54 protein-coding genes and 1 tRNA gene (1 of these 55 running past the window's edge) are annotated in these 54,428 nt (G+C 68.5%); 35 read left to right on the top strand and 20 right to left on the bottom strand.

The window, feature by feature from the left end:
- The 3 genes from ACXJLH_RS28225 to ACXJLH_RS28215 form a co-directional block, all read right to left on the bottom strand.
- Positions 1-293, bottom strand: partial view of a D-amino acid dehydrogenase gene (locus ACXJLH_RS28225; RefSeq protein WP_457447731.1) — the start only. It extends 952 nt beyond the left edge of the window; the window shows 293 of its 1,245 coding nt (coding positions 1-293); its start codon is at positions 291-293; its stop codon lies beyond the left edge, outside the window.
- A 108-nt stretch (positions 294-401) separates the two neighbouring features.
- Complete coding sequence (locus ACXJLH_RS28220; protein ID WP_457389623.1) at positions 402-1,295, bottom strand: hypothetical protein; 894 nt, start codon at positions 1,293-1,295, stop codon at positions 402-404.
- Between the two features lie 10 nt (positions 1,296-1,305).
- Entirely contained in the window at positions 1,306-2,502 is a 1,197-nt protein-coding gene (locus ACXJLH_RS28215) for an amino acid aminotransferase (RefSeq protein WP_457447729.1), read from the bottom strand.
- A gap of 109 nt (positions 2,503-2,611) precedes the next feature.
- Between ACXJLH_RS28215 and ACXJLH_RS28210 the strand changes: the two genes are divergently transcribed.
- Positions 2,612-4,063, top strand: coding sequence for an alkaline phosphatase family protein (locus ACXJLH_RS28210; RefSeq protein ID WP_457351045.1), 1,452 nt, complete (start codon positions 2,612-2,614; stop codon positions 4,061-4,063).
- Here the strand turns inward: ACXJLH_RS28210 and ACXJLH_RS28205 are convergent.
- Positions 4,060-5,163, bottom strand: a complete 1,104-nt coding sequence (locus ACXJLH_RS28205) for a DUF2332 domain-containing protein (RefSeq protein ID WP_457447727.1) — start codon at positions 5,161-5,163, stop codon at positions 4,060-4,062. The genes ACXJLH_RS28210 and ACXJLH_RS28205 overlap by 4 nt on opposite strands.
- Before the next feature lie 56 nt (positions 5,164-5,219).
- Between ACXJLH_RS28205 and ACXJLH_RS28200 the strand changes: the two genes are divergently transcribed.
- Both ACXJLH_RS28200 and ACXJLH_RS28195 read left to right on the top strand, forming a co-directional pair.
- Positions 5,220-5,873 carry a Crp/Fnr family transcriptional regulator gene (locus ACXJLH_RS28200; RefSeq protein WP_457447725.1) on the top strand — a complete coding sequence of 218 codons (654 nt, stop codon included), beginning with the start codon at positions 5,220-5,222 and terminating at the stop codon, positions 5,871-5,873.
- A 132-nt stretch (positions 5,874-6,005) separates the two neighbouring features.
- Positions 6,006-7,562 carry a tryptophan halogenase family protein gene (locus tag ACXJLH_RS28195; RefSeq protein ID WP_457447723.1) on the top strand — a complete coding sequence of 519 codons (1,557 nt, stop codon included), beginning with the start codon at positions 6,006-6,008 and terminating at the stop codon, positions 7,560-7,562.
- A gap of 6 nt (positions 7,563-7,568) precedes the next feature.
- Here ACXJLH_RS28195 and ACXJLH_RS28190 read toward each other — a convergent pair whose 3' ends face one another.
- Entirely contained in the window at positions 7,569-8,060 is a 492-nt protein-coding gene (locus ACXJLH_RS28190) for a glutathione peroxidase (protein ID WP_457351051.1), read from the bottom strand.
- A gap of 159 nt (positions 8,061-8,219) precedes the next feature.
- On the opposite strand from ACXJLH_RS28190, the gene ACXJLH_RS28185 reads away from it, so the two are divergent.
- Positions 8,220-9,182 carry a hypothetical protein gene (locus ACXJLH_RS28185; RefSeq protein ID WP_457351053.1) on the top strand — a complete coding sequence of 321 codons (963 nt, stop codon included), beginning with the start codon at positions 8,220-8,222 and terminating at the stop codon, positions 9,180-9,182.
- A 45-nt stretch (positions 9,183-9,227) separates the two neighbouring features.
- Here ACXJLH_RS28185 and lplT read toward each other — a convergent pair whose 3' ends face one another.
- A complete protein-coding gene (lplT, locus tag ACXJLH_RS28180) occupies positions 9,228-10,517 on the bottom strand; it encodes a lysophospholipid transporter LplT (RefSeq protein ID WP_056192011.1) in 1,290 nt (429 codons plus the stop codon).
- Between the two features lie 121 nt (positions 10,518-10,638).
- On the opposite strand from lplT, the gene alr reads away from it, so the two are divergent.
- Positions 10,639-11,751 (top strand): alanine racemase, encoded by a 1,113-nt coding sequence (gene alr / locus ACXJLH_RS28175; RefSeq protein WP_457447722.1) that lies wholly within the window; start codon positions 10,639-10,641, stop codon positions 11,749-11,751.
- On the top strand, positions 11,744-12,151 hold the full coding sequence (gene arfB, locus ACXJLH_RS28170) for an alternative ribosome rescue aminoacyl-tRNA hydrolase ArfB (RefSeq protein WP_457351059.1): 408 nt from the start codon (positions 11,744-11,746) through the stop codon (positions 12,149-12,151). Before alr ends, arfB begins: the two co-directional genes overlap by 8 nt.
- On the opposite strand, the gene ACXJLH_RS28165 is transcribed toward arfB, so the two are convergent.
- The gene (locus ACXJLH_RS28165; RefSeq protein ID WP_457447720.1) at positions 12,145-14,316 is read right to left on the bottom strand and encodes a prolyl oligopeptidase family serine peptidase; all 2,172 of its coding nucleotides are present in this window, start codon (positions 14,314-14,316) and stop codon (positions 12,145-12,147) included. The genes arfB and ACXJLH_RS28165 overlap by 7 nt on opposite strands.
- A 65-nt stretch (positions 14,317-14,381) precedes the next feature.
- Positions 14,382-15,587, bottom strand: a complete 1,206-nt coding sequence (tet, locus tag ACXJLH_RS28160; RefSeq protein ID WP_457447718.1) for a Tet(A)/Tet(B)/Tet(C) family tetracycline efflux MFS transporter — start codon at positions 15,585-15,587, stop codon at positions 14,382-14,384.
- A gap of 30 nt (positions 15,588-15,617) precedes the next feature.
- Between tet and tetR the strand changes: the two genes are divergently transcribed.
- Entirely contained in the window at positions 15,618-16,256 is a 639-nt protein-coding gene (tetR, locus tag ACXJLH_RS28155; RefSeq protein ID WP_457447717.1) for a tetracycline resistance transcriptional repressor TetR, read from the top strand.
- On the opposite strand, the gene ACXJLH_RS28150 is transcribed toward tetR, so the two are convergent.
- A complete protein-coding gene (locus tag ACXJLH_RS28150) occupies positions 16,253-16,621 on the bottom strand; it encodes a winged helix-turn-helix transcriptional regulator (RefSeq protein ID WP_457324114.1) in 369 nt (122 codons plus the stop codon). The genes tetR and ACXJLH_RS28150 overlap by 4 nt on opposite strands.
- Before the next feature lie 91 nt (positions 16,622-16,712).
- On the opposite strand from ACXJLH_RS28150, the gene ACXJLH_RS28145 reads away from it, so the two are divergent.
- Together ACXJLH_RS28145 and ACXJLH_RS28140 are read left to right on the top strand one after the other, a co-directional pair.
- The gene (locus ACXJLH_RS28145; RefSeq protein ID WP_056191993.1) at positions 16,713-17,030 is read left to right on the top strand and encodes a DMT family transporter; all 318 of its coding nucleotides are present in this window, start codon (positions 16,713-16,715) and stop codon (positions 17,028-17,030) included.
- A 2-nt stretch (positions 17,031-17,032) separates the two neighbouring features.
- The gene (locus tag ACXJLH_RS28140) at positions 17,033-17,665 is read left to right on the top strand and encodes an FMN-dependent NADH-azoreductase (protein WP_457447715.1); all 633 of its coding nucleotides are present in this window, start codon (positions 17,033-17,035) and stop codon (positions 17,663-17,665) included.
- Here the strand turns inward: ACXJLH_RS28140 and ACXJLH_RS28135 are convergent.
- Entirely contained in the window at positions 17,662-18,564 is a 903-nt protein-coding gene (locus ACXJLH_RS28135) for a DMT family transporter (protein WP_457324116.1), read from the bottom strand. The two genes, ACXJLH_RS28140 and ACXJLH_RS28135, sit on opposite strands and share 4 nt — an antisense overlap.
- The gene (locus ACXJLH_RS28130) at positions 18,564-19,193 is read right to left on the bottom strand and encodes a LysE family transporter (RefSeq protein ID WP_056192635.1); all 630 of its coding nucleotides are present in this window, start codon (positions 19,191-19,193) and stop codon (positions 18,564-18,566) included. The genes ACXJLH_RS28135 and ACXJLH_RS28130 overlap by 1 nt, the downstream gene beginning before the upstream one ends.
- 115 nt (positions 19,194-19,308) lie before the next feature.
- On the opposite strand from ACXJLH_RS28130, the gene ACXJLH_RS28125 reads away from it, so the two are divergent.
- From ACXJLH_RS28125 to ACXJLH_RS28090, 8 genes are all read left to right on the top strand, one after another.
- Positions 19,309-20,478: an MFS transporter gene (locus ACXJLH_RS28125; RefSeq protein ID WP_457447713.1), complete on the top strand. Its 1,170-nt coding sequence runs from the start codon at positions 19,309-19,311 to the stop codon at positions 20,476-20,478.
- 269 nt (positions 20,479-20,747) lie between these two features.
- Positions 20,748-22,112 carry a DNA repair protein RadA gene (radA, locus tag ACXJLH_RS28120; RefSeq protein ID WP_056191984.1) on the top strand — a complete coding sequence of 455 codons (1,365 nt, stop codon included), beginning with the start codon at positions 20,748-20,750 and terminating at the stop codon, positions 22,110-22,112.
- 81 nt (positions 22,113-22,193) lie between these two features.
- Entirely contained in the window at positions 22,194-22,625 is a 432-nt protein-coding gene (locus tag ACXJLH_RS28115) for a hypothetical protein (protein WP_457447712.1), read from the top strand.
- Positions 22,626-22,632: 7 nt separating this feature from the next.
- The gene (locus ACXJLH_RS28110) at positions 22,633-23,049 is read left to right on the top strand and encodes a VOC family protein (RefSeq protein ID WP_056191978.1); all 417 of its coding nucleotides are present in this window, start codon (positions 22,633-22,635) and stop codon (positions 23,047-23,049) included.
- Between the two features lie 21 nt (positions 23,050-23,070).
- On the top strand, positions 23,071-23,418 hold the full coding sequence (locus ACXJLH_RS28105) for an antibiotic biosynthesis monooxygenase family protein (protein ID WP_082532416.1): 348 nt from the start codon (positions 23,071-23,073) through the stop codon (positions 23,416-23,418).
- Positions 23,415-23,792 carry a hypothetical protein gene (locus tag ACXJLH_RS28100; RefSeq protein WP_457320573.1) on the top strand — a complete coding sequence of 126 codons (378 nt, stop codon included), beginning with the start codon at positions 23,415-23,417 and terminating at the stop codon, positions 23,790-23,792. Before ACXJLH_RS28105 ends, ACXJLH_RS28100 begins: the two co-directional genes overlap by 4 nt.
- Before the next feature lie 37 nt (positions 23,793-23,829).
- Positions 23,830-24,762, top strand: coding sequence for a branched-chain amino acid transaminase (locus tag ACXJLH_RS28095; protein ID WP_457447709.1), 933 nt, complete (start codon positions 23,830-23,832; stop codon positions 24,760-24,762).
- Between the two features lie 11 nt (positions 24,763-24,773).
- Positions 24,774-24,989 (top strand): zinc-finger domain-containing protein, encoded by a 216-nt coding sequence (locus ACXJLH_RS28090; RefSeq protein WP_457447707.1) that lies wholly within the window; start codon positions 24,774-24,776, stop codon positions 24,987-24,989.
- Position 24,990: 1 nt separating this feature from the next.
- On the opposite strand, the gene ACXJLH_RS28085 is transcribed toward ACXJLH_RS28090, so the two are convergent.
- Positions 24,991-26,946: a hypothetical protein gene (locus tag ACXJLH_RS28085; protein WP_457447705.1), complete on the bottom strand. Its 1,956-nt coding sequence runs from the start codon at positions 26,944-26,946 to the stop codon at positions 24,991-24,993.
- 67 nt (positions 26,947-27,013) lie between these two features.
- Here ACXJLH_RS28085 and ACXJLH_RS28080 point away from each other — a divergent pair, with 67 nt between their 5' ends.
- Genes ACXJLH_RS28080 through ACXJLH_RS28070 form a run of 3 tightly spaced genes read left to right on the top strand, consistent with a single transcriptional unit; the run spans position 27,014 to position 29,045 of the window.
- On the top strand, positions 27,014-27,457 hold the full coding sequence (locus ACXJLH_RS28080; protein WP_056191962.1) for a YybH family protein: 444 nt from the start codon (positions 27,014-27,016) through the stop codon (positions 27,455-27,457).
- Between the two features lie 10 nt (positions 27,458-27,467).
- The gene (locus ACXJLH_RS28075; RefSeq protein ID WP_457447704.1) at positions 27,468-28,517 is read left to right on the top strand and encodes a YheT family hydrolase; all 1,050 of its coding nucleotides are present in this window, start codon (positions 27,468-27,470) and stop codon (positions 28,515-28,517) included.
- A gap of 12 nt (positions 28,518-28,529) precedes the next feature.
- Positions 28,530-29,045: a DUF2946 family protein gene (locus ACXJLH_RS28070; protein WP_457447703.1), complete on the top strand. Its 516-nt coding sequence runs from the start codon at positions 28,530-28,532 to the stop codon at positions 29,043-29,045.
- A 55-nt stretch (positions 29,046-29,100) separates the two neighbouring features.
- Here the strand turns inward: ACXJLH_RS28070 and ACXJLH_RS28065 are convergent, their stop codons facing one another.
- Positions 29,101-29,640: a c-type cytochrome gene (locus ACXJLH_RS28065; RefSeq protein WP_056192630.1), complete on the bottom strand. Its 540-nt coding sequence runs from the start codon at positions 29,638-29,640 to the stop codon at positions 29,101-29,103.
- Positions 29,641-29,780: 140 nt separating this feature from the next.
- Between ACXJLH_RS28065 and ACXJLH_RS28060 the strand changes: the two genes are divergently transcribed.
- Positions 29,781-29,856 (top strand) — tRNA-Arg (locus tag ACXJLH_RS28060).
- A gap of 134 nt (positions 29,857-29,990) precedes the next feature.
- On the opposite strand, the gene ACXJLH_RS28055 is transcribed toward ACXJLH_RS28060, so the two are convergent.
- Positions 29,991-30,794 (bottom strand): hypothetical protein, encoded by an 804-nt coding sequence (locus ACXJLH_RS28055; RefSeq protein WP_457447701.1) that lies wholly within the window; start codon positions 30,792-30,794, stop codon positions 29,991-29,993.
- A gap of 318 nt (positions 30,795-31,112) precedes the next feature.
- Here ACXJLH_RS28055 and ACXJLH_RS28050 point away from each other — a divergent pair, with 318 nt between their 5' ends.
- Positions 31,113-31,802, top strand: a complete 690-nt coding sequence (locus tag ACXJLH_RS28050; protein ID WP_457447699.1) for an Abi-alpha family protein — start codon at positions 31,113-31,115, stop codon at positions 31,800-31,802.
- A gap of 270 nt (positions 31,803-32,072) precedes the next feature.
- Here ACXJLH_RS28050 and ACXJLH_RS28045 read toward each other — a convergent pair whose 3' ends face one another.
- On the bottom strand, positions 32,073-33,020 hold the full coding sequence (locus tag ACXJLH_RS28045) for a hypothetical protein (protein ID WP_457447698.1): 948 nt from the start codon (positions 33,018-33,020) through the stop codon (positions 32,073-32,075).
- A gap of 429 nt (positions 33,021-33,449) precedes the next feature.
- A complete protein-coding gene (locus tag ACXJLH_RS28040) occupies positions 33,450-34,001 on the bottom strand; it encodes a pyridoxamine 5'-phosphate oxidase family protein (RefSeq protein WP_457447696.1) in 552 nt (183 codons plus the stop codon).
- Positions 34,002-34,233: 232 nt separating this feature from the next.
- Between ACXJLH_RS28040 and ACXJLH_RS28035 the strand changes: the two genes are divergently transcribed.
- Both ACXJLH_RS28035 and ACXJLH_RS28030 read left to right on the top strand, forming a co-directional pair.
- Entirely contained in the window at positions 34,234-34,743 is a 510-nt protein-coding gene (locus ACXJLH_RS28035) for a DUF4142 domain-containing protein (protein WP_457351084.1), read from the top strand.
- 62 nt (positions 34,744-34,805) lie between these two features.
- The gene (locus ACXJLH_RS28030) at positions 34,806-35,042 is read left to right on the top strand and encodes a hypothetical protein (protein ID WP_457447694.1); all 237 of its coding nucleotides are present in this window, start codon (positions 34,806-34,808) and stop codon (positions 35,040-35,042) included.
- On the opposite strand, the gene ACXJLH_RS28025 is transcribed toward ACXJLH_RS28030, so the two are convergent.
- Complete coding sequence (locus tag ACXJLH_RS28025) at positions 35,020-35,910, bottom strand: LysR family transcriptional regulator (RefSeq protein WP_457447692.1); 891 nt, start codon at positions 35,908-35,910, stop codon at positions 35,020-35,022. The two genes, ACXJLH_RS28030 and ACXJLH_RS28025, sit on opposite strands and share 23 nt — an antisense overlap.
- A 91-nt stretch (positions 35,911-36,001) precedes the next feature.
- Here ACXJLH_RS28025 and ACXJLH_RS28020 point away from each other — a divergent pair, with 91 nt between their 5' ends.
- The 3 genes from ACXJLH_RS28020 to ACXJLH_RS28010 all read left to right on the top strand — a co-directional run bounded on the left by ACXJLH_RS28020 (position 36,002) and on the right by ACXJLH_RS28010 (position 39,089).
- Complete coding sequence (locus ACXJLH_RS28020; protein ID WP_457447690.1) at positions 36,002-37,030, top strand: NAD-dependent epimerase/dehydratase family protein; 1,029 nt, start codon at positions 36,002-36,004, stop codon at positions 37,028-37,030.
- Positions 37,031-37,063: 33 nt separating this feature from the next.
- Positions 37,064-37,801, top strand: coding sequence for a proteasome-type protease (locus tag ACXJLH_RS28015; RefSeq protein ID WP_056191944.1), 738 nt, complete (start codon positions 37,064-37,066; stop codon positions 37,799-37,801).
- Between the two features lie 193 nt (positions 37,802-37,994).
- Positions 37,995-39,089 carry a PEP-CTERM sorting domain-containing protein gene (locus ACXJLH_RS28010; protein WP_457447688.1) on the top strand — a complete coding sequence of 365 codons (1,095 nt, stop codon included), beginning with the start codon at positions 37,995-37,997 and terminating at the stop codon, positions 39,087-39,089.
- On the opposite strand, the gene nadC is transcribed toward ACXJLH_RS28010, so the two are convergent.
- Positions 39,086-39,961, bottom strand: a complete 876-nt coding sequence (nadC, locus tag ACXJLH_RS28005; protein WP_457447686.1) for a carboxylating nicotinate-nucleotide diphosphorylase — start codon at positions 39,959-39,961, stop codon at positions 39,086-39,088. The two genes, ACXJLH_RS28010 and nadC, sit on opposite strands and share 4 nt — an antisense overlap.
- A gap of 2 nt (positions 39,962-39,963) precedes the next feature.
- A complete protein-coding gene (locus ACXJLH_RS28000) occupies positions 39,964-40,662 on the bottom strand; it encodes a fumarylacetoacetate hydrolase family protein (RefSeq protein ID WP_457320549.1) in 699 nt (232 codons plus the stop codon).
- 28 nt (positions 40,663-40,690) lie between these two features.
- Between ACXJLH_RS28000 and ACXJLH_RS27995 the strand changes: the two genes are divergently transcribed.
- A complete protein-coding gene (locus ACXJLH_RS27995) occupies positions 40,691-41,566 on the top strand; it encodes a septal ring lytic transglycosylase RlpA family protein (protein WP_457447684.1) in 876 nt (291 codons plus the stop codon).
- Here the strand turns inward: ACXJLH_RS27995 and ACXJLH_RS27990 are convergent.
- On the bottom strand, positions 41,563-42,303 hold the full coding sequence (locus tag ACXJLH_RS27990) for an SDR family oxidoreductase (RefSeq protein WP_457447683.1): 741 nt from the start codon (positions 42,301-42,303) through the stop codon (positions 41,563-41,565). The genes ACXJLH_RS27995 and ACXJLH_RS27990 overlap by 4 nt on opposite strands.
- Before the next feature lie 314 nt (positions 42,304-42,617).
- Here ACXJLH_RS27990 and ACXJLH_RS27985 point away from each other — a divergent pair, with 314 nt between their 5' ends.
- From ACXJLH_RS27985 to ACXJLH_RS27955, 7 genes are all read left to right on the top strand, one after another.
- Positions 42,618-43,811, top strand: a complete 1,194-nt coding sequence (locus ACXJLH_RS27985; protein WP_056191933.1) for a GGDEF domain-containing protein — start codon at positions 42,618-42,620, stop codon at positions 43,809-43,811.
- Entirely contained in the window at positions 43,808-44,968 is a 1,161-nt protein-coding gene (locus ACXJLH_RS27980) for a GGDEF domain-containing protein (protein ID WP_056191931.1), read from the top strand. The genes ACXJLH_RS27985 and ACXJLH_RS27980 overlap by 4 nt, the downstream gene beginning before the upstream one ends.
- A gap of 110 nt (positions 44,969-45,078) precedes the next feature.
- Positions 45,079-47,397 (top strand): TonB-dependent siderophore receptor, encoded by a 2,319-nt coding sequence (locus ACXJLH_RS27975; protein WP_457447681.1) that lies wholly within the window; start codon positions 45,079-45,081, stop codon positions 47,395-47,397.
- Between the two features lie 8 nt (positions 47,398-47,405).
- Complete coding sequence (locus ACXJLH_RS27970; RefSeq protein ID WP_457351101.1) at positions 47,406-47,972, top strand: YfiR family protein; 567 nt, start codon at positions 47,406-47,408, stop codon at positions 47,970-47,972.
- Positions 47,969-50,698: a response regulator gene (locus ACXJLH_RS27965; protein WP_457447679.1), complete on the top strand. Its 2,730-nt coding sequence runs from the start codon at positions 47,969-47,971 to the stop codon at positions 50,696-50,698. Before ACXJLH_RS27970 ends, ACXJLH_RS27965 begins: the two co-directional genes overlap by 4 nt.
- A 171-nt stretch (positions 50,699-50,869) precedes the next feature.
- Positions 50,870-51,472 carry a DUF4337 domain-containing protein gene (locus ACXJLH_RS27960; protein ID WP_457447677.1) on the top strand — a complete coding sequence of 201 codons (603 nt, stop codon included), beginning with the start codon at positions 50,870-50,872 and terminating at the stop codon, positions 51,470-51,472.
- A 379-nt stretch (positions 51,473-51,851) separates the two neighbouring features.
- Entirely contained in the window at positions 51,852-54,422 is a 2,571-nt protein-coding gene (locus ACXJLH_RS27955) for a COG1470 family protein (RefSeq protein ID WP_457447675.1), read from the top strand.
- The last annotated feature ends 6 nt before the right edge of the window (positions 54,423-54,428 follow it).

Below are 54,428 nucleotides of genomic sequence, written 5' to 3'. Positions count from 1 at the left end.
CGGCAATTGCGCAAAAAGGCGATCAACCAGGCCCATTGCGCCCAATGGGCCTCGGGTTTGAAGCGCAGCGGGCCGTCGGGGTCGAGCAGCCAGCGCAGCGCCTTCAGCGGCACGCCAGCGTCGGCCAGCGGCGACACGTAGCGATAGCTGAGCTGGCCGCCATTGGCACGGCTGGCGCCCTGGGCCACCTCGCCGTCGCGCTCGATCAGCGTGACGCCGTGGCCACGCTCCAGCAGCGCCCAGGCGGTGGTCAGGCCCACCACACCGCCGCCGATCACCACGCAATGCTTCATCCTGCCCTGAACTTCTTGAACCTGGCGGCAGGGTAAAGACGGCGTGCGGCCGCTGCCAATGAAACCGGCGGCCACGGCCATAACCGTGCGACATGGGAGCGGGCGCACTCAGAGGCCGGGCGTCGGCCTGGCGCGGCGGTTGAAATGATCGTCAAGCACATCCAGATAGGCGCGCTGTGTGTCGGGCGGCAATGAGATGCGCAAGGTGTCGCGCAGCATCGCGGCGCCCTCTGGCGTGCCCAGAGCCGCGTCGATGATGCGGATGGCCGCGTGGCCCCAGGCGGTGCGCGGGCAGGCGATGCCGCTGACGATGGCCTCGCTCGCACCCTTGATGGGCAGCGCCGCCAGCGCCGGTTCGCCCGATTGTTCGTCCGCGGGCTGGCTGGCCTGGGCGATCAGGACGTTCGGGTAGTCGAGGGTGTAGTCCGCCCGGCGCTGCATGAGCATGGGCAACAGGCTGCTGCCGTAGTCGCCGCCGAACAGGTGCTGCACCTGCGGGCCGGCGGGCTGGGCCTTGATCAGCGCATCCAGGGCCGGCCCGTAGCTGCGTCCCTGGGCCAGCACGCCGCGCAGCGAGGCGTCGGCCAGCAGGGCCTTGAGGTCCACGGCGCCGTTTGCGTCCAGCGGCAGCGCGGCGCGGCGGTCCCGGCGCACGATGAGCTGGGGCGGCGGCACCAGCCAGGTGTCAGTGAAATAGGCCAGGCGCTCGCGCTCCGGCGTGCGCGCGGCGCCGGCATGGCAGGCCCGCCGACGCTCGCGGATGAGCACCCAGCTGCGCTCGGCATTGGCCACCGTGGGCTGCAAGGCCACACCGGGCAGCCGCGCCTGCAGCCAGCGCGTCAGCTCGTCTGCGGGGTGGCGCATGACGTCGCCATCCGGCACCACCATGGTGTTGCTGACCAGCCAGAGGATGGAGTCGACCGCCGGCGGCGCGTCGGCGGCCAGGCCGGTGCTGCTGGCTACCGCAATAGCAAGGGCAAGGCCGGCCTCCCGGACTCGCATGCGCGGGTCCTCAACCAGCCAGCACGGCCGCCATCGCCTCGGCGGTGGCTTCGACGTTGCGGGTGTTCAGGCCGGCCACGCACATGCGGCCGGAGCGCAGGATGTAGACGCCGAACTCGGTCTTGAGCCGCTCGGCCTGCTCGGCGGTGAGGCCGGTGTAGCTGAACATGCCGCGCTGGGTCAGGAAGTAGCTGAAATCGCGGCCCGGCAGCTTGGCGGCGAGCACGTCGTGCAGTTGGCGGCGCATGGACTGGATGCGCTCGCGCATGTCGGCCACTTCGGCCTCCCACATCTCGCGCAGCACCGGCGTGGTCAGCACCTTGGCCACGACCTGGCCGCCATGCATGGGCGGGTTGGAGTAGTTGCGGCGGATCATGAACTTCATCTGGCCAAGCACGCGCGCGGCCTGGTCAGCATCCGGGCAGACAACGCTCAAGCCTCCGCAGCGTTCACCGTACAGGCTCATGCTCTTGGAGAAGCTGTTGGCGATCAGGAAACTCAGGCCCTCGTCGGCCAGCAGGCGCGGCGCGAAGGCGTCTTCGTCGATGCCGTCGCCATAGCCCTGGTAGGCCAGGTCCAGGAAGGGCAGCAGGCCGCGCTCGCGGATGACGGGCACCAGCGCGCGCCATTGGTCCTGCGTCAGGTCGACGCCGGTCGGGTTGTGGCAGCAGGCGTGCATGACGACGATGCTGCGCGTGGGCAGGGCCTTGAAGAAGGCCAGCATCGCGTCAAAGCGCAGGCCGCCGGTGGCCGGGTCGTAGTAGGGATAGGTCTCGCAGGTGTGGCCCGAACCCTCGAAGACCGCACGATGGTTGTCCCAGGTCGGGTCGGAAAGATAAATCTTGCTGTCCGGGAAATAGCGCTTCAGCAGATCGGCGCCGACCTTCAGGCCGCCACTGGAGCCGACACCCTGGATGGTGGCGATGCGGCCGGCCTTGATGGCCGGGTGATCCACGCCGAACAGCAGGGCCTGCACGGCGCTGCGAAAGTTGGCCGCGCCTTCCATCGGCAGATAGGGCCGCGGGCCGGCCACCTCGACAACGGCCAGTTCGGCCGCGCGCACCGAGGGCAGCATGGGGATGCGGCCGTCGTTGTCGAAATAGATGCCGATGGACAGGTTGATCTTGCCGGCGCGGGGGTCCTTCTGGAAGGCCTCGTTGAGGCTCAGGATGGGATCGCCGGCATAGGCATCGACGTGCTCGAACATGGGGTGGGTCTCCGATGGGAAGTGCCGATTATCCAGAGCCTCGTCATCAAGGCTGTGGACTGCGGTTGAACCCACCGGTGCTAGCCTGCGGCGGCTCAGGGAGAGCCCTATGCCGGTGCGTCATGTCTTCGTGTTGATGTTGGAGAACCGCTCCTTCGATCACTTCTTCGGGCTCAGCGGCCGCGTGCCCCGGCCCGCCGACCCTCGCTTCGGCCCCGGCGCCACCGACCGCGCCAGCGCTGATCCGCCGCACGAGTTCGATGCCGTTCGCCAGCAGATCAACGGCGGCGCGATGGACGGCTTCCAGGGCGTCGGCTGGCAGGGCTTCGAGCCTGCACAGGTGCCCGTGATCCAGCAGCTCGCCGACGAGTTCCTGCTGTTCGACAACTGGTTCTCTTCCCTGCCGGGCCCGACCTGGCCCAACCGCTTCTTCGTGCATGCCGCGTCCAGCGGCGGCCTGGCCACCAGCCCGACGAACCTGCAGATCGCCGGCTCGGTGATCGCGAGCAATTCGGTCTTCCGCTTCGAGCACGGCACCCTCTTCGACCGCCTCAACCAGCGTAGCCAGCCCTGGCGCATCTATCACGGCGACGTCGTTCCCCAGGTGCTGGCCCTGCCCGGCATGGCCAGCACCTTCATCAAGCCCAACGAACGCTTTCATCCGTTCAGCAATGGCGATGAAGAGCACCCCGTGCACAGCGATTTCGCGACCGACGTCGCCCACGCCAACTACGCCCCCGTCTACACCTTCATCGAGCCCGCCTATGACCCCAGCGGCAGCTTCGGCAGCGGCAACTCCCAGCACCCGCTGGGCCGGGTCAGCGCCGGCGAGGCGCTGATCAAGTCCACCTACGAGAGCCTGCGCAATTCGCCACTGTGGCCCGACAGCCTGCTGCTCATCACCTGGGACGAGCATGGCGGCTTCTACGACCGGGAGCCGCCGCCGGGCGCCACCCCGCCGGGCGACGCGCCGCTGAACCGGCCGACGCCCGACGTGGGCTTCGCCTTTGACCGCCTGGGCGTGCGCGTGCCCGCCCTGCTCGTCTCGCCGTGGGTGGCGCGCGGCAGCCTGGGCAGCCAGGTTTTCCCCGGCCAGTCTTTCGACCACAGCTCGGTGGTCAGATCGGTGTTCGACACCTTCGGCCTCGGCCCGGCGCTGACAGCCCGTGACGCGGCAGCGCCCAGCTGGACCTCCGGCCTGCTGGCCGCGGCCCGCCAGGGCGCCGCCGCCGGCCCGCTGACGCTGGCGGACCCGGTGCGCGATGCCGCGCCGGCCGCAGCGCCGCCTCACCGCGACGAGGTGGACGGCTTCCTCGCCGGCCGCGCGCTGATCGCGCACGAGCTCGACCGTGCGATGACGGCCGCATCGGGCGATCGCCCCGTCGGCAATCTGAAGCCGCTGACGCCGGCCCAGTTCCGCGCCAAGCGCAAGGCGGCGCTGAACGATCCCGAATTCCCGTCGCACGTCGCCCAGTACGTGCAGGAGGTGGGTGCACGCGCTCAGGCGCACCGTGACCGCGTGAAGCGCCGGGCCCGACGCACGGCGGCGGCGCCGGTCTAGCGCCAGGCCACCCAGCGCCCGTGCGGGTGGCTCCAGCCCAGCGCTCGCTCAGCGACCCGGCCGGCTTCGAGGTGGCGCAGCGTCCACAAGGTCATCGACGAGGCGGCCTCGTCGGCAGGCAGGACCGGTTCGGGAGGCACCGCCTCTTGCGCACTCAAAGCCGGCAGATCGCCGCAGATCCAGGCCAGGCCGTGGCTCAGCGCCAGCCGGTCGACCGTCGTGCGCAGCCGGTCGAGGTCGGCGTCATTCAAGTAGTACAGCACCCAGCTCGTCAGCAGCACCGGTTGAACGCCCGCGGGCAGACCGGCCAGCCACGGCTCGATCGCGGCGATGCAGTCGTCGGCCTGGCGCACCGTGTGCGGCAGAGACCGCATCTGATGCGCGGCGCGAGCCAGGCGTTCGCGGCGGGTGGCGTCGTGCGGCCACAAACAGGCCTGCAACCAGCGCAGGCGCTCCGGGTCGCCCGGATCGACGGGGGCGGGATCGAGGCCGTAGCGCAGCGTCAGTCGCCAGTCGGCGGCCGCGGGCGGCGGCGCAGCGCCCAGCCAGCGCGATTCGATCTCGGCGCGCCGGCCATCGCGGGCTGGACCGCGCTCATGCCAGTAGCCATCGTCCGTGCGATAGCGCAGCGCGTATTGGTCGACGCCGAGGTTGAGGCCGGCACTGCAACCCAGGTCCAACAGCGCGAGGTGGCGGGCGCCGGTGGCACGCGCCGCATCGCCTAAAGCCGGCCAGAGGGCCGCGCCGCGGGCGATCTCGTTGGTCTGCGTCGCGCCATGACGCAGGTGATGCAGCAGCGCCGGCCATTCGCGCTCGAGGCAGGCCGACAGCGCGGTGGCCAAGGCCGCGTCCGGCTCACGGCTGCCACCGGCGCTGGGATAGTAGGCGGCCAGTTCGGGCGCCGCACCGGCCAGCACGCGTTCATGCAGGGCCGCCAGCAGCAGATTGACCTTGCGCTGCTCGGGCGGCGCCTCGGCCAGCAGGGCCAGCGCCCGGTCGTCGTGGGCGGCCACGCCGCACAGCGCAACGTAGAGCGGTTCCTGGCTGCATTCCTCGCGGCCGAAGCGGGCCAGCAGCATCGACAGGTCTGATCTTTCCATGCGTCCAGCATAGGCAGGCCATGCCTCGCCTTGTGTCGGCCAGCCGACAATGCAGCATGTCCCACGACTCCGCCTTGCAGCGCGTCTTCGCGGCCCATTTCCCGGGGATCGCGTTGCCAATCGACATCGCGGCCGGCATCGCACGGCGACGCCTGGCCGATGGGCGCAGCCTCTTCGTGCAGGGCCAGAAGACGGCGGCCTTCTACGCGGTCGCGGCCGGCGAGATCGAGACCCGTTTCACGGCCGCGGACGGCACGGTGTCGGTCATCGAGAACGTCGGCCCGCCGCGACTCTTCGGCCTCGCCGCCTTCGCCGCCGGCCAGCCTTCGGAATACGAGGCGCTCGCGCGCGGCGCCACCGAGGTGCTGGTCTTCGGCCGCGAGGCCTATACGCGCCTGATGGACGAGGTGCCGGGCTTCGCGCGCGCCCTGCTGGCCGAGTTCGCCCGCCGCTATGACGGCACGCTGCGCCTGCTGCAGGCGGCGCGCCACCAGGGTGCAGCCGAACGCTTCGCATTGGCGCTGGCGCAGCTGGCCCGCGAGCGTGGCCACGCGATTGGCGACGGCTGGGTCGAGGTGCGGGCCACACAGGCCGAGCTGGCGCGCCTGGCCCATCTGTCGCGGCAGACGGCCAACGAGCTGCTGGGCGAGGCGGAGGCCGCCGGCCTGGTCAGGCGGGGCCGAGGCCGCTGGCTGTGGCGGGCTCGGTAACGGCCGGAACGGGCGTGCAGGACGGCACGCTCGCTCGCCGCGTTACATGTCGGCGCGCCGGGCTTCGGCCGTAATGTGGCAACCACCGGCCCGGGCTTCCCGACCCGCCGGCGTTTTTCCGGAGCTCCTGCCTTGTCCGACATCCAATCCATCGTCATCGTGGGCGGCGGCAGCGCCGGCTGGCTGGCGGCCTGCTTCCTGCAGCGCGCCCTCGGCGCGGTGCGCCAGACACCCTTGCCCATCACGCTGATCGAGTCACCGCGCATTGCCGGCATCGGCGTGGGCGAGGCCACGCTGCCGACGCTGCGCGGCATGATGCAGGCGCTGGGCCTGCCCGAGGCCGCCCTGTTCGGCGCGGCCGATGCGACGCTGAACAACGGCGTGCGCTTTCACGGCTGGCGCAGCGGCGGCAGCGCGGCCGACGACAGTTACGACCACCCCTTCGACGCGCCTCCACCATTCGGCGGCTTCGCGACGACGGCCCACTGGCTGAACCTGATGCAGCGCGGCCTGACCCAACAGCCCATGGCCCAGGCCTGCACGGCGCAGACGACGCTGTTCGATGGCCACCAGTCACCGAAGCTGATGGACTCGCCCGACTACCAGGCGCCGGTCAGCTATGGCTACCACCTGGATGCCGCCAAGCTGGCCATGCTGCTGCAGCAGACCGCGCTGCGGCGCGGCGTGCGCCATGTGCAGGGCGAGGTAGCCCAGGTGCAGCGCGGCGCAGCCGGCATCGAGGCGGTCGAACTGGCCGACGGCCGGCGCTTTGCCGCCAGCTTCTTCGTCGACTGCAGCGGGGCAGATTCACTGCTGCTGCAGCGGGCCCTGGGCGTGCCCTGGGTGTCCTATGCCGACTGGCTGCCCTGCGACCGCAGCATCGCCGTGCCGGTGGCCTATGCGCGGGACGACACCGCGCTGCGCAGCCACACGGCCATCACGGCCCAGGACGCCGGCTGGAGCTGGGAGATCGACCTGCAAAGCCGCCGCGGCACGGGCTATGTCTATGCGTCGCGCTTTTGCAGCGACGACGAGGCCCTGCAGCGGCTGCAACAGCTCAATGCCGGGCACCGCGCGCTGGCCGCGCCTCATTTCACGACGCTGCGGGCCGGCCATGCCGCGCGGATCTGGGAGCAGAACTGCCTGGCCCTGGGTGCGGCGGGCGGCTTCGTCGAGCCGCTGGAGTCCACCAGCCTCTACCTGGTCGAATGGGCGCTGCAGATGTTCGTCGACCATGTCGCGCCCTCGGGCAACAGCGCGGTTTGCCGCGACCGGCTGAACCGCCTGGCGGGCGACTTCCACGAGGAGCTGCGCGACTTCATCGTCGCCCACTACACACTCTCACAACGGCGTGACACGCCGTTCTGGCGTACCTGCACCGACGCAGCGGCCCTGCCGCCGCGCCTCGTCGAGTTGCTGGCCCTGTGGGATGCCAAGGTGCCGACGGCCACCGATCTGGACAGTCGCCTGTCGCCCTTCGGCCCGTCCAACTGGTCCTATGTGCTGGCCGGCCTGCACCGCCTGCCCAGCCAGGGCATCGGCCTGGCCGCCCACATCTCCGCGGAGGTCAGCCAGCAGGCGCTGGCCCATGTGCGTGACGTCCGCCGCGCGGCATCGGAGCAGTCACCGACGATGCGGGACTATCTGCGCAGCCAGCAGGGGATGGCCCCCCAGGTAACAGCTCACTGAAGCGGGTCAGGTCGCGGCGAGTGCCGCTTCAATGTCGCCCCGCATCTTTTCCGGCGGGTCATTTGGCGCATAGCGCTTGATGACCTGGCCGTCGCGGCCGATCAGGAACTTGGTGAAGTTCCACTTGATGGCCTCGGTGCCCAGAAAGCCCGGCTTCTCGCTCTTGAGGAACTTCCACAGCGGGTGGGCCTCGCCGCCATTGACCTTGGTCTTGGCCATCATCGGGAAGCTGACGCCGTAGTTCAGCTCGCAAAAAGACGCGATCTGGTCATTGCTGCCTGGGTCCTGGCCGCCGAACTCGTTGCTCGGGAAGCCAATGACGACCAGCCCCCTGGGGCCGTAATCCTCCCAAAGCTGCTCCAGGCCCTTGAACTGCGGCGTGAAACCGCATTCGCTGGCCGTGTTGACGATGAGCAGGACCTTGCCGCGCTGCGAGGCCAGGTCGGCCGGCTCGCCGCGGATGGAAACGGCCTGGAAGTCGAAGACGCTCTCGCTCATGGGCTTCCTCCCTAGAAAGAGCCGTCCATACTAACCCCAGGCAGGCCCGAGGGTTTGTAGCATGGCGCCGCCCGCGCGGCTGGCCGTCCAATCGCGCGAACTTGGCGCCCCGTCCTCCGGGACAGGCTCACGTCAGCAACTTCGGAAACCACCCCATTCATGGATCACCTGGCTTGCTACACCCCGGCCGACCTGGCCGGACGCACCCCGCCCGACTTCAGCACCTTCCGCTGGAAGCTGCTGGCCCAGGGAGACTCGTGGTTCTCGAATGCGCGCGCCAAGCTCAACGCCCACGCCAACCTGCTGCAGGAGCTGGTCTTCAAGTCCAACACGGCCGCCGTCAATTGCGCCGGCACCGGCAATGCGCTGTCGCACATGGTGGACCTCGAGTCCAGCCCGGACTTCGTGCGCCTCTTGACCGGCCCCGACGCGCCGACCTGGGACGGCATCCTGCTGTCCGTCGGTGGCAATGACCTGATCGCCGCGGCACGCACGCCGGCCCAGAACTGGAATGGCGAGCCCATCCCCCTGGAGCTGCGCCTGCTGCGCCGCCAGACCGAATGGGGGCCGCCTTCGGCCGGCGTCGCGCGCTATTTCTCCGAGCCCGGCTGGGCGACCTATTCCGACTACCTGCGAGCCAACGTCAAGCACCTGCTGTCCTTGCGCGACCAGGGTCCGTCCACGGGCAAGCCGGTCTTCATGCATTGCTACGCCGTGCCCATGCCGCGCCCGGCGGCCGCCGAGGGCGGCGATGACCTGGGCGCCGGCGGCCCCTGGCTTTACCCGGCGCTGAAGGCCTATGGCGTGCCCGCCGCCGATTGGGCTGCCGTCAGCCGGCTGATGGTCTTCCATCTGGCCCAGCTGCTGAAGAGCATGGCCGCAGACAAGGAAGCCTTCCGCGGCCTCTTCATCTTTGATTCGACCGCCGTGCCGCTGGCGCTGGCCGCGCCGGGCTCCACCGGCATCAGCGGCGACTGGCACAACGAGATCCACCTCAACCACAGCGGCTGCTTCAAGATCGCCCGCGCCTGGAGCGAGCACATCGAGATGGTGCTGGAAGGCAAGCATCTGATCCCCGTGCCCACAGGCCGCAAGGGCCGAGGCAGCAGCGCCAGCAGCTGAACGTCCCGTCTTTCTGGCAGGTCTGCCAGGTCTGCCGGGGCCGGATTACCGGTCCTGCGGCAGGTGATCCGTGCGGGCCAAGTCGAGCAGATGCTCGACCTCTTCCTTGTGCACGACCAGGTTGCGCTGGTGCCAGCGCCGGATCCACCACATGGCACCGGCCACGACGACGCCGAAGATCGTGATCGCGCCAAACGCCGACAGGCCGAAGCGGGTCATCGCCGTGTAGAAGGCGCCCAGGCCCAGGATGCAGGCCTGCTCGTTGAAGTTCTGCACCGCGATGCTGCGGCCGGCCCCCATCAGGTTGTGGCCGCGGTGCTGCAGCAGCGCGTTCATCGGCACGACGAGGTAGCCGCCGATACCGCCGAGCAGGATCAGGAAGGGCGCCGCCACCCACACGTTGTGGATGAGGTTCATGAAGATGACCAGCAGCCCCATCGCGATGCCCAGCGGGATGACGGAGGTGGCGCGGTCCAGCCGGCAATACAGCGATGCGACGACGGCACCAACCGCCGTGCCAATGGCGACGACGCCCACCAGCGAGGACGCCTGCGTCGTGCCGTAGCCCAGGGCGGCCGCGGCCCAGGCCAGCACGATGTAGCGCAGATTGCCGCTGACACCCCAGAACAGCGTCGTCGTCGCCAGCGAGATCTGCCCGAGCTTGTCCTGCCAGAGCCTGCTGTTGCAGGACGAGAAGTCGCGCACCAGGCCCAGGAAGCTGTGCGCATAGGGCTGCAGCGGCGCCGAGGTGCGCGGGATGCGCAGATTGAACAGTGCCGCCAGCACATACAGGCCGACCAGGCTGGCGATCGCCGCCTCGGGTGGGGAGTCGATGCCGGTCTCCATCATCGGCATGTCGATCAGCAGCAGCAGGTGCGAGACGCGGTCACCGATCAACTGACCACCGAGCAGCACGCCCAGGATGATGGACGTGATGGTCAGGCCCTCGATCCAGCCATTGGCCTTGACGAGCTGGGACGGTGGCAGCAGTTCGGTCAGGATGCCGTACTTGGCCGGCGAATAGGCGGCCGCGCCCAGGCCGACGATGGCATACGCCGCCAGTGGGTGGGCGCCGAACAGCATCATCAGGCAGCCCACCACCTTGATGCTGTTCGAGAAGAACATCACCTTGCCCTTGGGCACGGCGTCGGCAAAGGCTCCGACGAAGGGCGCCAGCACGACGTAGAACAGGGCGAACATCGGCACCAGCGCGGCGCGCTGCCACTCGGCGGCGCCGGAGGAACGCAACAGCTCGACGGCCGCGACGAACAGTGCGTTATCAGCCAGCGAGCTGAAGAACTGCGCCGACATGATGGTGTAAAAGCCGCGTTTCATCGGTCGGAGCGCAATCCTGAACTGTCTTCTGCTTGTAGGCCGGTAAAACGGGAGCGGCGCGGGTTTATAGCACGCCCCTAGTTCGGCAGCGGCGCCCCAAACCCGGGCGCAAAATCCGGCCATGCCTCGCCCGATTGAAGCCCTGATTCATACCGAAGCGCTCGCTCACAACCTGGGTCGCGCGCGCGCTCAAGCCCCCAATGCCCGAGTCTGGGCCGTCGTCAAGGCCAATGCCTATGGTCACGGCATCGAACGCGCCTTTGAGGGCCTGCGCGCCGCCGACGGTTTCGCGCTGCTGGACCTGGCCGAGGCCGAACGGTTGCGCGCCCTGGACTGGCGGGGCCCCATCCTGCTGCTGGAAGGCGTGTTCGAGCCTCGCGACCTGGAGCTGTGCTCGCGCCTCAAGCTCTGGCACACCGTGCACTGCGAGCAGCAGATCGACTGGCTGGCCATGCACAAGACGCACGAGCCGCACCGCGTCTTCCTCAAATTGAACTCGGGCATGAACCGGCTGGGCTTCACGCCGGCCGCCTTTCGCGCCGCCTATGCGCGGCTGGAGGCCCTGCCCCAGGTCGACGAGATCGGGTTGATGACTCACTTTTCCGATGCAGACAGCCTCCGGCAAGGTATCGACGGCATCGCCCACCAGTTGGCCGCCTTCGAGGCCGTGACCGAGGGCCTGGCCGGCGAGCGCAGCATCGCCAACAGCGCGGCAACACTGCGCCACCCAGCTCGCACGGCCCAGGACTGGGTGCGCGCCGGCATCATGAGCTATGGCGGCGTGCCCGATTTCCCCGAGCACGACGCCGCTCACTGGGACCTGCGGCCGGCGATGACGCTGCGCTCAAAGATCATCGGCGTGCAGCAGCTGCAGCCCGGCGACACCATCGGCTACGGCAGCGCCTTCACGGCCGAGCAGGTCACGCGCGCAGGCATCGTCGCCTGCGGCTATGCCGACGGCTATCCGCGCCACGCGGCCACCGGCACGCCGGTGCTGGTGGACGGCAAGCGCACGCGCACGCTGGGCCGGGTGTCGATGGATATGCTGGCGGTGGACCTGTCTGACCTGCCCGCCAGCGGCTTTGGCAGCGAGGTGACGCTGTGGGGCGAAGGGCCTGTCATTGACGGAAAGGGGTCACGCCTGCCCATCGACGAGGTGGCGCAATCGGCCGGCACCATCGGCTACGAGCTGATGTGCGCCGTCGCGCCGCGCGTGCCAATTCGAAATGCCTGACATCCACTGGACCCCGCGCCCGGACGAACTCGAGTTCGACGCCATCCGCGCCAGCGGCCCCGGCGGCCAGAACGTCAACAAGGTTTCGAACGCGGTCCATCTGCGCTTCGACATCCACACCTCCAGCCTGCCCGAGGCCGTCAAGGCGCGGCTGCTGAACTGGGCCGACCAGCGCATCACCTCGGAGGGCGTCGTCGTCATCAAGGCCCAGGACTCGCGCAGCCTGGAACGCAACCGGGCGGACGCCGTCGCGCGGTTGATCGAGCTGGTGCAGGCCGCCGCGCATGTGCCCAAGGCGCGGCGGGCGACCAAGCCGACCTATGGCTCCAAGCAGCGCCGGCTGGAAGGCAAGGCCAAGCGCAGCGACATCAAGGCCGGGCGGCGCAGCAAGGACTACTGAAGCGGGGACTTCATGCCCAGCTGGTCGAACAGGAAGGCGTAGATGTCCGCCATCTGGTTCACGCGGATGGACAGCGAGCTGCCCATGCCATGGCCGGCGTGGGCGTTGATGCTCAGCAGCACCGGCCGGCCGGAGCCGGTTGCCGCCTGCAGGCGCGCAACCATCTTGCGCGAGTGCATCGGGTTGACGCGCCCGTCCGTCTCGCCGGTGGCCATGAAGATGGCCGGGTACTTCGCACCGCCATTCACGTGGTGATAGGGCGAGTAGGCGTACAGCGCCTGGAATTGCTCAGGGTTCTTCACCGTGCCGAATTCGGTGACGTTGAATGCGCCGTTCGGGTCCAACTCCACGCGCAGCATGTCGTAGATGCCCACTGTCGAGACAACGGCGCGGAACAGCTCGGGATGCTGCGTGAACACCGCCCCCATCAGCAGCCCGCCGTTGCTGCCGCCTATGGATCCCATGCGGGCCTTGGAGGTGTAGCCCTTGTCGACCAGGTATTGGGCCGAGGCGGCGAAGTCGTCAAAAACGTTCTGCTTGTTCGTCAACGCGCCCTGGGTATGCCAGGTCTCGCCGAACTCACCGCCGCCGCGCAGGTTGGCGATGACGTAGACGCCGCCGGCGTCCAGCCACAGCCTTGTCGCCGCGCCCAGGAAGCGCGGCACCAGGCTGACGTTGTAGCCACCATAGCCGGTGAGCAGCAACGGTGCGCTGCCATCGAGCTTGAGGCCCTTCCTGCGCACGATATTGAGGGGGATGCGCGTGCCGTCCTTGCTCGTCGCGAACTCGCGCACGACCTCCACGTCGCCGAAGGACACCGGGCTGGTCTGGCGCAGCGCCGTGGGTCGGCTCCTGCCGCTGTCGGCATCGATGCGCATGAACTGCGGCGGCTCGAGATAGGTTTTCACCGCGACCAGCAGGCTGCCGTCGTCCATCACGGCCATCTCGTCCACGGTCGCCACCTCGGGCAGCTGCAGCTGGCCGCGAGGCTTGCCGTCCAGGCCGTAGATGGCCACGCGCGACGGCCCGCCGACGATCTCACGCAGGTAGATGGCGTTCCTGGTGAGGGTGATGTTGCCCGCGCCGAACTCGCCGCCGGGCTCCAGCGCCGCATCGGACTCGGGCACGATGGTCTGCGCATGGGCCAGCGTCAGGTCATCGAGCGCCAGCTTGAGCAGCTTGCCGCGCGGCGCGCCCTGCCGGGAGATGAGATAGAGCCCGTCGGGTCCCAGCGCTGCGGCGACGACCTTGTCCTCGAAGCGTGTGACCTGGCGGATGCGGCCGTCCCTGGCGATCAGGTAGTGGGCGAACTCGCCGCCATCGCCATTGGCGACCGAGGCGATGACGCCAGGCGCGCCGGGCCGGGCGTCCAGTGCGATCTCGGCGACGCGCGGGAAGTCCTTGCCCAGCACATAGACGTCCTTTGCCGGATCGTCGCCGACGCGGTGGTAGTAGATCTGCTGGTAGAAGTGCTGGCGCTCGGCCGGTTCCTTGGCGCCGGGGTAGCGCGTGTACCAGAAGCCGGAGCCATCCTCGCGCCAGGCCAGGCTGCCGCCGCCGGTGGGGTATTGCACGTTGAGAATGACCTTGTCGACATCCTTGCCCGTGGCCACGTCGACGATGTGCAGCGAGCCGTCCTCGCTGCCGTTCTCCGACATCGACACCGCCACCAGCTTGCCCGTCGGCGAAGGCACATACCAGTCGATGGCCGTCGTGCCTTTGGGGTTGAGCGTGTTCGGGTCCAGCACCACGCGGGCCTTGGCGGGGTCGGCGTCCTGGCCCAGCACGGCCAGCATGGGCTGCTGCCTGGGCGGCTGGTTGTATAGCGCGAACAGCTGGCCCGGCGTGGCGTGCAGGTCGTAATAGGCGCTGGAGCTGGCCGTGGCCTGCTTCATCAGCCAGTCGAACATCGGCTGGCGCGCCGGCAGCTTGCCGAAATAGGCGCGCGTGCGCTTGTCTTGCGCAGCGCTCCACTGCTTCACCTTGGGGTCGCTGGCTTTCTCCAGCCAGCGGTAGGGGTCCCTGACGCTGACGTCGCCGTAGCGGTCGGTGACCGGCTTCACCGGCGTCGGCGGCGCGCCCGCGTCGGCGGCATGGGCCAGCAGCGCGGCACCCGCGAGGGCAAAAGCGCCGCACAGGCGCGTCAGAGCGAATTGCCAGGCCATCTGTTCTCCCCGTGAAGAGCGCGCCAGCGTAACGCCCTTGCCGAGTGGTGGGGAACGGCTGGTTGTTACGCGGTGCGAGCGCGGCGACTGAACAGCATGGGCAGCGCGATCAGATACAGCACCGCGGCGATCACCCAGACGCAGCCAGGCCAGGCGCCCTGCGTCGCCGCAAAGCCGGCCGTGACCACCAGCGGCCCGCCGATGCCGATCAGGCTGGTCAGGCTGGCCAGCGTGCCCTGCAACCCGCCCTGGCGCTGCTCGTCCACCTGCCGCGCCAGCATGGCCTGCAGCGCCGGCAGGGCCAGCCCGCCGATGGCGAACAGCGGCAGCAGCGCAAACGGCATCCAGCCCGCCACCGCCACACCCATGCCGACAAAACCCAGGCCGTCCGCCGCCATGCCGGCCAGCAGCGCGCGCTTCTCGCCGAGCCTGGCCACCATCGGCCCGGTGACGAAGGCCTGCGAGATCGCGTGCAGGCCGCCATAGCAGGCCAGCGACAGGCCCGCCACCCAGGCAGTCCAGCCGTAGCGGTCCTGGCCGTAAAGGATCCACAGCGCCGCCGGCACCTGCGACACCAGCGCGACGACGGCAAAGACCCCCACCAGCGGCAGCAAGGGCCGCTTGCCCTCCAGGCGATGCAGTGCCGAGAAGGCGTTGAACTTGCTGGCGTCCAGCCGGGCCGTGCGGTTCTGGTTGGATTCGGGCAGGGCGAACCAGGCCATCCCCAGGTTCAAGGCATTCATGACGGCCGCGGCGACGAAGGGCGCTCGCAGCGACCACTCGCCTAAAGCACCACCGATCAGCGGCCCGACGACAAAGCCCAGGCCCATGGCCGCGCCCATCTGGCCATAGCGCCTGGCGCGGTCGGCCTCGGGCGTCATATCGGTGATGTAGGCCGTGCCCACGGCCATGCTGGCGCCGGTGATGCCGGACAGCACCCGCCCGACGTAGAGCCAGGCCAGGTTGGGCGCCAACGCCATCAGCACATAGTCCGCCGCGGCCCCGGCCAGCGAGGCCAGCAACACCGGCCGGCGGCCGAAACGGTCGCTCAGCGCACCCAGCACCGGGGAAAACAGGAACTGCATCGCCGCGTAGACGGCCAGCAGGGCGCCGTAGTGGTGGGTCGTGGCCTCGGCGCCGGCCAGCTCGCGCAGCAGGCCGGGCAGGATGGGGAACACCAGGCTCATGCCCACGGCGTCCAGCAGCAGCGTCATCAAGATGACGGTCAGGGCTCGATTCACGAATGCCTCTCTATCGTCGATAGAGAACATTTTGCACGAACTTCTCTATCATTGCTAGGGATGAATGCCACCGAACGCTCCAGCCGACTGAATCGCGACGACGTGCTGCGCGCCGCGCTCGCGCTGCTCAACGAAGTCGGCATCGACGCCTTGAGCACCCGCAAGCTGGCCGAACGCCTGGGCGTGCAGTCGCCGACGCTGTACTGGCACTTCAAGAGCAAGGCAGCGCTGCTGGATGCGATGTCCGAGGCCGTCGTGCTGGAGAACCACGCCCAGGCGGAGCCGGCGCCGGGCCAGCATTGGCAGGACTGGCTGATGGCCAACGGCCAGAGCTTTCGCCGCGCGCTGCTGGCCTACCGCGACGGCGCGCGCCTGCATGCCGGCACACGGCCGAGCCCCTTGCACTTCGATTCCATCGAGGCTCGCCTGCGCCTGCTGTGCGATGCCGGCTTCGAGCCGGGGCAGGCCACCCGGCTGATGATGTCGGTGGGGCGCTTCGTCGTCGGCTGGGTGCTGGAGGAGCAGTCCGCGCAAGCGCCCGATGCGCCGCCCTCGTCGATGCTGAGCGGGCCCGACGCGGCGAAATACCCGCTGCTGGCCGCAGGCTGGGCGCAGACGCTGGGCGACGATCCCGACCGCCTGTTCGACCGCTCGTTGCGCCTGCTGCTCGACGGCGCGCAGGCGCAGCTGAAGGCCTAGCGCCGGCGGTCGAACGCCATGCGCGCCGATGCTACGGCGGGGTAGTGCCGTTCGGCCCAGCGGTCCACCACCACCAGCGCCTCGCTCAGGGACCGGCCCAGTTCGGTCAACTGGTAGTCGACGTGCGGCGGCACGGTCTGATGGTCGGTGCGCTGCACCAGGCCGTGGCGCTCCAGTTCGCGCAACGTCTGCGTCAGCATCTTCTGCGAGATGCCGCCCACCTGGCGCAGCAGCTCGTTGTTGCGCAGCGGCTGCCGGGCCAGCAGCGGCACGATCAGCAGCGCCCATTTGCTGCCCACCACCTCCAGTGCGGCACGCGAGGGGCAGCTGGCGCTGAGCACATTGCCGGTTGAGGTGTCGGCCATCGTCTGGATTTCCCTGGTTACCAAAAGGTGCGTACTTCCGATTCTGTGCCTGGCCTCCCACAGTGAGCCCATTGCAACTTGGAGAGACCCCATGGCTTGGTTTCTGTTGGTGAGTGCCGGTCTGGTCGAGATCGCCATGGCCGCGGCGTTGAAGGCGTCCGACGGCTGGCGCCGGCCGCTGCCAGGCGCGGCCGGCGTGCTCGCCGCGCTGCTGTCCATCGTGCTGCTGACGCAGTCGCTCAAAAGCCTGCCGACCGGCACGGCCTATGCGGTCTGGACCGGCATCGGCGCCGTTGGCGTGGCGCTGCTGGGCGTCTGGGTGCACGGCGACAGCGCCTCGCCCGCACGGCTGGGCTGCATGGCCCTCATCGTGGCCGGCATCGCCGGCCTGCGCTGGCTGGAGGGCTGAAGATGAGCCGGCTGCTGCACATCCAGGGCTCGCCGAATCCGGCCTCCACATCGCGCGAGATCGCCGAGGCCTTCGTCGCCCGCTACCGCGCCGTCCGTGCCGACGCCCAGGTCGAGGTTGCCGACGTCTGGCAGCTCGCGCTGCCCGAATTCGACGCCGACATGATCGCGGCCAAGTTCGCCGTGCTGCGCAGCCAGCAGGCGACCCACGACCAGCGCCGCCACTGGGCGCGCGCCGTCGCGCTGGCCGAAGCCTTCAACCGGGCCGACCACTACGTCATCAACCTGCCGATGTGGAACCTGGGCCTGCCCTACCGCCTCAAGCACTACATCGACGTGGTCACGCTGCCGGGCCAGAACTGGGCCTGGCAGCGTGACACCGGCTACCGGCCGTTGCTGTCGGGCAAGCGCGCCGTGCTGGTCTACAGCAGCGCGAGCGACTATGGCAGCGAGGGCCACTCGGCCCAGGGTCACCTGGACACGCAAAAGGCAGCGATGCGCGCCTGGCTCGGCTTCCTGGACATCAAGGTGGCGCAGGAGATCGTCATCGCACCCACGCTGACCGACCCCACCTCGCTGGCCGCGCTGAAGCAGGCACGGCGCGCCCAGGCCGAAGCGGCGGCCGAGCGCATTTAGCGCTGCGGCCGCGTCGCGACGAACAGGCTGGCCAGGCACAGCACCATGCCGCCGATGGCCAGCGGCGTCGCCTGCCAGCCCTCCAGCACGGCCGACACGATCAGCGCGATGACGGGCACCAGCACGCCGATGAGCGCCGCCTGAGCGGGGCCGCGGCGCTCGGCGAGCTTGTAGTACAGCGTGAAGGCGATGACCGAGCCAAAGGCGGCCAGGTAGACGAGGCTGCCGACATAGGTCCAGGCGCCGTCGAAGGGCAGGCCGTGGCCCAGCGCCAGCGACATCCCCAGCAGGAAGGCCGCGCCATAGCCCATGCTCCAGGCCAGCACCGGCACCAGCGGCAGGCCGCGGCGCGTCAACACCAAGGTGAAGAAGCCACCGATGACCGCCACCACGACGGCGAAGAAGCTCAGGCCCAGCCCCAGGGCCGCATTCGGCCGCGCGCCGGTAGACGCGAGTTCGGGCCAGAAGATCAGCGCCACGCCCAGCACCGCGCCGCTGGACGCGACGAGGAAGCGTCGGCTCACCGGCTGGCGCCACAGCAGCCAGGCGACGAGTGCATTCATGAACACCATCAGGCAGAACAGCACCGCCACCAGCCCGCTGGGCACGAAGCGCTCGGCCTCGTAGATGGACCAGTAGTTGCCGGCGTACTGGATGACGCCAGTGCCCAACATGTAGCCGTGGGCATAACGCGGCAGCTTCAGCGAAGTGCCCTGCCAGCGCGCCAGCCCGGCGAGCATCAGCGCCGACAGCGCGAAGCGCCAGCCGACCGACGTCAGCGCCGGCACTGTCGACGCGAGCTGGTACAGGATGACGTGCCAGGTGCTGGCCCAGATCGCGACCGGGGCCAGGAAGAGGAACCAGGTGGGCAGGCGGCCGGGCTTGTCTCCCGCCGCCATCAGGCCGCGCGCTTGAAGGTCGCCAGCAGCGCACCGGCCGCGACGAACAGCGAGCCGAAGACGCGGTTCAGCACCTTGATGTGGTGCTCGCTCTTCAGCGCCGCCAGCACCCGCGCGGCCAGCACGGTGTAGCCGGCCATGACGACCAGGTCGGTGAAGGCCAGCGTGCAGCCGATGACGAGGTATTGCGGCGCCAACGCGGCATGCAGGTCGAGGAACTGCGGCACGACGGCCAGCAGGAAGACCGTGCCCTTGGGGTTGACGGCATTGATGCCCCAGCCGCGCAGCACCAGCTGGCGGCGCGTGGCCAGCACGGCGCCGTCATCCGCCGCCACCATGGGCTTGGCCGGTGCACGCCATTGCTGCACACCCAGCCAGACCAGGTAGGCCACGCCAGCCCATTTGACGAGGGCAAAACCCAGCGACGAGGCCGCGATCAGCGCGCCCAGGCCGGCGCCGACGAGGACGACCTGGGTCAGGATGCCCAGGATGAGGCCGAAGGTCATGAAATAGCCGCGCCTGAAGCCATGGCTCAGGCCCGCGCTCATCGCCGCGACAGCACCTGCGCCGGGGGACAGGCTGATCGCCCAGGATGCGGCAAAAAAGGCCAACCAGACCGAAAACTCCATGACCGGCTCCATCGAGAAACTGCAAGGCGCCGAGTGTCCCACGCCCCTGCTCAGTGGATGCCAGAGCTACTCGCTGCGCTCGGGCGGTCTGGCACCCAGGACATAACATGCCCCGATGCTCAGGGCCCTTTTCTCGCTGCCGCGCAGCGTCTGGCTGCTCGGCCTGATCAGCCTCGTCAACGACAGCGCCAGCGAGCTGGTCTACCCCCTCGTGCCCTTGTATCTGAGCGGCGTGCTGATGGCCGGCCCGCGGGTGCTGGGCCTCATCGAGGGCCTGGCCGAGGCGCTGGCCAGCCTGCTCAAGCTCTGGGCCGGCATCATGGTGGACCGCAGCGGGCGCAGCAAACCCTGGGTCATCGCCGGCTACGGCCTGGCCGGCATCGCGCGGCCGCTGATCGCCTTTGTCGCCGGCTGGCCGCTGCTGCTGGCCCTGCGCCTGACCGACCGTATCGCCAAGGCCGTGCGTGCCGCGCCGCGCGACGCGCTGCTGGCTGCCAACATAGTACCCGGCCAGCGCGGCCTGGCCTTCGGCCTGCACCGCGCCATGGACAACGCCGGCGCCGTCATCGGGCCGCTGCTGGCCTGGGCGCTGCTGAGTGCGGGCGTGCCGCTGGGCCAGGTTTTCCTGTGGGCCATCATTCCCGGCCTGCTCTGCCTGGGGCTGACGCTGGCGGTGCGGGAAGCCCCGCCACCGGCCACCGCGCCACCGCGCTTCAGCTGGACGCTGGCTGGCCTGCCCAAGCCGCTGCGGCGCTACCTCGTCGTCGTTGCGCTGTTCACGCTGGGCAACTCCAGCAACATGTTCCTGCTGCTGCGCGCCAAGGAGCTCGGCGTGGCCGAGGCCCAGGTACCGCTGCTGTGGGCCGCGGTGTCGGGCGTCGCGGCGCTGTTCGCGGTGCCGCTGGGCGGGTTGTCGGACCGCGTCGGCCGCGTTCACCTGCTGGTGGCCGGCTATGTCGCCTATGCCGCCTTCTACATCGGCATGGCAGCGTGGGCCGCGCCGGGCTGGCGGCTGTACCTGCTGTTCGGCCTCTACGGCATCTTCATGGCCGCGACGGAGGGCGTCGAGCGCGCGCTGCTGGCCGACCTGGCGCCGGCCGAACAGCGCGGCACGGCCTTCGGCTGGCTCAACCTCGTCATGGGCGCCATGCTGCTGCCGGCCTCGCTGCTGTTCGGCTGGCTGTGGGAGGGCCTGTCGGCCACCGTCGCCTTCGGCTTCTCGGCGGGGTGCGCGCTGGCGGCGGCGCTGCTGCTGACAGCCTGGGTTCGCCCCAGGGTCTGCTGACACGGCGGCAATGGGCCGCGAAGGCCGGCAGCCAGGGGCCAATCAAGGCGCAACGAGCCGCCCGCACTCATGTGCGGGCAAGCGGTGCAACGCCGAGTGGCCCCTGGCTGCCGGTCTTCCCGAAGGGTTGTGACCAGAAAGGCCGCGCGCGGCGTTGCAAATGCTCGCCGGGTGCCCAACCCGGCTCCGCTTTGCGCCTTGCTCGCGACCCTTCTGGTCACAACGCGGCCCATTGCCACCGTGTCAGCAGACCCTAAGACAATGCGCTGATGGCGACAAGCAAGAGCATCTACACCTGCACCGAATGCGGCGGCACCAACGCCAAATGGCTGGGCAAATGCCCGCACTGCGGCGCCTGGAACACGCTGACCGAGGGCATCGCCGAGCCCACCGGCGGCGTCAAGAATCGCTACCAGTCGCTGGCCAAGAGCCAGCCGGTGGCCACACTCTCCGAGATCGAGGCCAGCGACTTCGAGCGCACGCCCACGGGCCAGGAAGAGCTGGACCGGGTGCTGGGCGGCGGCATCGTGGCCGGCGGCGTCGTGCTGATCGGCGGCGATCCGGGCATCGGCAAGTCGACGCTGCTGCTGCAGGCGGTCGAGTCGCTGTCGCAAACCGTGAAAGTCCTGTACGTGACCGGCGAGGAAAGTGGCGCCCAGGTCGCGATGCGCTCGCGGCGCCTGGGCCTGTCGGGCGCCAAGGTGCGCGTGCTGGCCGAGATCAGCCTGGAGCGCATCCTCGCCACCATCGACGTCGAGGAGCCCGACTTCTGCGTCATCGACTCCATCCAGACGCTGTACTCCGAGCAACTCTCGTCCGCGCCCGGTTCGGTCGCCCAGGTGCGCGAATGCGCGGCCCAGCTCACACGCACGGCCAAGGCGCGCGGCTGTGCCATCGTGCTGGTGGGTCATGTGACCAAGGAAGGTGCGCTGGCCGGCCCGCGTGTGCTGGAGCACATCGTCGACACGGTGCTGTATTTCGAGGGCGACACGCACAGCAGCTTCCGCCTGGTGCGCGCCATCAAGAACCGCTTCGGCGCGGTCAACGAGATCGGCGTGTTCGCGATGACGGAGAAGGGGCTCAAGGGCGTCACCAACCCGAGCGCCATCTTCCTGTCCACCCACGCCGAGCCCGTGCCGGGCAGCTGCGTGCTCGTCACGCTGGAGGGCACGCGGCCGCTGCTGGTCGAGCTGCAGGCGCTGGTGGACAGCGGCGGCGTCAGCCCGCGGCGGTTGTCGGTGGGCCTGGACCGTGACCGCCTCGCGATGCTGCTGGCCGTGCTGCACCGGCATGCGGGCGTGGCCACCGGCGACCAGGACGTGTTCGTCAACGCGGTCGGCGGCGTGCGCATCAGCGAGCCGGCGGCCGACCTGGCCGTGCTGCTGGCCATCCAGAGTTCGCTGCGCGGCAAGGCCCTGCCGCGTGGCTTCATCGCCTTTGGCGAGGTCGGCCTGGCCGGCGAGGTTCGCCCCGCGCCGCGCGGCCAGGAGCGCCTGAAGGAAGCCGCCAAGCTGGGCTTCAGCGTCGCCGTCGTGCCCAAGGCGAATGCACCCAAGAAGGCCATCGAGGGGCTGACCATCCATGCTGTCGAGCGGGTGGAGCAGGCCATCGAGGTCTTGCGCGGGCTCATTTGAAACTGAGACAACAGGTTTCCATGGTGCACGCCACGCCAAAGTCTGCTTAGGATCGGGGCCTCGCACCGGAGGACCCCGTTCATGTCAGATCCCGCCAATCTCAGGCAGCACGCCCGCACCGATTTCCTGGCCGCCCAGCACGATGCCGACTCCCTGCCCGGTTGGGTCTTCAAGCCGGTGCAGTTCAGCCAGGGGCCGGCCGGCCTGGTGCTGAACATGAGCGACGGCGGCCTGCAGGTGCTGACCAGCGCGGCCGAGCCGCTGACCGAGGACAAATACGAGGTCGTGCTGCTGCTGGGCCGCGCCGACGTGGACAGCGACGATGAGCAGGTGTCCTGGTTCAACGGCGTCGTCGAGCGCAAATGGTCGCGGCCCGTGCCACGCATGGGCATCCTGCACGGCATGTGCTTCTCCGCGCGCAACTCGACGGCCGAACAGTTCCTGAACGGCCACAAGGACGCGCTGGAGTCTGGCCAGTGGGTGCGCTGCGTGCTGCTCAAAGTAACCAAGTAGGACGGATATGGAGCACTGCGGCCGCCTGCTCGACCACGTGCATCTGCGCGTGAGCGACCTGGCGGCCAGCCGGCGCTTCTACCGTGCGGCGCTGGACGCCATCGGGCGGCTCGAGGCCTTCGGCGAAGCAGAGGGCTGCTTCTACGCCGACGAGTTCTACGTCGACAAGGCCGATGGCCGCGTGTCACATGTGCATCTGGCCTTCCAGGCCCACAGCGAGGATGAGGTCCGGCGCTTCCATGCGATGACGCTGTCCGCCGGCGGCCGCGATCACGGCACCCCGGGGCCGCGCCATTACCACCCGGGCTATTACGCCGCCTTCGTGCTGGACCCCGACGGCAACAACATCGAGGCTGTCTACCATGGGCCGACGCAGCGCTCGGCCGACAGCGTCGAGGTGACCCGCCTGCCGCTAGCGGCCTGACGGCGTGGCAGGATGTGCGCCATGAGCGCACTGCCCGAGCCCCCCTACTACGCCGTCATCTTCACCAGCCAGCGCACGCCCGTTGACGGCGGCTATGGCGACATGGCTGACCGCATGGTGGCCCTGGCTTCCGAGCAGCCGGGTTATCTGGGCGTGGAGAGCACCCGCGGCGAGGATGGCCTGGGCATCACGGTCTCCTACTGGCGCAGCCCCGAGGACATTGCCGCCTGGCGCCGCAACGCCGAGCACAAGATCGCGCGCGACACCGGCCGCAGCGATTGGTACCAGCACTACACGCTGCGCGTGGCCAAGGTCGAGCGCGCCTATGCCTGGCAACGCGACGATGGGCTGAAGGACCCGCAAGCATGAATCCGTGGATCGGTGTTGGCCTGGCGCTGGTGGCCCTCATTGGTGGCGGTGCGCTGCTCGGCTGGCAGGGCGTCATCTTCGCGACGACGGGCATCGTCTTCTGGCTGCTGCTGCAGATCTCGCGGCTGATGCGGGTCATGAAGGTGGCCGGCGCGGCCCCGCTGGGCTCGGTCAACAACGCCGTCATGTTGAACAGCAAACTGCATGCCGGCATGAAGCTGGTGGACCTGATCGGCCTGGCCGGCAGCTTGGGGCAAAAGCAGGCGCCGGAGACCTTTGTCTGGCGCGACGCCGGCGGCGACGCCGTCGAAGTCAAGCTGGTGAAAGGCAAGCTCGTCGAGTGGCGGCTGATCCGCGCAGCCCAAGCTTCGTAAAATCGCCCGCTTTCACCCCGCACGCACTGGAGTAACGATGGTTCCCGCCCCCCTGCATGACCGCGACGGCAAGATCTGGATGGACGGCGAGCTCGTCGACTGGCGCGACGCCAAGATCCACGTGCTGACCCACACCCTGCATTACGGCTGCGGCGCCTTCGAGGGCGTGCGCGCCTATGACACGGTCAACGGCACCGCCATCTTCCGCCTGCAGGAGCACACCCAGCGCCTGTTCAACAGCGGCAAGATCCTGCGCATGAAGATCCCCTTCTCGATGGAGCAGGTCAACGAGGCCCAGCGCGCCGTCGTCAAGGCCAACGGCCTGAAGAGCGCCTACATCCGCCCGCTGATCTGGATCGGCTCCGAGAAGCTGGGCGTCAGCCCCAAGGGCAACCAGGTGCACCTGATGGTGGCCGCCTGGAGCTGGGGCGCCTACCTCGGCGAGGAAGGCATGAAGCGCGGCATTCGCGTCAAGACCAGCTCCTACACGCGCCACCACGTCAACATCACGATGACGCAGGCCAAGACGGTGTCCAACTACACCAACTCCATCCTGGCCAACATGGAAGCCACCGACGACGGCTACGACGAGGCCCTGCTGCTGGACGCCTCGGGCTTCGTGTCCGAAGGCGCTGGCGAGAACTTGTTCGTCATCAAGGGCGGCGTCGTCTACACGCCCGACCTGTCGGCCGGCGCGCTCAACGGCATCACCCGCAACACCATCTTTGCGATCTGCCAGGACCTGGGCCTGAAGCTGGTCGAGAAGCGCATCACCCGCGACGAGGTCTATATCTGCGACGAGGCCTTCTTCACCGGCACCGCCGCTGAAGTGACGCCCATCCGTGAGCTGGACCGTGTCGAGATTGGTTCGGGGTCGCGGGGTCCCATCACCGAAAAGATCCAGTCGGCCTTCTTCGACATCGTCAACGGCCGCAACCCCAAGTACGCCGAGTGGCTGACCGCGGTCTGAGAGCAAACAACATGAGCACCACCACCACGCCCGCCGCCACCGTCGAAGTGACGGCCAAGGACTGCAACGACAACGGCACGGTCTTCTGCCCCAACCCCAAGATGCCGCTGTGGAGCGCGCATCCCAAGGTCTTCATCGACCTGACCCATGGCGGCCAGGGCCAGTGCCCGTACTGCGGCACGGCCTACAAGCTGAAAGCCGGCGAAGTCGTCGGCGGACACCACTGAACTAGCGCATCAGCGCGGCGGTCTTGCGGCCGCCGCGGCGCTGGGTGTCCAGGTCGGCCTCCAGCGCCCGCTCGATGGCCGACAGCGGCCTCACCATCCCAACAGCCAGGGCGCCCTGATCGAGGTTCTGGCCCCAGGTCAGCCCGGCGCGCAACTGAACCGGCGCAGCCAGGCCGTTGGTGAAGCCGGCCGGCAGCCAGGGCATGGTCTGGGACAGCACCAGCGCCACGCGCGACTTGATGGCGGCATCACCCACGCGGCCGCGCTGGCCCCAGGTCACGACCTGGTCTGCGCTCGCCCCGCTCAGGAATTGCGGCGTGACCGCGACATCGCGCAGCACGCCGTGGCGCAGCTGCATCAGCGCCTCCTCGGCCAGCATCGCCGCATCCTCGCGCGGCACGCTCTGGCCGCTGGGCCAGGAATAGCTGTAGTCGTCGGTGACGCGGTCACTGCTGAAGAAACGCACGATGTCGGCCGGCTGGTAGGCGCGCTGCACCGCCGTGGACGCCACGCCGAAGAACTGCACGCGGCCCAGGTCGACCATCTCCTGTGAATAGAACGGCAGTTGCGTGCGCAGCTGTTCGGACGCAGTGTTGGCGGGAATGGCCTCGTAGACGCGCAAGCCGCTGTTGAGCAGCAGGTGCACGCGGGGCGGCAGGAAGTCGTTGGCGTGCGTCAGCTCGTGGTACAGCAGGCGGCCGAGTGCCGGGATCAGCGCGGCGCTGTCGCGTGAGTCGCGCGCCAGCACGGAGGGGCGCCCACCGGCCGACTGATTGCCCTGCACATAGCGCCACAGCATCGCGTAGGCGAGGTCTAGCCCATAGTCACTGCGCGGGTCGGGCGCTTCGCTGACGCTGTCGCGCTCGGCAGGCGTCTGCCAGAGGTAGTCGGCATCGAGATAGATGGCGCCGGTGGCGCTCCAGTAGAAGGCCGGCCGCACCCGGCCGCCGATGACGATGGCCGTGGTGGCGTTGAGCAGCCGGCGGAAGTCGCCATTCACGTCCTGCTCGCGCAGGAAGGCCTCGAAGCGCTGGCCCATCCAGTCGTTGGACACCAGCACGCGCGCCATCACCTGCTCCACGGTGGGCAGCTCGCCGCGCGTCTCGGTGCCGAGCAGCGGCAGGCGGCCCAGCGTGCAGAGCGTGGCATTGGTCAGGGCGGGCGTGTAGATGCAGCCGCGCAATTCGGCCGCGTGTGCGCCGCCGGCCACATAGGGGTAGGCGCGCGAGGACAGGTTGCCAGCGCCGAAAAGCGGCGACGCCACAGCGGGCGGTGAGGCCTGCACGAGCAGGCTGAAATCCTGGCTGAGGCTGCGCCCATCGGCCAGCGTAGCCTCGGCGCGCAGGCGCAGCAGGCTGTCTTCGGCCACCGCAGGCGCGGTAAAGATGACGCGCCATTGGCTTGCATCGCCCAGGTTCACGTCCGGGCCGTCGACGCGGCTCCAGCGCACGCGCGCCAGCGGGTAGTCGGCCACGGCCAGCCCCTCGACCCAGGCGCGCAACGACGTCTGGCCGCCCGCCAACACCGACGGTTCGCCGCGGATCACCATCGGCGTCGCGTCGGGTGCCGTGGCGTTGAGCTCGGCTTGGCCGCTGTAGCTCGCCCCCTTGGCGTCGGTGAAGTCCACACTGAACGTGAAACGGCCCGCCGCAGCCGGTGCGACGCTGAGGGCCTGCGAACGCGCCGAACCGAGGGCCTGCGCGGCGCCATCGGTCTGGCGCCACTGCACCGTGTCCAGCCGCGAGCCGGGGCAGGCAAGCACCGCCAGCTCCTGGTTGTGCCCCGCACCGGCTGCGGCGGGCAGAGCCAGGCGCGCGACGGAGCCGCTCAGGCATTGGGCCCCGAGGGGGGGCACGGTGACCGGCCCGGGCGCTGGCGCGGCATCACCGCCACCGCCACCGCAGGCCACCAGCAACAGACAAAGGAACAGGGACGCAACGGCTTTCAGCGAAAACATCGGTTGGGATCAGGCAGCGGTTGGGGCGGGGTCAATGTAGCGCCGTCCGACTTCCTACAATCGCGCCATGCCCCGCTCCGCCGCCCAGACCGCCGCCCTGCTTGCCTCGCCCGACGACACCGAGGCCCAGTTCTACGAGGCGCTGCAGCACGCCGACCTGGATCACCTGATGGCCCTGTGGGCCGATGACGAGGAAGTGGCCTGCGTCCACCCGGGCGGCCCGCGCATCGTCGGCCTGCCTGCCATTCGCGCCGCCTTCGAAGCGGTGTTCCAACGTGGCGCGGTCAGCGTCCACCCCGAGCGCGTGCGCCGCCTGCACAGCGGCGATTGCGCCATCCACCATGTGCTGGAGCGCGTGCAGTTGCATGGCGAGGCCCAGCAGGCTTGGGTCATCGCGACCAATGTCTATCTGAAGACGGCGCTCGGCTGGCGCCTGGTGCTGCACCACGCCAGCCCCGGCAATGCGGGCGATGTCCAGGAGCTCGTCGCCGACGCCGGCACGCTTCACTAGGAGTCGGCGCATGCAGTACCGCGCCCCCCGCTGGCTGCCCGGCGGCCACGCCCAGACCATCTGGCCCGCCCTCTTCAGCCGCCAACACGACGGCCCGCCGCCGAACTGGACGCGCGAGCGCTGGGACACACCGGACGGCGACTTCATCGATGTCGACTTCCTGGCTGGTGGTGAGCCGCCCGCACGCGAGTACGCGTCCGGCCCCCCGGGGGGGCCAAGTCGGTCTTGGGAGCGGCCCGGCGACCGACTTGGGCGCCCGCCGGAGACGCCGCTGCTGGTGTTGTTCCACGGCCTGGAGGGCGACCGCACCAGCCACTCCAGCGTCGCCTTCGCCAGCGTCGCCCGCGCACGCGGTTGGGCCATGGCCCTGCCCCACTTCCGCGGCTGCTCCGGTGAACTGAACCGCGGCCCGCGCGCCTACCACTCGGGCGACTTCGAGGAGGTCGGCTGGATATTGCAGCGCCTGCGCGAGCGCCATGGCAGCAAGCTCCTCGTCGCGGGCGTGTCCCTGGGCGGCAATGCACTGATGCGCTGGGCCGAGGAAGCCGGCCACAGCGCCGCCCAGATCGCCCAGGCGGTCTGCTCGATCTGCTCGCCCATCGACCTCGCCGCCGCTGGCGCGGCCATCGACCGCGGCTTCAACAGGCAGGTCTATGCGCGCCGCTTCCTGCGCACCATGATTCCCAAGGCCCTGCGCAAGCTGCAGCAGCATCCGGGCCTGTTCGATGGCGAGCGGCTCAGGCGCGCGTCGACCATCTACGAGTTCGACAACCTGTTCACCGCGCCGCTGCACGGCTTCAGGAACACCGAGGACTACTGGACCCGCGCGGCCGCCAAACCGCACCTGCACCGCATCCGCATCCCGGCCCTGGTGCTGAACGCCCGCAACGACCCTTTCGTGCCCGGGGGCAGCCTGCCACACGCCGCCGAGGTGGGTGCCCATGTGACACTCTGGCAGCCTGGCCACGGCGGCCATGTCGGCTTCCCCGCCGGCCGCCTGCCGGGCCATCTGCTGACCATGCCGGAGCAGGTCTGCGACTGGCTCTGGAAGCAACGCTGAAGGAGGTCTTGCATGGACCCCATCGTCGAAGCGGCCCTCAAGAAGTGGCCCAACGTCCCGCACTGCTACGGCTGGCTGGCGCTGGACGCCCGTGGTGATTGGTATATGCGCGACGAACGCATCCAGCACGCCGGCCCCTTCCCCGAGGTCAAAGGCAGCCGCATCAACCACGACAAGCTGCGTGCCTTCATCGAGCGCAACTACGCGGCCGACGCGGCTGGCTGCTGGTTCTTCCAGAACGGGCCGCAGCGGGTCTATGTGGAGCTGGAGTCGACGCCCTGGGTTTGGCGCCTGCAGCCTGATGGCCGCGTGCTGAGCCACACCGGCATCGAAGCCGCCGCGGAGTCCAGCTGGCTGGACGAAGCCGGGCGGCTCTACCTGCTCACCAACCTCGGCCTGGGCCTGGTGCACACGGCCGACATGGGCCTGGCGGCCGACGCCGTCGAGCAGGGGCGCTGGACGCCACAGCAGTTCCTGTCGGGTGAGCTGCCGGAGCGCTTCGGCTTCGTGCGCCGCCCTGGCGCCTGAGCCAGAAACGACGAGGGCTGCCGAAGCAGCCCTTGGCGGGATTCAAGCCGAAGCTTTACTGCGCGGCCGAAGCAGCCGGCGCGGCCATCTTGGGCTCGTCGAACTTGGCGCCACCCTGGTTGGCCATGTAGACGACGGCACGGGAGACTTCGAAGTCGCTGAAGTCGCCGCCGCCCTGCGGGCCCATATTGCCCTTGCCCTTGAGCGCCGAATGCACCAGCGTGTCGAAGCCACTCTTGATGCGCGGGCCCCAGGCCGACGCGTCGCCCAGCTTGGGTGCGCCGGCGGCGCCGGTGGCGTGGCAGGCCGAGCACTGGGCCTGGAAGACCTGCTCGCCCGTCTTCATGGTGGCGGCGTCGTTGACGTCCTTGACCTCGACGTGCGCGACCGGCGCAATGCGCGCTGCAATGGCCTGGGCCTCGAAGGCAGCCGTGCCGGCCGCCGGCTTGGTGTCAGTGGTGACGTAATTGGCCAGCAGGATGATGACGATGACCGGCACCACGAAGGCGAACAGCACGGCCCAGGCGAGCTGCTTGGGGGTCTTGATCGGCCCGGTGTGGGCGTCGTCGTGGTCGTGATCGTGGCTGGCGCTCATGAATTCCTCTTGTCGATCTTCGTCGGTCGGGTCTCGCTTCATGCCGGGCTGGGTGCGCGACACGAAAAACCGCCGAATTATAGGCAGGCCCCGACACTGCCCCGGGGCCCTGGTACCCCGCTGCTAGAATGCACGGCTTCGCGCCCGTAGCTCAATGGATAGAGTACTGCCCTCCGAAGGCAGGGGTTGTTGGTTCGATCCCAACCGGGCGCACCAGATGAATCAAGCACTTAGCTTCGCGGCTAGGTGCTTTTTCTTTGGTGGTACCTTACGAGTACCCTAAACCGGGTGGCAACGTGAGCCACCGGTGCATCCCTTGCGTGGACGTGCTGCTGGAATAGGACGTCAGTTCAATTGACGACCTTGCCTTCCCAGTCTGTTGGGTCTATGCCCAACTGGTGCTGTAGCGAGGCGAGTGTGTAGAACCGGGGGGTCACTTGACCGATCTCCCAGCAGACATGCTGTATGGCTTCTCTGTGGGCGACCGGTATGACGCCGCTCGCGAATACGGCCACGAAGATGAACTGCGGAGTACCCCATTGGTATTGCGCCGCGTCATGCTTGAGGCGCCGCAATGTCTCAAGGACTCGCGCTGCGGATTCACGAACACCTGCGCTCTTCCCGAAGTACGTCACCTCCACTATGTGTACCTGCCCGTTGGCCTCGAAGACGCCATCAAAGCCTCCGTCGCGGCCCCCTGTAACTTGCCGCTGTAGCGGCGCATTGAATTCGGCCTGCAACGCGCGAAGCGCTAGATCCACGGCCAAGAATGTCGTCGCCCGAGCATGACTTGATGCTATGCGCGCGATAGTCTGCTGGGCATCTTGAAGCTGGGAGGTGATGGCGTCGAGTTGGGCTGGCGTCTGCTTTGCGACCTCAGCCAAGACACTCTTGGCTTGACCTGCAGCGGGCTCGGGATTTGCAGTGTCAGCCGGCGCCGCCAACTCCGCCTGTGCCTTCTCCGCCTGAAGGCCCACCGGTTGCGGCTTGAGGTCCTTAATGGAGAACGGGCCTGCCGCAACTTCGCTGCCATCCTCTATCCGCTGACCGAGCGCGGTCAGGATGTGGTGGAGTGGCTTACGCGCCCAGATGACGATGCCGCTTATGAGCGTGACCCACAGGATGGTTTGCGCAAGTGCTATCCAGTGTTCCATTTCATGTCCTCCTTTGCGCTACGCCGACTTGCATCCCTGGCCGTGGGCTGCTATAAAAATAAGCAGATCGGTCGGAAGCGCGCGACGCGTAACCCAGTAGATCGACACAAGGCCCCGCCGTGCGGCTCCCTTCGACGTAACCGATTCTTTGTGCCCGAAGTATTGCGCATGGCGCATGGTCAACACAGTGGCGGACCGCATCGCGCCAGTCATCGCGCAGCCAGCATCGGTACTGTGCCGGCGCGGGTCTAGGCCCGTGGGCGGCGTTGTTCAGTTGTATGTCTGAGCGCTAAGCTCGTCGGTCCAAGGGAGATGTCAATGAGCGATGAGAACGTTGAAAGCGCCAAAGCCGTACAGGAGGTCGCGAAGACCGCCGGCCAGGCCCTCAAGGTCATGGAGAAGTCCGGGGGCTTCATAGCGAAGCACATCGACGCTCCCATCGAGCACGCAATGGAAATGTTGGCTGACCACCTCAAGTTCACGAGAGCGGTGCGGCAAGCCCGACTGTTCAAGAGATTTCAGGAAGAGTTGCATTCCTTGGGTCCAGATGTGCGGCCCAAGCCTCTGCCGCTCGGTTTCGCGGTCGATGCAATCGAGCAGGGCTCCATCGAAGAGGTCGACGAGTTGCAGGACCTGTGGGCGCGACTGCTAGCGAACGCCGCAGATGCGGACAAGGATGTTGAGCCGCGGCGGGCCTACGTGTCTATGTTGAAGGACTTCACGCCCTTGGATGCCCGCATATTCCAGATGATCTACGGCCTCACACCGTCGCTCGGCCAGTTCATATTCACTGGTGATTTGCCCGATGGGGCGTCTACCGGTGCCGAGGACAATGCTGCCACCCGGCGCGAACCGCCCGACGCGGTGAAGTCGTCGCTTTCAAACCTTGTTCGGCTAGGCCTCCTGAACTTCGCCCAGACCGTCAAGGGCGACGAGCTACACGCCATCGTTCTTCAGACCTTCGCTGGCCGCGATTTGATGCGCGCGCTGAGCCGGCGTCGCTGCTAGTGCCGCTGTAGCTCAGGCACTTCGGACTGGGCGGCCGGTGCACTGTTGCCGGCGGGACCATACGCACCTCTTCCCTGCCTGTCGATTAGCGGCGATTGCCTGTGCGGCGGGCATTCCCACTGGTTCGATTTGGGTATGCCTCAGCGATACCGGCCTGCGCTGCCGCCGCAGGCACTCTAGATGGTTCCGTTTCCGTTGTTGACCAACCCAAACAGAACCGTGATGGATGAGAACCACTCAAACGAGACGAGAGCCTTTGACGCAATCGTTCTAAGCCGCTGGAGGTTCTTGCTGCGAGGCATCGAAGCTGTTCCAGCCGCAGGATTCGCAGACGTTGACGTATGGCGGATCCAAGTCGAGATCGAGCTCATACACGCTCGCCAGTCGATAGGACGCGCACGCGGGACACCGGGGCGGCGCTCCTGCCTCATGTCGCATCACCACCAGACCGATGAATGAGGCGAACGCCGTTGTGGCCTCCAATACGATCTGCGCGTCGTTCCTTGTTGCAGTCGCGGTGTGAGTCAGCCAACTTGCCAACTGCCAGACCTCAGGGCCAGCCTTGTTCAAGTAGCCACGGACGTGCTCGTTCCGCTTACCAGGGGCGAAGTGGGTGGCGAGATGAGTCAACCAACCCTTGAAATCGGCATCCTTCGGCGCTTCAATCCCCTCGCCCAGTGTGACCGATCCGCGCAAAGACTTGGCAACATCGACCAGCGCCTCGCGGCATCGCATTCCGACCGCTTGGAAGTCCTCTGCCTCGGCCGCAGCATCCAGTGCCTCGTGAGCGTTTTCTAACCGCCTCCAGGCCGTACTGAAGCGGTCTTGTTGGCTCTCCGGGCCGGCCTTGGCGTCACGCGAAGCAACACGCGCCATCACTCCGATATGGAACGAAAGGGTGTAGTCGAGGGATGGGAACTCGTGCTGTGAGTACAGGTTCGTCGGTTCCGTGATTACCCACCACCGACCGTCTGCTTCGTTCGTGTGAACGTCCCAAGCGTCATGCCGGCGCCCGAAGACCGTCTCTGCTTTCATCAACTCCAGATGGACGACCCTGACCTTCTTGCGGTTCCGGGCGCGACCCTTGTTGCTCTGCCACTCGACGTATTCCCGTATCCGCTTCAGTTCGTGGTCACGGTCGTCCATCAGAACGCCAGCCTGAATCGCCGCCAACGAGACCGGCCCCGGCAGAGGTTCGTGCTCTTTTTTCTTCGACACGGTGCTCCCTCGCATCGTTTGCCTCGAGGCCGGGCGAGTGTAGGACGGCGTGGGGAACGAGAGCCAAGCACGGCTGCCGCGCCGTTAGGAAGCCGATGGTTAGGCCGTGCTGGCCGTCCGCTTGCAGCTCCTTGACCACCCTCGCCCAGAGCTGGAGGCGTTCTGCGTTGTCCAGGCCCCGGGCAACCGGGCGGCGATCCATCGGGACGCCGTCGAGCACACGACCAACCACGCGGCGAGCCGAAGTAATGAGCATCCAGATGCTGGCGCCCAGCCTATCCTGCACTCATCCAAAATTCCTTCCTTGGGCAGCGTCCTAGCGCCACGGTGCAGATCAGCCTCCTTTTGGCCGAACCTCAAGCGTGCCGGTGGCCAGAAGATGGCCTGGGTCACAAATGCCAAGTGCTTTTTGTTTGCCCGCGAGGCGCGTCAGAGCTTCAGATGCCCATGCACGCCCTCGTCAACGCGCTGGGCCGTGATGGCGCCGAACAGCATCTTGAGGCCGGCGATGGCGCTGCCGTGGCGGTTGTCCCAGTATTCGCCGCTGAGCGCGTCGACGCGCAGTAAGCAGATGCGGGGATCGTCCTCGCCTTGCGTGAACCAGGCCCGCAGCTTGGGACTCCAGAGCCGGTGGATGGTGGCCTTGTCAGTGACCTGCTCGACGCTGCCGTCGAGCTTGAGGTGGCCGCCGTTGTCCCCCTCCTTGAAGAACAGCGTGACGCGCGGATCGCGGTCGAGTTCGATGTTCTTCAGGCTGTCGATCTCGCTGAAGAACCACAGGGCACCGCTGTCGTCGACCTCGATGACGGTCATCGGCCGGGCATGCAGTTGCCGCTTGCCCATGCCGAGGGTGCAGAAAAAGCAGCTGTTGCCGGCCCTGACGAGATCGGTGATCTTCTTCGCGGCGGCCGGGCCACTGAGGTCTTCTTCGGTGCTCACGTCATTGTCCGATGGATAGCTGCGGCTGTCGTCGTCGTGCATGTCGGCTCCTTGGCATTGACTGATCCTGCAGCCTAGACAGCAGGAGGCTGGCGGGTTGTCGGCCGGCGCCACGCGCCGCTGTCGGAAGCTGCCGGCCGCCGGTTCTCCTACAGCAGCTTCGTCCTCGGCTGACGCTGTCGGCATGTACTGCCGCCTAGATTGGGCGTTAGTCCGGTGGTGCCGTTGCGCATGCCGGCTTCAGCCGTCCGCCTCAACCCGTCAAGGAGCCCCCATGCGCACCGCCCAGAAATTCATGAGCGTCACCCTGATGCTTGCCAGTGCCGCCTTTGCCGGCCAGGCCCACGCCCGCTCGGACAAGTCCTTCATGAAGGAGGCAGCTCACGCCGGCGCGGCCGAGATCGAGGCCAGCAAGCTCGCACAGTCCAAGGCCAAGAATGCCGATGTGAAGTCCTTCGCCGATTCGATGATCACCGACCACACCAAGGTGGCCGATGAGCTCAAGGCCCTGGCTGCCAGCAAGAACGTCACGCTGCCCGACGGCCCTTCCGTCAAGCAGAAGGCCGAGATCAAGCTCATCGATGCCGGCGACAACGACAAGTTCGACGAACGCTACGCCAAGACCTTCGGCGTGAAGGCCCATCAGAACACGATCAAGCTCTTCCAGGACGCCGCCCAGAATGCCAAGGACCCCGAGATCAAGGCCTGGGCCGAAAGGACCCTGCCCGGCCTGAGGCACCACCTGGAGATGGCCCAGGCGCTCAGCGTTGCGCCCAAGAAGTAACGCGTCCATTTGCCGCTGCTGAGTGAGGTGCCCATGCCACTCCCTGCTTTGACATCCTGTCGATGCGCATTGACGCTCGCGGCCGTGGTCACCATGGCGCCGCTGGCGGCCTGCCGTTCCGAGCAGCAGCCGCTGCCGTCGGCCAACGCCGCCACCTCGCAGGCTGCGCCGCCGCCGCTGCCGCCACCGTCTTCGCCCGCCTCCTCCTCGCCGCCATCCTTCCCGCCAGCCTCTGGACCGGCGTCCGCGCCGGCATCGAATCCCGTGCGCTGAGCCTCAGATGGCGATGTGGCGCGTGAGCCCGTCCACCAGCGCCTCGAAGACGACTCGGCAGGGCGTGTTCTGGCGCAGGTCCTCGTGCATGGCGACCCAGGTCTCCAGCGGCCAGGCGAACTGGTCGGCCAGCACGCGCTCGAGCACGGGCGCACGCCGCGCCAGTGCGACCTGACACATGCCGATGCCGGCGCCAGCACGCACCAGTGCCAGCTGGGCGAGGTCGGAATCGCTGCGCAGCGCAAAGCTGTCACGGCTGATGCCGCTCAGGCGCTTGGACCCGGCGCGGATGAAGGGCGTCACGGTGTCGAAGCCGATCAGCGTGTGGCCCTGCAGTTCTGCCAGCGTCGCCGGCCGGCCGTGGCGGTCGAGGTAGTCGGTGCGCGCATGCAGGCCCAGCTCAATGCTGCCGATGCGGCGCGCGATCAGCTGGCCCTGTTCGGGCGGCGTCATGCGCACGGCGATGTCGGCTTCGCGGCGCAACAGGTCCTGCAGCTGGTTGCTCAGGGCCAGTTCCAGGACCAGCCCGGGATGAGCCTCGCGCAGCGCAGCAAACACGCCTGCCAGCACCTCGGCCCCGATGATCTCGCTGGCCGTCACCCGCACCGTGCCCCTCACTTCGCTACCGCGCGCCGTCGCCGCCCGTTGCAGCGCGGCCGCCGCGGCTTCCATCTGCTCGGCGTGGCCGCGCAGGGCCAGCGCCGCCTCGGTGGCCAGCAGGCCGGTGGGCGAGCGGGTGAAGAGGGGCTGGCCGAGCGCCTGCTCCAGTGCGGCGACATGGCGCCCGACGGTGGGCTGCGTCAACCCCAGCGCCCGCGCCGCGCCCGACAGCGAGCCCTCGCGCAGCACGCCGAGAAAGGTGTGCAGCAGGTCCCAGGGCAGTGTCGAATCCATGCATAAATGTATATCTACGACACTACCTTCAGCAATTCCCAATCAAGCCGTCACTTCCCAGAATCCGTTCCATCAACTTCTGGGGAACGACATGGAAACAAGCAGCAAGACGGTCCTGGTGCTCGGCGCGAGTGGCGGCATTGGCGGCGAGGTGGCACGCCAGTTGCGCGACACGGGCTGGGTGGTCAAGGGGCTCAAGCGTGGCCTCCCGACGGCGCACGCGCAGAGTGACGGCATCCAATGGCTGCGCGGCGATGCGCTGAACGCGGCCGACGTGCTCGCTGCCGCCCAGGGCTGCGACGTCATCGTTCATGCCGTCAACCCGCCGGGCTACCGCGACTGGGATCGCCTCGTGCTGCCGATGCTGGAGCACAGCATCGCCGCCGCCCGCGCCCAGGGTGCGACGCTGCTGCTGCCGGGCACGGTCTACAACTACGGCCCCGATGCTTTCCCGCTGCTGCACGAGGACGCGCCGCAGCGGCCGGTGACCCGCAAGGGCGCCATCCGCGCCGAGATGGAGGCGCGGCTGCGAGCGGCCAGCGAGACGGGGCTGCGAGCGGCCAGCGAGACGGGGCTGCGCGTCATCGTACTGCGCGCCGGCGATTTCTTCGGTCCGCGGGTCGGCAACAACTGGTTCTCGCAAGGCCTGGTCAAGCCCGACCGCCCGGTGCTCGGCATCAGCAACCCGGCCGCCGCCGGCGCTGGCCATCAATGGGCTTATCTGCCGGATGTCGCCCGCACGATGGTGGAGTTGCTGGAACGACGCGCGACACTGCCCGCCTTCGCCAACTTCCACATGAGCGGCCACTGGGACGCCAGCGGCCGCGAACTGGCCGAGGCCATCCAGCGCGTCGTCGTCGCCCAGGGCGGCAAGCCGCCGCGTATCTCTGCCTTCCCCTGGTGGCTGCTGACTCTCGCTTCGCCCTTCGTCACGACCTTCAAGGAGATGCGCGAGATGCGCTATCTGTGGCGCCAGCCGGTGCGCATGGACAACAGCCGCCTCGTCGCTGCCCTGGGCCGCGAACCCCACACGCCGCTGGATGAAGCCGTCGAGGCGTCGCTGCGCGGCCTGGGCTGCCTGCCTGCCCATTGCACCCGCAAGGGCAAAGGCCAGCCGTAACATGCCTTCCAGCTCATTCGCCGGGACCACACCATGACCTATTGCGTCGCCATGCGCCTGCGTGCGGGCCTGCTGTTCGCCTCCGACACCCGCACCAACGCCGGCGTCGACCACATCGCCAGCTTTCGCAAGATGTACCAGTTCCAGATCCCGCACCAGCGCGAGATCGTCATCCTGACCGCAGGCAACCTGGCGACGACGCAATCCGTCATCTCCGTGCTGAACCAGCGCCTGCATGGCGACGGCGAACACCTGCTCAACGTGCCCACCCTGTACGACGCGGCCGTGCTGCTGGGCCGCACGCTCAAGGAGATCGTCAACCGCGACAGCGACAACCAGCACAACGGCGTGGACTTCGGCGCCAACATGCTGCTGGGCGGCCAGATCAAGGGTGAAGGCCCGCGCCTCTTCCACGTCTACCCGCAGGGCAACTTCATCGAGGCCACCGAGGACACGCCCTACTTCCAGATCGGCGAGAGCAAATACGGCAAGCCCATCATCGACCGCGTCATCCGCTACGACACGACGGCGCTGGACGAAGCCGCCAAGTGCACCCTCGTCAGCTTCGACTCGACCATCCAGTCCAATCTGTCGGTCGGCCTGCCCATCGACATGATCATGCTGCGCGCCAACCAGTTCGAGCAGGCCATGAAGCCGCCCAACCGCATCGGCCGCGACGACCCGTATTTCCAGGCGCTGCGCACGGGCTGGAGTGCCGGGCTCAGGAAAGTCTTTGACGACCTGCCCAACGAGCCCTGGTTCGACGGCTGAGAACTCGTCGCGCCAGCCATCTCGGCGCGCGAAGGTTGACAACGGTGTCCCACTCATTCGCGGCTGTCGAGTCCTTTAACAGTGCGACGACGGGTCAAAAGTCAACCGCAGCAAATTCAGCAACTTAGGGGGCCTGGCCCGATAAATGCTCATTTCTCATCGCGAAGCCAACGCTTCGCGTGAGAGGTGACATATGAAGAAGACTTCCTGGGGCATCCAACCGCAGTGGCTTCTCGCCCTGCTCTTCCCTGCCGGCCTGGCCGCCGCAGCGCCGCTGCCGGTCTACTCGCCGACCTACCCCTCTCCCAACTCCGCCTGTGCCACCTATGGCAACGTCGTCTCCTGTTCGACGACGGTGCTGGACCACCTGGCCGCCAAGGGCTACGCGGGCTTCAACGGCCCCTACAGCTTTGCCGCCAGCCAGGGCGCGCTGATCGACACCATCGTCGTCACCGCCAACAACGGCAACATCCTGAACAACGGCGACCAGCTCATGCCGTCGGAGGATGGCTTCTCGACGAACAACGGCGGCACCAAGAAGTACTTCTTCACCGGCGACGGCAACGACCCGGCGAACAACGGCGGCCTGGCGGGTGATACGCCCTTCAGCTGGGACACCGGCCTGAGCACCCTCAACCAGAAGTTGACCTTCGGCGGGGCCTATCACGAGATGGCCATCGCCTTCGACTTCAACAACCCGCAGAACGACACCTCCAGCATTCCCATCTGGGCGTTGGTCACGGTGCGCGACACCGACGGCAACCTGGGCAACAAATACTTCGAGACCCAGGCGCTGGACCCCAACAACATCTTCAAGGATCCATCGCTGTATTCGTCGGACAAGACCTTCGACGGCAGCGCCATCACGACGCCCGGCGCCGCCGACTTCGCGCTGACCGTTGGCGCGATCTGCGTCGTCAACGCCACGGTCTCCTACCCCTCGCCGGATGGCAGCAACTGCCCGAACGGCGGCGACCTCGTCAAGACCAATCGCGCCTCCAACGAGGTCGAATTCATCAACTACCTGCCCACGCTGGACCTGCAGGGCCTGCAGAGCCAGGGCTATGACACGCTGTCAGTCCAGGTCTGGATGGGCTGCTTCAACACCGGGGTCAGGGGCTCGGGCCCGGCCTTGGAGAACGGCGGATCCGTCGGCCCCTGCGACACCGGTGGCTTTGGCGACATCTTCCTGCTGGCCGGCGCTGAATTGCCGGGCCGCCTGCCCGAGCCCGGCACCCTGGGCCTCACCGGCCTGGCCCTGCTTGGCCTGCTGAAGCGTCGTCGCTAGACCGGACCGAGCACCCGCATCGAGTAGTCGACCGCCCTGACATCCTTGGTCAGGCGGCCGATGGAGATGCGGTCCACGCCGGTCGCGGCAATCCAGCGCAGCTGATCCAGCGCGACGCCGCCCGACACCTCCAGCAGCGCTTGAGCCGAATACGCGGCATTCACCGCCACGGCCTCGCGCATCTGCGCTTCGCTGAAGTTGTCCAGCAGCACGCTGACCGCGCCGGCGTCCAGTGCCTCGTGCAATTGCGCGATGGTTTCGACTTCGATCTGGATGTCCACGCCGGCATTCAGCGCCTGGGCAGCGCGCAAGGCGGGGCCCACGCCACCGGCCGCGGCGATGTGGTTCTCCTTGATGAGGATGCCGGCATAAAGCGCCAGCCGCTGGTTCTGCCCGCCGCCGACGCGCACCGCGTACTTCTGCGCAAGGCGCAGGCCGGGGATGGTCTTGCGTGTGTCCAGGATGGCGCAGCCGCGCGGGTTGGTGCTGGCGCCGGCCACGGCATCAACATGCGCGCGCGTGATCGTCGCCGTGCCAGACAGCAGCTGCAGGAAATTCAGCGCCGGCCGCTCGGCGCTCAGCAGCGCGCGGCCGTCGGCCTCGATGCGGCAGGCGATGCTGTCCGCCACCATCACGGCGCCTTCCTCGTACAGCCATTCAATGCGCGCCGTTGCATCCAGTGCGGCAAACACACCGTCGAACCAGTCGCGGCCGCACAGCACCGCGGCCTCGCGCACGCGCACCTGGGCGGCCACGCGCTTGGCCAAGGGCACGAGCAGCGCCGTCCAGTCGCATTTGCCGATGTCCTCGGCCAAGGCCTCGTGGATATTGCGTGAGCGCGCCTGCGCCAAAGTCTCTTCGGTGGAGAACATCGTTACTCCGCCGGGCCGATGGTCAGCGTGATCTCGCCCAGGCCTTCGATGCGCCCGACGATGACGTCACCCGCCACCACGGCGCCCACGCCGGCCGGCGTGCCGGTGTAGATCAGGTCGCCCGGATGCAGGTGGTAGAGGTGGCTCAGGTTGGAGACGATCTCCGCCTGGTTCCAGATCATCTCGGCCAGGTCGCCGCGCTGCTTCTCAACACCGTTCACGGCCAGCGTGATGGCGCCCTTGTCGAGCGCGCCCAGTTCGCTCTTGCGCACGATGTCGCCGAGGATGGCCGACTGGTCGAAGCCCTTGGCGGTGTCCCAAGGCCTGCCCGCCGCCTTGGCCACCGCCTGCAGGTCGCGGCGCGTCATGTCCAGGCCCGCGGCATAGCCCCAGATGGCGGCGACGGCCGCCTCGGGCGTGACCTTGAACACCGGCGCGCCGATGGCCAGCACCAGTTCCATCTCGTAGTGGTAGTTCTGGGTCTCGGTCGGGTACGGCACCGTCGAGCCCGAGGGCGTCAGTGCCGTGGCCGGCTTGGTGAAGTAGAACGGCGGCTCGCGCGTCGGGTCGGCGCCCATCTCGCGGGCATGATCGGCATAGTTGCGGCCGACGCAGAAGATGCGGCTGACCGCGTAACGGGCGTCCGTGCCGCGCACGGCGGCGCTGGGGATCTCGGCTGGAGGAAAGACGAAATTGCTCATGGCATGGCTTCGACATTGCAGGAACAGCGTGCAGCATACTGGCCTGCCCATCGCACTGCTGCTGCTCGCACTGATGACCGGCTGCGCGACCCGCTCGGCCGTGGCGCCGGTCGGCATTGAGCGTGACGGTCCCCTGCCCAATCCGCCGGCTGACCTCGCCAAGGTACCCGACGCCGCGCCGCGCATCGAGCCCGTGCGCAGCGGCGGCCCCAACAAGCCCTATGAGGTGCAGGGCGAGCGCTACGAGCCCATCACCGGCGACAGCCCTTATGCCGACCGCGGCCTGGCCTCCTGGTACGGCCGCAAGTTCCACGGCCGGCCCACCGCCAGCGGCGAGGTCTACAACATGTATGCGATGACGGCAGCTCATCCGACGCTGCCCATCCCCAGCTATGCCCGCGTGCGCAACCCGGCCAACGGCCGCGAGGTCATCGTGCGCATCAACGACCGCGGCCCCTTCCACAAGGGCCGCATCGTCGACCTCAGCTACACGGCCGCCCTCAAGCTCGACCTGCTGCGCGGCGTGGCGCCGGTGGAGGTGCGGCGCATCACCTATGCCGAGATCCGCGCCGGCAGCTTCCAGAAGCCGGCGGGCGAGCCAGTCTTTGTGCCCGACACGCCGCCCGGCGCGCCGCAGCGCGAGACAACCAGCACCGTGGCGGGCACCGGCCCGAGCGCCTGGTTGCAGTTCGGCGCCTTCGCCAAGCTGGACGGCGCTGAAAGCCTACGCCAGCGCATTGCCGAGGCCGACCTGACGCTGCTGCCGCTGCTGACCATCGTCCGCGAGGGCGGCGTGCACCGGCTGCGCGCCGGGCCCTTCCCGAGCGCCGACGAGGCGCGTGCCACCGCCATTAGGCTGCGCGACGAGAGTGGCGTTGAATCGACGCTGGTCGAGAAGCGCTAGCGGCCTCCAGCCACATCCAGCAAGGCGCCGACCGTGTAGCTGGCCGCATCGCTCAGCAGCCAGACGATGGCCTCGGCGATCTCCTCGGGCCGGCCCAGGCGCTGGATCGGAATGGTCGACACAGCGCTACTCGCGTCCATGCCGCTGGCCGCATGGATGTCGGTCTCGATGATGCCGGGCCGCACGCCATTGACGCGGATGCCCTCGCTGATCAGTTCGCGCCCCAGGCCTTTGGTCAGGGTGTCGATGGCGCCCTTGGTGGCGGCGTAGTCCACATAGATGCCCGCCGAACCGAACTCGGCCGCGCGCGAGCTGAGGTTGACGATCGCCCCGCCTGCGCCGCCCTGCCGGGTGCTCATGCGCCGCGCGGCCTGCTGGCAGCACAGCAGCGTGCCGATCACGTTGACGTCGAAGAGGCGGCGCCACCGCTCGGTCGTCATCGCCTCCAGCCGCGCCGCCGGCGCCACGATGCCGGCGTTGTTGACCAGGCCTGCCAGCCGGCCACCGGCCGCGTCCAGTTGCTCGAACATGGCCGCCACCTGAACTTCGTCGGCCACGTCGGCCTGCAGGGTCAGCGCGCGCCGGCCGAGTCCGTGCAATCTGGCCGCGAGCTTGTCCGCAGCGAGGCTATCCTGGGCATAGTTGATGGCCACGTCCCAGCCGGCCTCGGCGCAACGCAGCGCCGTCGCGCTTCCAATGCCACGCGAGCCTCCGGTGATCAGTACCCAAGCCGACATGGCCGGCATTGTGGCGTTGTCGGAGAAGATGCGCGTCCGGGGACTGTGAACGCTACGGCAATAGGCTGAGTTGTGACCAGAAAGGCTGCGAGCAAGGCGCAAACCGGAGCGGGGTGGGGTACCCGGCGAGGATTTGCAACGCGGCGCGCGGCCTTTCTGGTCACAACCCTGCGGGAAGGCTCGCCGCCAGGGGCCACTCGGCGTTGCACCACTTGCCCGCACATGAGTGCGGGCGGCGTGCTGCGCCTTGCTTGGCCCCTGGCGGCGAGCCTTCTCAGCCCATTGCCGTAGCGTTCACAGGCCCACCTCGCTGCATGGAATTCCTCGACGTCCCGACGGTCCTCAAGGTCAGCGCCCTCTTCAATCTGATGGCGGCCCTGGCCTGGCTGACGCTCGCGCAGACCTTCCGCATCGCGCCGCGTGCCGGCCGGCTGATGGCGGCGGCTCATCTGGTGCGCATCGCCTCGCAGGGCTGCGGCGACTGCATGGCCGGCTGGCCCGGCCTGCTGCGCCAGGCGATTCCCGAGTTCGGCCTGCTGGCCTGCGCCGTGCTGCTGCTGATGGCGCTGCGCCGCATGCTGCGCAGCCGCCAGCGCCCGCGCGACATCAGCTGGATAGGCGGCCTCGGTGCCATCGGCATCGCGCTGGGCCTGGCCAGCGGCTCGGGCCTGGCGCCGCAGGTGGCCAGCACTTTCAGCGTGGCGCTGCTGGCCCTGCTGTCCGTGCGCGAGGTCGTGCGTGGCATCGGCAACCAACTGTCGCGCGTCGTCACCGCCTGCACCACCCTGCCCTTCGCCGCAATGGCAGCCGTGACGCTGACGCACGCCGCGGAGCTGCTGCTCGTGCCGGGCTGGGATGACCACATCCTCAATGGCGAACTGCCGTCGCCGGCGCGCGCGGCGCTGTGGTTCGTCGTCACCGCCGCCATCACCCTCAGCCTGATCGCGCTGATGATCTGGCGCCTCATCACGCGCATCCAGCACCTGACCTACCGCGACCCGCTGACCGGCGCCCTCAATCGCCGCGCCTTCGAGCAGGCGCTCGGCGAGGCCCAGGCCCAGCTGCAACGCGGCCGCGGCTTCGCGCTGGCCATGATAGACATCGACCACTTCAAGCGCGTCAACGACCAGCACGGCCATCAGGCCGGCGACGCGGCCCTGCAGCATTGCGTGCGCGTGTGGCAGGCCTGCCTGCGCGAGGTGGACTGCCTCGGGCGCCTGGGCGGCGAGGAGTTCTGCGCGCTGCTGCCGCTGACCGGCCCGGCCGATCTCGCCACCGCCGCCAGCGTGGCCGAGCGCCTGCGCCACAGCCTGGCCGCTCAACCGCTGCGCTGGAAGGACGTGGAGCTGCCGTTGTCGGCCAGCTTCGGCGTGGCCCTGCCGGTGGCCGATGACCCGCGGGGCGAAGTCGGCATGGCGCGCGCTGACGGCGAGCTCTACCGCGCCAAGGCCGAGGGCCGCAACCGCGTCTGCGTGGCAACGCACCTCGGCGGGATCGCCACGGCATGATCACGCCAGCGCAGACCCAGACGCTGCTGGCCAGCATCATCTTCGTCGCGGCGGCGGCGACCCTGGTGTGGATGGCACTGGCCCTGGTCGCGCGCATCGCGCCGCGGGCCTCTCTGGCGATGGCCGGAGCGAACGCAGCCGCCGCCGGTTCGCTGACCCTGCATGTGCTGCGAGGTGTGCTGCCCGACGCCCTGACCTACTGGCCCGGCGACGTGCTCGCCATCGCCTCCTTCGCGCTGCTCGGCGCGGCGGTGCCGGGCATCACGACGCGGGCGCTGAACTGGAAGCCTGGCGCCGCCGCCGTGGCTGCCACGGCGCTGCTGCTGCTGGCGCTGCCCTATGAAGGCGACCTGCGCTGGCAGGCCCGCATCGTCAACGGTGCCGGCGCCGCGCTGACGCTGGTGGCCGGCGTTGTCGCCTGGCGCAGCCTGGCGCGCTCGGCCGGCGGCCGGCGCACGCCCGCGCCGCTGGCCCTGCCCCTGTTCCTCATCGCGGCGCTGATGGCGGCGCGCGGCCTGGAGACCTTCGTCAACCCCGGCCGCACACCCGACCTGCGCATGCCCACCGGGTTCAACATCGCCTTTCTGTGGACGGCCCTGGTGCTGGCCTTGCTGCAGAACGCGACGCTGGCCTTCCTGGTGCTGATGCGGTTGATCACGCGCATCGAGCGCCTGCTGGAGCGCGACCCGCTGACCGACACGCTGAACCGCGGCGCCTTCGACCGGGCCCTGGAGCGCGCCCACGCCTGGCTGGCGCGCGGCCGCGGCTATGCCCTGGTCATGATCGACATGGACCGCTTCAAGCAGCTCAACGACACCCTGGGCCACGCCGCCGGCGACGCGGCCTTGCGCCTGATGGTCAAGGAGCTGCAGCCCTGCGTGCGCGAGGTGGACCGCTTCGGCCGCCTGGGTGGCGAGGAATTCTGCGTGCTGCTGCCCGACACCGACATCGCCGGCGCGGCGCTGGTGGCCGAGCGCATGCGCTGGCTGGTCAATATGGCGCCACTGCGGTGGCTGGAGCAGGACTGGTCGCTCAGCGCCAGCTTCGGCATCGCCGAAGCCGAACGCGCCGATGCCAGTGGCGGCGCGGTGCTGGCGCGCGCCGATGCGGCGCTTTACCGGGCCAAGGGCCAGGGCCGCAACGTCGTGCAGGCCTGAACGGCAGGCCGCCCCTTGCGGCGGCGCACAGGCATAAACTCGATGCAAACAAGCCCAATGGAATCGAGTGATCGATGACAGCAGCCGGGGGCAGGAGACAGGGAACCGCCATGCGCTTGCGGGTCGCGGGCGTAGCGCAGCTGTTGGTGCTGGCCGCCGGCCTGGCGGCTACCGCCGGGGTCGCGGCGAGTTCCTCCAGCGTCGCCGACCTCGACATCGGCGAACTCGTGCAGGTGCGGCTGTCGCCCTTCGATGTCGCCGCCAACCTCGACCGCGGCTATCGCGCCGCCCACGCCGTGTCCGCCTCGCGCTTCGACGCGCCGATCCACGACCTGCCGTTCGCCATCCAGGCCTTCAACGAGCAATTCATCCGCGACCAGAAGCCGCAAGGCCTGTTCGACGTGGCCCGCTATTCGCCAGGCGTGACCTACCGGAGCAACGACTTCAATGAGGGCAATGCCAACCTGGCGATCCGCGGCTTCGCGGTGAGCCAGGTGCCTGGCGCGTACCAGGTGCTGCGCGACGGCTTCGTCGGCCCGTCGATCTTCGACCTCACCAGCGCCTCGCGCATCGAGATCGTCAAGGGGCCGTCCTCTTTCCTGTACGGCCAGGTGGCGCCCGGCGGCATCGTCAACGTGATCACGAAGAGCCCGCGGCCCCAGCCCTTCGCCGAAGTCGAGGTGGGCGCCGGCAGCTACGGCCGCTACCGGCTCGACGCCGACATGGGCACGCCGCTGCGGCCCGACCTGCTGCTGCGTGTCGCAGCCTCGTTCGACCAGGACATCCACTACTGGCGGCCCTACGACGCGCATGCCACCACCCTGGCACCTTCGCTGCGCTGGACACCGGACCGCCGCGTCAGCGTGACCCTCAAGGCCGAGCAGTACAGCAAGCGCGAAGCCCCGCAGCTGATGCAAAAGCCCGGCTACGGCAGGCAGGCAGGCCTCGTGCCGACCGCGGCCGACCCGAACCGCGCCGGCGTCGACGTGCCCGGGTTGCCGGACGACTGGAACAGCATGTCCGACGTCGACTACCGCCGCAGCGACAGCACGGGCGCCAGCGGCTGGGTCGATGTCGAGGCCAGCGACCACTGGCATCTGCGCGCCGGCTACTCACGCCTGCGCTTCGCCATCGATGCGCTGTTCTCCGGCAACCTCGGCATGTCCGACAACCAGACGTTTCTGCAGGGCCGCCGCCTGCGTCGCCAGACCTACACCAACCAGGCCGAGACGCTGACCGCCGACGGCGTCGGCGTGTACCGCTTCGACCGTGCCAGCCTGCGGCTGCTGCTGGGCGCGCAGTCGCTCAGGCGGCGCTTCGACAACACGGCGGCGCAGGCGCCCAACGACCCGGCCCTGGGCAGCCGCCCCATCGCCTCGCCCCTGCCGCTGTGGGACCTGCGCGACCCATCGACCTGGAACCGCCAGGTGGACATCCCGCTGTCGGCGTTGACCGAGAACCGCGCCGACCGCAGCCTGCACCAGACGGACCGCTCGGCCTATGCCGGCGCCACGCTCGGGCTGCTGGACGACGACCTGCTGCTGCTGGCCGGCCTGCGCTACACCGCCGCGCGTGCCCGGGTCGACGACCGGATCACCGCTGCATCCCAACCCTTCTCCACGCATGAGCTGACGCCGCAGTACGGCGCCCTGCTGCGCCTGGCGCCCGAGTGGTCGCTGTTCGCCTCGTTCGCACGTTCCTTCGTGCCCGTCGCGCAGATACTGAACCGGCCCGACGGCACGCACGCACCCGCCCTGCCGACGCGCGGCAGCGGCTGGGACCTGGGCGTCAAGGCGGAGCTGCTGAACGGCCGCGCCACGGCCACGCTGACCGCCTTCGATCTGCGCAACCGCAACGCCGTCAACGACCTGGCGCAGACCGACAGCTCGGGCAACGTCGTCATCTACAACGTCCAGAGCGGCCAGCAGCGCTCGCGCGGCATCGAGTTCGATGCCACCTTGCTGCCGGCCGCGGGCTGGCAGATCTACCTGGCCTACAGCCGCACCGCCGCCCGCATCCTGGAGTACAGCGGCAACGACGCGGCCCTGCTGTCGCGCGATCCGGCGACGCTGAATGCCGCCGAGCGCATCAACTACAAGAGCGCCCAACTGCTGCACGGCGCGCGGCTGCAGATGAGCGCGCCGCATCTGTTCAACCTCTGGGCGCGGCATGATTTCTCCGGCGGCCTCTACCTGGCCGGCGGGGCCCACGTCGTGCGGGACCAGACGCTGTTGCCCGAGGGCCCGGCGGCGGCGCGGCAGAGCTATGCGCTGATCGACGCCCTGGCTGGCTACGCGTGGCTGGACGGCGGGCGCCGCATGTCGATCGAGCTGTCCGGCAAGAACCTGCTCGACCAGCACTACCACCCCTCGCAGAGCACGCGTTCGCGGCCCCGGGAGTGGCTGCTGGCTTTGAAAGCGGCCTGGTGAGGGCCGCCGTGCGTTTCGGACGCTCCGTCGCGCTGGCGGTCCTGGCCTGGGCGCTGAGCGGCCTGCCGGCCGGCGCGCAGGCGCCGCTGGTCGAGCGGCAGTCCCGCGTCGAGGCCGCGTTCATGCGCAACTTCGCCCGCTACGTCACCTGGCCGTCGCGGGCCTTTGCCGACGGCACCATGCCCTGGAACGTCTGCACCGTCGACGAGAACCACTTCGACGCCTCCCTGGAACAAACCTTCCAGGGCCGGCTCGAACAGGGCCGGCCGTTCACCGTCAGGCGCGCCGTGTCGCCCGAGGCGCTCGCCAGCTGCCACATCGTCTTCGTCGGCGCCATCAGTTCGTCGGCGCGCCGGGCGGCACTGGCGCAGCTGAGCGGCCTGCCGGTCCTGACCGTGGGCAACGCGCCCGAGTTCCTCAGCGAGGGCGGCGTCGTGCGCCTGCTGCCCGGCGAGCACATCGAGATGAGCATCAATCTCGACCAGGCACGCCGGGCCTCGCTGGGCATTCCGGCCAAGCTGCTCGAAGTGTCCAGCGAAGTGGTCGAGCACGGCAGCCTGCGGAGGCTCCGGTGAACGCCGCGCGGCCGCGTCGCATCCGCAGCGTGCTGATGCTGTCGCTGCTGGTGGCGGCGGCGCTGGTATTCGCCGCGGGCGCGGCCGGCCTGGTGCTGGTGCAGCGCCTGACCCTCGAACAGCGCGCCCGCGCCCAGGTCGAACCCATGGCGCAATTGATCGCTGTCGGTGCCGAGGCGGCGGTCGCCTTCGGTGACGCGCGGCGCGCGCAGGAGATCCTGGACTCGCTGCGCCCCAACCCGCTGGTGCTGTCGGCCGAGTTGCGCCTGGCCGACGGGCGGCTGCTCGCGCAGCTGCGCGCGCCGCAGGCCGTCGAGTGGCCGGCTGCAGCGCCGGGCGGCGGCAGCGAGCCGGGCTTTGCACTGGCAACCGGGCTCGGCGCGGCCCGCTGGGTGCAGGCGCTGGACGGCGATGCGCGCCTGGTGCTGGTCACCAGCCTGGCCGAACTGCAGCGGCAGAACCTGGCCGCCATGGTCGCCTTCGGCGCTGCGCTCGTGCTGCTGGGGGCCGCGGTGATGCTGGGCCTGCTGTGGGCGCTGCAACGCTCCATCGGCCGGCCGCTGGCCACGCTGGCGGCGGTGGTCGACGAGGTGCGCGTCAGCGCCGACTACGACCGCCGCGTGCCGGTCGAAGGCGCCGACGAGCTGGCCCGGCTGGGCGAGGGTTTCAACGCGCTGATGGGCGCGCTGCACGCGCGCGACGCCGAGCTGCGCCGCCAGCACACGGCCCTGGAAGACACCGTGGGCCAGCGCACCGCCGAGCTGAGCCACGCGCGCGACGCCGCCGAAGCGGCCAGCATCGCCAAGAGCGCCTTCGTCGCCAACATGAGCCACGAGATCCGCACACCGATGAACGCGATCATCGGCATGTCGGGCCTGGCGCTGGAAGGTGCGCTACCCCCCCGCGAGCGCGTTCACATCCAGAAGGTCAACCGCGCGGCGCGCTCGCTGCTGACCATCCTCAACGACATCCTCGATTTCTCCAAGATCGAGGCCGGCAAGCTGGTCGTCGAGACCCTGCCCTTCGACCTGCCCGAGGTGCTGGACAACCTGGCCTCCATGATGGGCCCGCAGGCGCAGGACAAGGGGCTGGAGCTGCTGTTCTCGGTGCAGGGCGACCCGCCGCGGCAGTTGCTGGGCGACCCCGTGCGCCTGGGCCAGGTGCTGCTCAACCTGACCGGCAACGCGGTCAAGTTCACCGATCACGGCCAGGTGCAGGTGAGCGTCGAGACGGTGAGTCGCGAGCGCGAGCGGGCGGTGCTGCGCTTTGCGGTCAGCGACACCGGCATGGGCATTTCCGATGAACTCAGGCAGCGCCTGTTCGAGCCCTTCGAGCAGGCCGACGCCGCAACCAGCCGCCGCCACGGCGGTACCGGGCTGGGGCTGGCGATCAGCCGCCAGCTGGTGCGGTTGATGGGCGGTGAACTCGAAGTCGACAGCTCCGCCGGCGGGGGCAGCCGCTTCTCGTTCATGCTGAGCCTGGCGGCACTGCCCGAGGCGACAAACGCCCAGTCCGCCGCCGGCCTGCACGGGCGGCGGGCGCTGGTGGTCGTTGCGCATGCCGCGGCACGCCAACTGCATGCCGCGACGCTCACTCAGGCAGGGCTGCAGGTTGACTGCGCCGCCAGCGGCGCCGAGGCGCTGGCGCGGCTGTCAGAGGACGCGGCGCAAGGCTACGGCCTGGCCGTGCTTGAGCATCCGCTGGCCGGCCTGGACCCGGCGAACTTCGCGCGCCGCCTCGCCGCCCAGGCTACGGGCGGCTCGCCGGCCCTGGTGCTGCTGGCCGAGGCGGGCCGCCAGGACCCACCCACCGCGCTGGCGGCGGCCACCGTGATGGTGGCCAGGCCGGTGACGCCCTGGTCGCTGCTGGACGCCTGTGCCCAAGCATCGGGCCTGGGCGGCGAGCACGCCGCTACCCCGCTGCCACCGCGGCTCGACGTGCGCCTGGACGGCGCACGCGTGCTGCTCGTGGAGGACAACGAGATCAACCGCGACCTCGCCGCCGAATTGCTCGGCCGCATAGGCGTCGCCGTGGACATGGCCTGCAATGGCCGCGAAGCCCTGGAGCGGCTGGCCACGCACGACTACGACGCCGTGCTGATGGACTGCCAGATGCCGGAGATGGACGGCTTCGAGGCCACGCAGCGGCTGCGCCAGCAGCCGCGCTGGCAGGACCTGCCCATCATCGCCATGACCGCCAACGCGATGCTGGGCGACCGCGAGAAGGCGCTCGCGGCCGGCATGAGCGACCACGTCGCCAAGCCGATCAACGTGGCGCACCTGTATGCCACCCTGGCACGCTGGGTGCGCCCCCGCGCGCCGCTGGTTGGTACGGTGGTCAGCGAGGGCACCGCGGCCGCCGCGGCCCTGCCCACACCGGGCATCGACATGGCCGGCGCCCTGGGGCGCCTCGGTGGCGACGCCGCCCTGCTGCGACGTGCCCTCGGCGGCTTTGCCGAGAAATACCGCAGCTTTGAACAGGACTTCGATGCCGCGCGCAACGCCGGCGACGCGGCGGCCGGGCGCCGCCTGGCGCACGACCTTCAATCCCTGGCCGGCACCTTTGGCATGGACGGGCTGCGCGAAACCGCGCTGCGGCTGGAGCGGGCGTGCATCGCCGGCATCCATGGCGCCGCGGTCGATGCCGCACTCGCCGAAGTGATCACCGCACTCGCGCCCGCGATCTCTGCCAGCGGCTCACTCTGCGCCGCGCCGCCGCTGGCCTGAACGCCGCGATCAGCGAATCTTCAGGGACCGGCGCGACGGACGGCAAACAGCAATGTCAGCAGCAGTGTCTTGGCTTTCATTCGGCTTGCGCAGGAACTGAAGGCCGCGAGATTGCCACAGACAAGGCCCGTGCTGCGCGCATAGTTCCGCTGCCAACTACACACCCCTTCCATGGACCTCGATCCCAAAGACCTCATCGACCAGGCCGCCGAAGCCGCCCAGGAGGCCAGCACCGCGCGCCTGAACGCGGCTGTCGCCATCACGGTGGCAGTGCTGGCCACCTTCATGGGCATCTGCAAGGTCAAGGACGACAACATTGTGCAAGGCATGCAGCAGGCCCAGGCCGACAAGCTCGACTACTGGGCCTACTTCCAGGCCCGCACGATCCGCGCCGACGTGGCCGAGTCCAGCGCCACCCAGCTCGAGCTGGCCAAGGGCGGCGCGCCGGCCGCGCAAGCTGGCGATTACGACAAAGCCATCGCTGGCTACCGCGCCAAGGCGGCCGATCAACTCAAGAAGCGCGACGAACTCAAGGCCCAGGCCGAGGCAGCCCAGACCGCTTACGAGACGCTGAACCGCCGCGACGACCAGTTCGACTTGTCCGACGCCCTGCTCGCCATCGCCATCGCCCTGCTGGCCGTGACGGCGCTGACCCGGCTCTGGCCGCTGTACTTCGTGGCCCTGCTGCCCACCTTCTTCGGCGTGCTGATGGGCGTGGCCGGCCTGATGGACCTGCCCATCCATCCCAATATGCTGTTCCGGTTGCTGTCGTAGCGTTTGCTGCTTGAGCAGCGAGAGATGCGAGACGGCCCTTGCGGGACGCCGAGCGCCGCGCAGTTTTGGGCTTGGGCTGCTTCAGGCTGATCTGAGTCATTCGTGGGCCGATGCACGAGCGGCAACATCCACGAAAACCCGTCATTGGGTGCCGCTGGCCCCGCCCGGCGGCTTCAAGCAGGGAACCGGTCGCTCGACCGCGGGGCAGACCACGCACTGGTACCAACACCCGTTTTGATCAAGGTCACAACCTATCCGCTCCCGCTGTAGCAGGCTTGCTATTGATCGGATGGTTTTGCCTACAATCGCGCGCCAAAGAGTACGCCCTACGCACGTGATGCGGCCGGGCTTGATTGCGAATCTCAACAGGGGAGGGTCCATGAAAAATGGGATGCGTGCGAGTGCGCTGTTAGCTGTGGCTTGCTGCAGTCTGATCACGGCCTGCGGCGGTGGCGGCTATGAAGCCCCGCTGGCTGCGAAAGCTGCCGCTGTCGGCGCCGAGCAACCTACGCGACGCGCGCTGGCTGCGGGCGACATGACCGGCGGCCTATCGGTGCCGGTCTACGACAGCGTGGTCTATGACAACAAGGACACGAGCGCCCTCCAAGCCAGCCTCGGGCTCCGCAAGATCTACGTCTGGCCCCAGAAGCGTTTGGACGAACCCAAGTGGGTGGGCCACGAAACGTGGGTGGACACGGACACGCCTCCGCCCCGGCTATTGGTTGATGCCGATGCGGAAGCTGTCCGGCAGATTGGCCGCGACTTCTGCGCTAGCCCGTCCTATGGACCCAGTGCTGGCGTCAACACCCTGGTGATCGACATCGAGTGGCACATGCAGTACTGGGTGGATGAGCTGGCCACCACCCTTGACCAGGCCAAGATCACTCAGGCCAGGCTCAACTTTGACAACTACCAGTTGCTCGTCAAATGGGTGCGCGAAGGCATCAACGAGAACGCGCAGTGCCGGGCCAACCTCCAGTTCGGCATGTATGGCATGCCGAACGCCATCAACGCCGACTGCCTCCCCGCCATCGACCAGGACACCGACGCCAGCAACGATTCCTACAGCGACAAGCTGTGCAAAGGGCACCGGGCAGGCAACCGCACGCTGAAGAACGCACTGCGCACCAGTGTCGATTTCGTTGCGCCGGCCCTGTACTTCGACTATTCGCCCAACCACACCGACTACCAGGCGCTCTGGGAGGCGAAGAACACGCAGACCCTCGAGCTGGCCCGCGAATGGCAGCTACCCGTCATCCCGTTCGTCGGCACGCGCTGGTTCTCTGATGGCGAGTTCGACAGCCTCTGCCGCGTCAAGCTCGGCATCACCGACGACGAAATCAAGCTGACGGATGCCAATCGCACCATATGCCGGACGACCCACGGCCTGGTCGACTACAAGGAGCGGCTGCTGCCCGCCGAGGTGTTCCGCACCTCGCTGCAATGGACCGCGGGGCAACACGTGGGCGGCATCATCCTCTGGGACGCGGATGACTTCTTCACGGCTCAGGAGCAGCAGGAGAACCCGCAGCTCGCCAACTACGGCTGGTTCAACGTGCTCAAGGCCTGGATGGCCCCCGACCTGGAGATCAGCTACGACAAGTGGGTGAACCCGGCCAGCGTGGACCTCGGCGCGCACACGATTGGCGCGGCACCCGAATATGCCGACTTCAAGTTGACCAACAAGAGCCTCTCGACGGCCGCCACCGGACTGGCGTTCGCCATCGGAGGCGCCAACGACTGGGTGGTCACCGACAACAGCTGTGCCACCATGCTCGGCACCCAGGGCAGCTGCAGCTTCCGCGTCAAGTTCCAGCCGGCACAGACGGGCGCGCGCCAGGCGGCGCTGACGCTCAGCCATGCCAAGGGCGCCTTGGCGCCGGTGTCCCTGAATGGCACCGGGGTTGTGGCGGCGCAAGTGACTTCGGCCAGCTTCGACGTTGCTAGCATCCGGGCGGGCAACACGGTGACCTTCAGCTGGGCCGCCCAGAACGCCGCCTCGGTCGACGTCAGCTGCACCAACGGCTTCGCGGCGACGGGCGTTGGCGCCAGTGGCAGCATCCCCGTGCCGGTGACCGTCGTCGGCACGCTGACCTGCACCGCGACGGCGAAGAACACGCTCAATACACCGGCCACGCGCAACGCGAACCTGACCGTCGATGCAGCGCAGGCGAGCCTGCACCTGTACGTCGGCGGCCTGGTCGACTACCCCACCGTCAACTGGCTGAACCAGGAACTCAACTCGACCACCGGCTCGGATCTGTTCGCACTGAAAAACACGAACACGGTGGCGGCGGCGACCGGTGTCAGCGTGACGGCGCCGGCCGGCTGGCAGCTCTACGAAAACAACTGCACCAGCGGCACGCTGGCGGCCAACGGTGGATCGTGCACCTTCCGCCTCCGCTTCCTGCCGACCCAGGCGCAGCCCTACTCGGGACAGCTGGGGCTGACCCTCAACAACGGCACCGCCCCCACGGTCACCCTGATCGGCGTAGGCGTGCAGGCGACGCTGCACCTGTACGTCGCCGGCCTGACCGACTACCCCACCATCAACTGGGGTAATCAGGTGATCGGCTCAGGCACCGGATCGGACATGTTCACGCTGAAGAACACCAGCACCACGACGGCGGCCACTGGCGTTAGCGTCACGGCGCCGGCCAGCTGGGAGCTCTACGAGAACACCTGCACCAGCGGCACACTGGCGGCTAACGGCGGTTCGTGCACTTTCCGCATCCGCTTTCGTCCCACTGCGGCGCAGCCCTACTCGGGGCAACTGGGCCTGAGCCTCAGCAACGGCACGGCTCCGACAGTCAACCTGATCGGAGTGGGCGTGCAGGCGAGCTTGCACCTCTACGTCGCCGGCCTGACCGACTACCCCACCATCAACTGGGGTAATCAGGTGATCGGCTCAGGCACCGGATCGGACGTGTTCACGCTGAAGAACAGCTGAAGAACA

It is taken from the genome of Roseateles sp. P5_E4 (assembly GCF_054049255.1).
This window is presented reverse-complemented; position numbering and strand designations above follow the sequence as displayed.

Excerpts from the sequence above, each read along its gene's own strand:
- ACXJLH_RS27980 (WP_056191931.1), top strand. The coding sequence starts at position 43,808 with ATGATCACGCCAGCGCAGACCCAGACGCTGCTGGCCAGCATCATCTTC.
- ACXJLH_RS28065 (WP_056192630.1), bottom strand. The coding sequence starts at position 29,640 with ATGAGCGCCAGCCACGATCACGACCACGACGACGCCCACACCGGGCCG.
- ACXJLH_RS28115 (WP_457447712.1), top strand. The coding sequence starts at position 22,194 with ATGTCAGATCCCGCCAATCTCAGGCAGCACGCCCGCACCGATTTCCTG.
- ACXJLH_RS27990 (WP_457447683.1), bottom strand. The coding sequence starts at position 42,303 with ATGTCGGCTTGGGTACTGATCACCGGAGGCTCGCGTGGCATTGGAAGC.
- ACXJLH_RS28090 (WP_457447707.1), top strand. The coding sequence starts at position 24,774 with ATGAGCACCACCACCACGCCCGCCGCCACCGTCGAAGTGACGGCCAAG.
- nadC (WP_457447686.1), bottom strand. The coding sequence starts at position 39,961 with ATGTTCTCCACCGAAGAGACTTTGGCGCAGGCGCGCTCACGCAATATC.
- ACXJLH_RS28035 (WP_457351084.1), top strand. The coding sequence starts at position 34,234 with ATGCGCACCGCCCAGAAATTCATGAGCGTCACCCTGATGCTTGCCAGT.
- ACXJLH_RS27955 (WP_457447675.1), top strand. The coding sequence starts at position 51,852 with ATGAAAAATGGGATGCGTGCGAGTGCGCTGTTAGCTGTGGCTTGCTGC.
- ACXJLH_RS28105 (WP_082532416.1), top strand. The coding sequence starts at position 23,071 with ATGAGCGCACTGCCCGAGCCCCCCTACTACGCCGTCATCTTCACCAGC.
- tet (WP_457447718.1), bottom strand. The coding sequence starts at position 15,587 with ATGTTCTCTATCGACGATAGAGAGGCATTCGTGAATCGAGCCCTGACC.
- ACXJLH_RS28050 (WP_457447699.1), top strand. The coding sequence starts at position 31,113 with ATGAGCGATGAGAACGTTGAAAGCGCCAAAGCCGTACAGGAGGTCGCG.
- ACXJLH_RS28150 (WP_457324114.1), bottom strand. The coding sequence starts at position 16,621 with ATGGCCGACACCTCAACCGGCAATGTGCTCAGCGCCAGCTGCCCCTCG.
- ACXJLH_RS28125 (WP_457447713.1), top strand. The coding sequence starts at position 19,309 with ATGCTCAGGGCCCTTTTCTCGCTGCCGCGCAGCGTCTGGCTGCTCGGC.
- ACXJLH_RS28215 (WP_457447729.1), bottom strand. The coding sequence starts at position 2,502 with ATGTTCGAGCACGTCGATGCCTATGCCGGCGATCCCATCCTGAGCCTC.
- ACXJLH_RS28205 (WP_457447727.1), bottom strand. The coding sequence starts at position 5,163 with ATGGAAAGATCAGACCTGTCGATGCTGCTGGCCCGCTTCGGCCGCGAG.
- ACXJLH_RS28080 (WP_056191962.1), top strand. The coding sequence starts at position 27,014 with ATGCCCCGCTCCGCCGCCCAGACCGCCGCCCTGCTTGCCTCGCCCGAC.
- ACXJLH_RS28095 (WP_457447709.1), top strand. The coding sequence starts at position 23,830 with ATGGTTCCCGCCCCCCTGCATGACCGCGACGGCAAGATCTGGATGGAC.
- ACXJLH_RS27960 (WP_457447677.1), top strand. The coding sequence starts at position 50,870 with ATGGACCTCGATCCCAAAGACCTCATCGACCAGGCCGCCGAAGCCGCC.
- ACXJLH_RS27985 (WP_056191933.1), top strand. The coding sequence starts at position 42,618 with ATGGAATTCCTCGACGTCCCGACGGTCCTCAAGGTCAGCGCCCTCTTC.
- ACXJLH_RS28135 (WP_457324116.1), bottom strand. The coding sequence starts at position 18,564 with ATGGCGGCGGGAGACAAGCCCGGCCGCCTGCCCACCTGGTTCCTCTTC.
- ACXJLH_RS28070 (WP_457447703.1), top strand. The coding sequence starts at position 28,530 with ATGGACCCCATCGTCGAAGCGGCCCTCAAGAAGTGGCCCAACGTCCCG.
- radA (WP_056191984.1), top strand. The coding sequence starts at position 20,748 with ATGGCGACAAGCAAGAGCATCTACACCTGCACCGAATGCGGCGGCACC.
- ACXJLH_RS28140 (WP_457447715.1), top strand. The coding sequence starts at position 17,033 with ATGAGCCGGCTGCTGCACATCCAGGGCTCGCCGAATCCGGCCTCCACA.
- ACXJLH_RS28145 (WP_056191993.1), top strand. The coding sequence starts at position 16,713 with ATGGCTTGGTTTCTGTTGGTGAGTGCCGGTCTGGTCGAGATCGCCATG.
- ACXJLH_RS28025 (WP_457447692.1), bottom strand. The coding sequence starts at position 35,910 with ATGGATTCGACACTGCCCTGGGACCTGCTGCACACCTTTCTCGGCGTG.
- ACXJLH_RS28210 (WP_457351045.1), top strand. The coding sequence starts at position 2,612 with ATGCCGGTGCGTCATGTCTTCGTGTTGATGTTGGAGAACCGCTCCTTC.
- ACXJLH_RS28110 (WP_056191978.1), top strand. The coding sequence starts at position 22,633 with ATGGAGCACTGCGGCCGCCTGCTCGACCACGTGCATCTGCGCGTGAGC.
- ACXJLH_RS28200 (WP_457447725.1), top strand. The coding sequence starts at position 5,220 with ATGTCCCACGACTCCGCCTTGCAGCGCGTCTTCGCGGCCCATTTCCCG.
- ACXJLH_RS28130 (WP_056192635.1), bottom strand. The coding sequence starts at position 19,193 with ATGGAGTTTTCGGTCTGGTTGGCCTTTTTTGCCGCATCCTGGGCGATC.
- alr (WP_457447722.1), top strand. The coding sequence starts at position 10,639 with ATGCCTCGCCCGATTGAAGCCCTGATTCATACCGAAGCGCTCGCTCAC.
- ACXJLH_RS28190 (WP_457351051.1), bottom strand. The coding sequence starts at position 8,060 with ATGAGCGAGAGCGTCTTCGACTTCCAGGCCGTTTCCATCCGCGGCGAG.
- ACXJLH_RS28030 (WP_457447694.1), top strand. The coding sequence starts at position 34,806 with ATGCGCATTGACGCTCGCGGCCGTGGTCACCATGGCGCCGCTGGCGGC.
- ACXJLH_RS28000 (WP_457320549.1), bottom strand. The coding sequence starts at position 40,662 with ATGAGCAATTTCGTCTTTCCTCCAGCCGAGATCCCCAGCGCCGCCGTG.
- ACXJLH_RS28075 (WP_457447704.1), top strand. The coding sequence starts at position 27,468 with ATGCAGTACCGCGCCCCCCGCTGGCTGCCCGGCGGCCACGCCCAGACC.
- ACXJLH_RS27975 (WP_457447681.1), top strand. The coding sequence starts at position 45,079 with ATGCGCTTGCGGGTCGCGGGCGTAGCGCAGCTGTTGGTGCTGGCCGCC.
- ACXJLH_RS28220 (WP_457389623.1), bottom strand. The coding sequence starts at position 1,295 with ATGCGAGTCCGGGAGGCCGGCCTTGCCCTTGCTATTGCGGTAGCCAGC.
- arfB (WP_457351059.1), top strand. The coding sequence starts at position 11,744 with ATGCCTGACATCCACTGGACCCCGCGCCCGGACGAACTCGAGTTCGAC.
- lplT (WP_056192011.1), bottom strand. The coding sequence starts at position 10,517 with ATGAAACGCGGCTTTTACACCATCATGTCGGCGCAGTTCTTCAGCTCG.
- ACXJLH_RS28055 (WP_457447701.1), bottom strand. The coding sequence starts at position 30,794 with ATGGAACACTGGATAGCACTTGCGCAAACCATCCTGTGGGTCACGCTC.
- ACXJLH_RS28040 (WP_457447696.1), bottom strand. The coding sequence starts at position 34,001 with ATGCACGACGACGACAGCCGCAGCTATCCATCGGACAATGACGTGAGC.
- ACXJLH_RS28010 (WP_457447688.1), top strand. The coding sequence starts at position 37,995 with ATGAAGAAGACTTCCTGGGGCATCCAACCGCAGTGGCTTCTCGCCCTG.
- ACXJLH_RS28100 (WP_457320573.1), top strand. The coding sequence starts at position 23,415 with ATGAATCCGTGGATCGGTGTTGGCCTGGCGCTGGTGGCCCTCATTGGT.
- ACXJLH_RS28020 (WP_457447690.1), top strand. The coding sequence starts at position 36,002 with ATGGAAACAAGCAGCAAGACGGTCCTGGTGCTCGGCGCGAGTGGCGGC.
- ACXJLH_RS28085 (WP_457447705.1), bottom strand. The coding sequence starts at position 26,946 with ATGTTTTCGCTGAAAGCCGTTGCGTCCCTGTTCCTTTGTCTGTTGCTG.
- ACXJLH_RS28165 (WP_457447720.1), bottom strand. The coding sequence starts at position 14,316 with ATGGCCTGGCAATTCGCTCTGACGCGCCTGTGCGGCGCTTTTGCCCTC.
- tetR (WP_457447717.1), top strand. The coding sequence starts at position 15,618 with ATGAATGCCACCGAACGCTCCAGCCGACTGAATCGCGACGACGTGCTG.
- ACXJLH_RS28015 (WP_056191944.1), top strand. The coding sequence starts at position 37,064 with ATGACCTATTGCGTCGCCATGCGCCTGCGTGCGGGCCTGCTGTTCGCC.
- ACXJLH_RS28185 (WP_457351053.1), top strand. The coding sequence starts at position 8,220 with ATGGATCACCTGGCTTGCTACACCCCGGCCGACCTGGCCGGACGCACC.